The sequence below is a fragment of the Lonsdalea quercina genome, from assembly GCF_900107885.1.
GTDB classification, from domain to species: domain Bacteria; phylum Pseudomonadota; class Gammaproteobacteria; order Enterobacterales; family Enterobacteriaceae; genus Lonsdalea; species Lonsdalea quercina.
The window spans coordinates 1-57,053 of record NZ_FNQS01000011.1 but is presented as its reverse complement, the minus strand read 5'-3'; the positions used below and the strand labels follow the sequence as shown (position 1 = coordinate 57,053).

The following is a 57,053-nucleotide window of genomic DNA, read 5'->3' as shown; positions in this document are numbered from 1 at the left end:
TTTGGCATTCGACGCCTCAAAATAATCTTGCCAGAAGGTTTTCAGCTGTCGCAACACTTTCCCCGAACGATAGCTGTTTTTCGCATTGATATCGATCAGGCCGGCACCCGCCACATACACGTTAGCGCCGCCAAAGTCCGCCAGCAGCCCTTGTCGCGTGACGCGCTGTAGCTCATTCTGCGGCGAGAGTTCACGGATAGCCTGCTGACGATAGAAGCTATCAAAATCGCTGTTTTCCAGCATATCCGAAATTAGCAAAATCGTGGTCTGCGAAGAGGGGCTGTGTTGCAGATCGCTGGCGATATGCTTCAGGCTATCGAGAATTTCGCTTTTGGCGATACGGGTTTGACTATCCGCGAAGCTTGCGGCCATGTGTCCGCCGAGGGTCTTAGCAAAGAACTGCTGTTGCTGAACCAGACAAGCATCCAGCGATTTGAGGCTGTCCATCCCGATGCCATTACGCGTCTTTTTGTCAATGAACGGCATTTCCAGCCGTCCGTCGAAGACGCGCTTCATGTAGTTATCCTGTAGCAGCGCCGAGAACTGGTACAGCATGACGTGGTCGCCCGGCTGCACGAAACGTAGTACCTGATTCCAGGTGGATTTTTTCAGGTCGAGCGGGACCGTGACCGTCTGGTCTACGATGATGACCAGCTCCCGGCCCGTTTCCGCCGGGCGATACTGCGCCATGTGCGCATAGTCATAGCAACTGGGGATATCGTTACGCGGCGCGGCGGCGACCGCCGTGCTGATCCCCCACAGCAGCAGGGCAAGGCAATATTTCATGACCGGTTCCTTTTTTTCTTCTCTCTTCTAGGCGCGCGCTTTGTTGAGGATCGCCTGCACACGTTGGCGGCTCGCCAGCGCATCCAGAGACAGTCCCAGCGCTTTCGCCACCTGCGCCAGCTCTTCTGCGCTCAGCGTGGTCAGATCGCCGAGGGATTCAATCCGTGCGGTGTCATCGCGATCGGCAGCGACGGGGGCCGCGGGCGACACGTCAGGCGTTGCCGATGCGACCGGGCTGACGGTTTCCGGAGCCGGAGAGGCGACGACCTGCGCAGCCTGCGGCGTTTTTGTCGGAGCCTGTTCATGGTTCTGGTGACGTTGGTTCTTTTCGCGATCCGACTGCTTGCCGAGCACGTAGTCGTCGAAGGTCGGCATCTGCGACAGCGGTTCGCTGCGGCCGTTTTGCCGCTGCATCATGAGCCGGTTTTGCAACGAGGCGAGCTTCTGCTGCGCATCGCGCTCTACGCGTTCGCGGCGGGCGGCATGGTAGGCGGCGAACTCATCCGACCCGCTGAAGTTACCGATATATTTGGCGGCCTTGGCGGAGTCAATGCCGGCGAAGGAACGGAAAATTCCGATAAGAATACCGATCAGCTGCACGCCCACAAAAATCACAGAGAGGATGATGAAGGTCAGCTTCGAGGCGAAAACGCGATTGCTGGCGACTTCGGCGACGGCCTGTTTGTCTGCGGCATGGTTGTCCTCGACCGCGGCGGCAGGCAGCTCGAACGGCGAACCGCCGCTTTCTGCGCCGCTCTGACTAAACGGGGAGGCGTTGACGGCCTGGGTCTCCATCGCATTAATCGTGGCGGCGCGAATAAAGTAGGCGCCAAAGGCGAACGTGGTGATCAGGACCAACGCGACGAAGGTGCACCAGTATTGCGGCTTGACCTGAACACCGTGATTGATGCGGTTCAGGATCTGGATGTAGTTCGGCTCGCCGTCGTCGTCGCGGCTATTTTCCAGCGTGATCCGGTGGCTGCTCATCAGCTCTTTGGCGCTTTTGTTGTGTCGCGCTTCGGAGTGCCAGTAGCGGATTTTTTTCAGCAGCGTGTTTTTGTGCAGCTCCGCCCCCATCAGATGGGTGGCCGGCACCAAAATGACCCCGATCAAGACCGAGATGACCAACGCGGAAAATTCAGCCTGATTGGCAGAGATGTTGTTGGCGATAAAGGGCGACAGTACCAGCGCAAAAATAAAGGCTTCCAGAATCACCAGCGCGATGCTGCACAGCCACAGAACGATGCCGGTGGGTTTGCGTCCGCGCTCCTCGACTTTATCGAGATAATCGACGCAGCGCCGATAAAAGCTCGCATCACGGCTGGTGGTCTGGTGATAGGCGTAATATTTGGCGCACAGGGCTTCTTCCGACGGATACCACTCTTTATTCCCGGTGCCAGGCCGACGGGGTTCGTGGCTGCGCGACAGGCGAGCGATATGGCCGATAAGCGGAAAGCTGGCGGCCAGATTGAGGAAAAAATAGCTGACGGTGTTCCACCAGCGGATCACCACCAGCGTGAGCACCATCAATCCGAATAGGGGCCAGAAAATGTAGCCGTAGGCCGCAATGGCCTCGGCGATAGTCTGAAATAACTCCATATCATTATCCTTAAATTAGCTGCGTGCTGGCGTGTAGGCCGCCATATATTTTTTGTTGTCGCCGTTGCCGAAGTAGAACAGTTGGCCCTGCTGACTTTTAGGCTGGTCTTTCGCGACCAGCAGGTCGATACAGGACAGGTTTTGCTGCTGTCCGTCCTGGATGTAAACGCGATAAAGAATGTTGTCTTCACCTTCCCACGCGTTAGCGACCGCCTTCAGCGGCGCATCGGATTTACGGTTGTTATCCTCATAGTTGCGCGTGACATAGACCCTGGGGTCTTCCGTCACGCTGGCGTTTTCCCGCAATACGCGTACCGGAGACAGTGTGACCAGATGGCCGTTCACCAGCCCGGCCCAGGCGCGGCCGTTCATTCCCGGCAGATATTCCCGCGTTTCATGGACGCCGACCGGTTGGCCGCTGGCCAGATTCCGCGCCTCGCCGCTGACGCGTACCGTGTCGGCGATGCAGCTTTTGGCGACCACGCTGGCATGGGCTTCGCCGATCAGGCTGAAGCCGCGATGCTGAGGGGTTAGATTGGCCGCCAGACTCGGCAGGCTGGCGTTGACCGCATCGCCGCCGAAATCGACGTAATGTTTGCTCTCGGTTGCTTTTGCTGGCCGAGGGGCGGCGGCTGAGCTGGACGGCGTTGCGGGAATGGATACGGCGGGTTCTGCCTTACGGGGAGCCGTCTTGGTACTGTCCGAGGGACGCTTCGCTACGACAGTCGCCGTGCCAGCGGTGCCGTGCTCCAGGTAACGGGGGTTGTTGCCTTCCTGCTGCAAACGTTGTTTCAGCAGGGCTTCGCTCGCGAGTCCGACCAGTTCAACCCGGCGGTTAGCGGCACGTCCTTTGTCCGTGTCGTTGTCAGCGATAGGCCGTGATGACCCCGCGCCCTGAAAATACAGGCGGCTGGCGCTGATGCCCGCCTGTTCCAGTATGTGGCCGACGTTGCGCGCCCGGCGTTCGGATAACCGCTGATTCAGGCTGGCGCTGCCGGTTGCGTCAGTATGGCCTACAACCAGCAACAGTCCGGCATCGTTGCCTTCCCCGGTCTTCATCGCGGCGGCCAGCTTTTTCACCTGACGCAGCCCGTCGGGCGTCAAATCCGCGCTCCCTGTTGGGAACATGGCGCTATCTTCCACCTGTGCGACGATCCCTACCGTCTCACCGCCGGATGAACGATCGGTTTTCAGCGTTTCCGTATAGATCGCGATGTTTTCATCGGCGGCGATCTGCGCCAGCGCTTTTTCTCTGTTTTGCCAGACATTGCCGACGGCACAGCCCGCGATCCCCCCGATGATGCCCCCCGCGACGGCTTTTTGCGCATTATGTGTGGCGAGGTAGGCTAAGCCGCCGCCCAATGCGGCGCCACCGATACAGCCAATCGCCGTACCGTAGGACTGACCCATATTGTGAAGGCTGGAACAGCTGGAAGTTAGGGAGACAATCATGGCGAGAACGGCGGCTTTCCGTAAGTGCTTCACTTTCAAACTCTGATCCCCAGACGTAGACCACCCATCCATAGTGTAAGTGGCATGTAATAGAAGGTAAAAAAAAGTCAGGATGGGTATGAAAACATGAATGCAGGCTTCGCGCTATCGTTTTGCGCCCGAACTTTTCGCCGGTGAGCACCGTGAAAATCGTTTTATTTATCGCACGCAACACGGGAGAATTTCGCATTTAAATCTATTTAAATCATATGGTTGAAAGTCATTAATAAAAAGAAATAGTCTGACGCGGGTAAAAATATTGAATGACCGACAAATAAAAAACGGCGCCAGCGAGAAACGGCCACGGAGCTTTTCTCTCCGGTCTGCGCGATCCAAGCGATGAACCGTCATGACCGTCGCTGCCGTTCAGGAAAGCGGACGTATAGACACCCCTGCATAACCCTCTCGGCCTCTCCCATCAACAAAGGGATTTGTCGGGAGAGCGTCCCACGTATCAGGATTCTTTCTCGTGATATTACGGGAGCAGGGGGCGACGATACGGAGAGCCGCCGCCCTGCTTGTGTCTGGGGTGACGCTTTCCCGGTTTGGACTTCACGGATTCTTCCATACCGGGTGGCCTGCGAATTTCACTGCCTTTATTTTCCGCGCATGGCGGGGGACTCACCCCAGGCTGGCTACCCACATCCACAGCGGCAATGTCGCCATCGACAGCAGCGTCGTGAGGCAAATGGCGGCGCTGCCGATCTGGGTATCCTCCTGCGTGCGGGCAAAGCCGAGCACGTTGACGCCGGAAGGATTCGCCGCCATCAGCACCAGCACGCCGCGCGGAATGCCGTCGATGTGGAGCAGTAAACAGGTTAGTAGCACCAGTAACGGCATGAACACCAGTTTAGCGGCGGCGATGCCGACGGCGTGGGCGCTGGGACGCAGCCGGTAGCCGGAGAGATTGGCCCCCAGCACGATGAGCGCGCAGGGCAGCGCCGCCTGCGCCAGCCAGGTCGCCAGTTTCAGGCTCCAGCCGGGCAGCGTCAGATTCGACATATTGACCGCCGTTCCCAACAGCAGGCCGATAATCATCGGGTTAGCGAGGCTGGCGATGAGAATGCCTGGCTTGAACGGTTCGTTGCCCGCGAGGCTGTCATAGAAACTCTGGGCGCTAAACAGCAGCAGGCTGTGTACGGCGAGGACGGTAAACAGCAGTACCAGTCCTTGGCTGCCATACAGCCCGGCCACCATCGCCAGGCCGATCAAGGCATTGTTGCCGAAGGAGGCGGTCAATCCGAAGGGCGTCGGGCGACCCAGGCTGCGGTGAGCGAAGACATTGACCGCCGCGAAGATCAGCAGTGCGGGAACGAAGTAGGCAGCCAGCAGCGTGGTGTTCAGGCCATCGTGCAGCGGCGCCGCGATCATGCCGGTAAACAGGACCATCGGCATGAACAGCTTGAAAGCCAGCACGCCCAACGCCTTGTTGGCATGAGGATCGAGCGTCCCACGGCGGGCCAGCGCGTAGCCGAGCAGGATCAAGAGGAAGATCGGCAGGATCGTTTGTGGAATCGCCACGGCGGAAACCTCCTGTGAAAAATGGCGGAAGGCTATTAATAGCGATTCTGACCTTAGATGTCAGCGTGACTTTCGGCCCGTTCGGGCCATTGGCATACAAATTGCTAACGTTATATAACCTATTGTTAAGCGTTTGATGGGACGACGACGCCAAAATGCCAACGGGGTCCCCCTATGCCGTCGCTCAACCTGCGTCAGATCGAAGTCTTTCGGGCGGTGATGATCACCGGTTCAATCAACGGTGCCGCTCAACTTTTATACGTCTCCCAACCCGCCGTCAGCCGCATGTTGTCTCATACCGAGGCCAGGATCGGCTTCCAGCTATTCGAACGGGTCAAAGGGCGGCTGTACCCCTCGCCTGAAGCGCGCAGCCTCTTCAGTGACGTCGAGTCGGTCTACCGCGATATTCAGCGGGTCAACACCACGCTGCACAATCTGGTCCAGCAGCGTCACGGCGTATTGCGCATCGCCAGCAGCCCCAGTCTGGGGCATCAGCTGGTGCCTGACGCCATTGCTGCCTTCCGACGGTGCAACGAAGACATCCTTGTCAGCCTGGAATGTCTGCGTCATGTTCTGCTGCGCGACAGGTTGCTCGACCAGCAGGCGGATCTCGGTATTTCTCTGTTCCCTATCGATCACCCCAATCTGCGCGCGGTGCCGCTGAGCTATATCCGGGTGATGGTGGTGTGCCCGGCGGATCACCCTTTAACGCGCGTGTCGGCAGACGCGCTGCCCGACGCGCTGGCCGAAACGCCGTTCATCGGTTATGCCGCCGACACCCCTTTCCACAGCTTTATGAAGCAGGCGTTCGAACGCGTGGGGTTGCCGTATCGGCCCAGCATCGACGTTGACTCCCCGCATCACGCCTGCGCGCTAGTGAAGAACGGCACCGGCTTTTCCGTCGTCGATGAGATCTCTTTCCGCGCCTCCGGCTCTGAGCGCATGGCGGTGCTGCCGATCCTCAACGAAGAACGGCTGACGATCAGCCTGGTTCACTTGCGGCGTGAACCGTTGGCCCAGTTTGCGCAGGTCTTTGTCGACACCCTGCGCGGTACGCTGGACGAGGGCGGTTTTCATCTGTTCAACCTGGATTAACATCAGGTTAATCCTGACCGACAAATAGGCATACGACAGGGGCAGCCGTAGCTCCCACAATGGCCTTACACACGGTAAATGATTGACCGACATCGGGTCGGTCTTGTGGAGGAAGACGGCATGCGAGATATCGTTATCGGCGGCGCCCAGTTGGGGGCGATCCAAAAAAGCGACTCAAGAGAAAGCGTGGTCCAGCGCATGCTGGCGCTACTGGAGCAGGCCCGGCAGCAAGGCTGTGAGCTGGTCGTTTTCCCCGAGCTGGCGCTGACCACCTTCTTTCCCCGTTGGTTCATGGAAGATCAGCAGGAGGTTGATCGCTGGTTCGAACGTGAAATGCCGAACGATGCGACTCGTCCGCTGTTTGATTTTTCCCGCGAACACGGCATCGCGATCACCTTCGGTTATGCGGAGCTGACCCCGGACGGCCACCACTACAACACGTCGATCCTGACGGATCGCCAGGGCAACATTGTCGGCAAATACCGCAAAGTCCATCTGCCGGGGCACGTGGAGTTCGATACTCAGCGCGACTTCCAGCATCTGGAAAAACGCTATTTCGAGCCGGGCGATCTGGGTTTTCCGACCTGGGAAACGCAGGACACGATCATGGGCATGTGCATCTGTAACGACCGCCGCTGGCCTGAAACCTATCGCGTCATGGGATTGCAGGGCGTTGAACTGGTCACGCTGGGCTACAACACGCCGTCGGTCAATTCGCAGAATCGCGGCGAGGGCGAGGAACACCGTCTGTTCCACTCCGAGCTGTGCATGCAGGCCGGCGCTTACCAGAACGCCACCTGGGTGGTCGGCGTCGCCAAGGCCGGGGTGGAAGATGGTTTTCCGCTGATGGGCGGCAGCGTCATCATCGATCCGAACGGGTTTGTCGTGGCCCGCGCCAAAGGGCAGGACGACGAGCTGATCGTGCATCGCTGCGATATGGATCTGTGCCAGTTCGGCAAGACCACGATCTTCGATTTTGCCCGTCACCGGCGTATTGAGCACTACGGCATCATCACCCGCCAAACCGGCGTTGAGCGTTCCTGACCTGGAGAGCAAGCCATGCGCACCGTATACCTGAATGGGGAATTTGTGCCGGAGAACGAAGCCAGGATCTCGGTCTTCGACCGTGGTTTCACGTTCGCCGATGCGATCTACGAGGTGACCGCCGTGCTGCAAGGCCGATTGGTGGACGTTGAACGGCATCTGGCCCGCTTGCGCCGGTCGCTGAGCGAGTTGTCGTTGTCGCTCCCGCTGGATAATGACGCGCTGTTGGCGATCCACCGCACGCTGATCGCCCGCAACCATCTGCAGGAGGGCCTCATCTATTTGCAGGTCAGCCGCGGCGCGGAAGATCGCAACTTTCAGTTTCCGCCGGCGGGAACGCCGCCGACGGTGGTGCTGTATACGCAGGCGAAAGCCGTGATCCACAGCCCGATGGCGGAACGCGGCATGAGCATCATCAGCCTGCCGGATCTGCGCTGGGGACGTTGCGACATCAAAACCACGCAGCTGCTGTATCCCTGTCTGGCGAAAGAACAGGCGCGCGCGCAGGGCGCGGACGACGCCTGGCTGGTGAAAGACGGCTGGATTACCGAAGGCACGTCCAACAATGCGTTCATCGTGACCCGCGATGGCGCAGTGGTCACGCGGGCGCTGTCGCATGCGCTGCTGCCCGGCATCACGCGCGGTTCCCTGCTCGCGTTGTTAAAGGCGCAAGGTCTGCGTTTTGAGGAACGCGCCTTTGCGCTGGATGAAGTCAAACAGGCCGCTGAAGCGTTTATTACCTCTTCCACCTCGTTTGTGTACCCGGTGGTGAAGCTGGATGGCCAGCCTGTCGGCAACGGTAAACCTGGGCCGTTGGCCCCGCGGTTACGCCGCCTCTATATCGACCACGCGCTGAGCGCATTGACATAACCGGGCGGCAGGCCACGGCTTCCGGCATACCGCTTTCTTTTAACGCGACCACACAGCAAGCCCCGACACCATTTGTTGCCTTTTTAAGGAGTGTTGAGAATGAAAAAGTCTCCATCCCGTTCCTTGATTGCCTCTCTGCTGTTGCCGATCGGCCTGAGCGCCGCGCTGCTTTCCCCCTCTGCGCTGGCTGCGGAGAAAACGCTGCACGCGGTCATGTCATCCTCTTTGCGCGTGCTGGATCCGATTGCGACCACCGCGCAAATCACCCGTAACCACGGCTATATGATCTACGACACGCTGATCGGGATGGATGAACATCAGGTTCCGAAACCGCAGATGGCCGACTGGACCGTGTCTCCCGACGGTCTGACCTATACCTTTACGCTACGCGACGGTCTGCTGTGGCATGACGGCAAACCGGTGACCGCCGCGGACTGCGTTGCTTCTCTCAAGCGCTGGGCGCGTTACGACGTGGGCGGTCAGCTGATGATGAAGTACACCGCGGGGATCTCCGCCACTAATGACAAAACGATCGTCCTGACGCTATCCAAACCGTTTGGCTATGTGTTGCAACTGTTAGCCAAGCCTTCCTCCGTCGCGGCATTCATGATGCCGGAGCGTGTCGCCAATACGCCTGACGGCAAGATGATCACCGATTACACCGGTTCCGGCCCGTACAAGTTCGTCGCCGGCGAATTCGATCCCGGCAATCGCGTGGTCTACGAGAAGTTCCAGCAATACGTCCCACGCAAAGAGCCGGCCAGCGGCAGCGCGGGCGGCAAGGTGGTCAAGGTCGATCGGGTGGAGTGGATCAACATGCCGGATCGCATGACGGCGATTAACGCGCTCTCCTCCGGCGATATCGACTTTATCGAACAGCTGCCGATCGATCTGTTGCCGATGGTGCAGGCCAATCCGGATCTGAAGTCCGGGGTGCTCAGCAAGCTGGGATCGCTGACCGGCGGACGCATGAACTTCCTCTATCCGCCGTTTGATAACCCGGATATTCGCCGCGCCGCGCTGCTGGCGATGAGCCAGAAAGATGTGCTCGATGCGCTGGTGGGCAATCCGGAATACTTCAAGCTGTGCGCCTCCGTCTTTGGCTGCGGCACCGCGCTGGAGACGCAGGAGGGCGGCGAATCGCTGCTGAAAGGCGGCGACATCGACGCGGCCAAGGCACTGCTGAAGAAAGCGGGCTATGACGGCACGCCGGTGGTGATCATGCAGCCGACCGACGTGCCCAGCCAGGCGCCGCAGCCGGTGGTCGTGGCGCAGGCGCTGCGCAAGGCCGGATTTAACGTCGCTTTGCAGCCGATGGACTGGCAGACGCTGGTGTCGCGCCGGGCGAATCAGAACGCCCCGGCTCAGGGCGGATGGAACCTGTTCTTTACCTACTGGAACGCGGAAACCATCTGGAACCCGGTGGTGAACCCGATGCTGGATGGCGGCGGACGACAGGGCGCCTGGTTCGGCTGGCCGACCGATCCGAAGATGGATGAGCTGCGCGTAGCGTTCGCGACCGCCACCGAGCCAGCCAAACAGAAAGCGATTGCGGTGGAAATCCAGAAACACGCGATGGACCAGGTCAGCTACATCCCGCTTGGCCAGTTCTATGACGTGGCGGTCTGGAGCAGTCGCATCAGCCACCTGATGACAGGGCCGTCCACGGTGTTCTGGAACGTCGAGAAAAGCGACTGATTATTGTGTGATTAATGCCTTCGGAGGTCCCTATGCTTGGTTACTTCATTCGCCGCGTCCTGGCGGCGATCCCGGTGATGCTGGTGGTCGCGTTGTTTGTTTTCCTGCTGTTGCGGCTGTCACCGGGCGATCCGGCGGCGATTATCGCCGGCGACATGGCGACCCCGCAGCAACTGGAGGCGATCCGCGAAAGTTTGGGTCTGAATCAGCCGCTATATCAGCAGTTTTTCGTGTGGATTTCACAGCTGCTGCGTGGGGACTTCAGTACTTCTCTGATGGCCCACACGCCGGTGCTGACGATGATCGGCCAGCGGCTGGAACCGACCCTGAGTCTGGCGCTGGTGGCCATCGTCTTCACCATTTTCATCTCCGTGCCGCTCGGCGTACTGGCGGCGTGGAAGCACGGCACCTGGATCGACAATCTGGTGATGTCGACGTCGGTGCTGGGTTTTTCGGTGCCGGTTTTCGTCATCGGCTATGTGTTGATCACCGTGTTTTCGCTGGAGCTGAGATGGTTGCCGGTGCAGGGATTTAGCAGCATCACCCGCGGCGTGGGGCCTTTCGCCCAGCGCATCGTGCTGCCGGCGCTGACGCTGTCGTCAGTCTACATTGCACTGGTGGCGCGCATGACCCGGGCCAGCGTGCTGGAAGTGTTGGGAGAAGACTATATCCGCACCGCGCGCGCCAAGGGGCTGTCGGAGATCCACGTGCTGTTCCGGCACGCGCTGCGCAACGCGATGATCCCGATCCTCACCGTGATCGGCACCGGTTTCGCCCTGATGATCTCCGGCGTGGTGGTGACCGAAAGCGTATTCAATATTCCGGGTCTGGGACGGCTGATCGTCGACGCCGTACTGGCGCGCGACTATCCCGTGATTCAGGGCATGATCCTGCTGACCAGCGGGGTGTATGTCATCATCAACTTGCTGATCGATCTGTCCTATGCGATCAGCGATCCACGCATTCGTTACTGAGGGCAAGGCTATGAGCAAACCCGATTCTCTGACCCTGCCCGCGCCCCGGCATCGATGGATCACACTGCCACGCATGCCGCTGACCTCGGCGATCGCGCTGGCGATCCTGACGATTATCGTCGCGATGGCGATCTTTGCGCCCTGGATCGCCAACCACGATCCGGTCGCGTTGTCGCCCGCGATACGTCTGAAACCGCCCGGCGCGGAATTTTGGCTGGGGACGGACGCCTACGGACGCGACCTGTTTTCGCGCATTGTCTACGGCGCGCGCATTTCCCTGATTGTCGGTGTGGGCGTGACGGTGATGAGCGTGTTGATTGGCCTGCCGCTGGGCCTACTGGCCGGTTATTTCCGCGGCATTGATGCGCTGATGATGCGGGTGATGGACGGCCTGATGGCGATCCCCGGTATCCTGCTGGCGATTGCGATCGTCTCCCTGAGCAGCGCCGGGATCTGGACCGTCATGGTGGCGATCATGGTGCCGGAGATCCCGCAGGTGGTGCGGCTGGTGCGTTCCCGGGTGCTGTCGACGCGCGAAGAGCCGTATGTCGAGGCGGCGGTGCTGATGGGCACCTCGACGTTCAAGGTGCTCACCCGGCATCTGATGCCGAACACGCTGGCGCCGCTTATCGTGCAAAGCACCTATATTTGCGCCTCCGCCATCCTCACCGAGGCGATCCTGTCGTTCCTTGGCGCGGGCATCGGCACGGAGATCCCAACCTGGGGCAACATCATTTCCGAAGGGCGCGTTTATTTTCAGCTCAAGCCTTCGCTGGTGCTGTGGGCCGGGCTGGCGCTGTCGCTGTGTATTTTGTCGATCAACCTGCTGGGCGATGCGGTGAGCGATGCGCTCGACCCGCGCCTGAAGAAAAGGGGAGCCGCATGAGCGAACACCGGAAGGACATTTTGCGCGTAGAAAACCTCTGTGTGAGTACGGCGCAGGGCGTGCCCATCCTGCAAGACATCTCCTTCGAGATCCAGCCGGGAGAGACGGTCTGTCTGGTGGGAGAGAGCGGATCGGGCAAGTCGGTGACGTCGCTGGCGACGCTCGGGCTGTTGCCCAAAGGCGCGCTGAGCGCGACCGGCGGGCGCATCCTGCTGGACGGCGAAGATGTGTTGCAGGTCAGCAACGCGCGTCTCAAGGCGCTGCGCGGCAGCCGCATGGCGATGATCTTTCAGGAGCCGATGACCGCGCTTAACCCGGTGCTGACGGTCGGGCGGCAGATTGACGAGGTGTTGCAGACCCATACGGCTCTGAACGCTCAGGCGCGTAAGGCGCGGGTGATGAACGCGCTGTCGCAGGTGCACCTGCCGGATATTGAGCGGGTGTACGAGGCCTATCCGCATCAGCTGAGCGGCGGTCAGCGCCAGCGCATCATGATTGCGATGGCGCTGGTGCTGGAGCCGCGCCTGCTCATCGCCGACGAGCCGACCACCGCGTTGGATGTCACGACCCAGCAGCAGATCCTCAAACTGATCCGCGAGTTGCAACAGAAGCACGGTACGGCAGTGCTGTTTATCACGCACGATATGGGCGTGGTGGTGGATATCGCCGACCGCGTGTGCGTGATGCGCCAAGGACATATTGTGGAGTCCGGCACCGTACAGCAGGTGCTTTCAGCGCCGAAAGAAGCGTATACCCAGGCCCTGCTGTCGGCGGTGCCGAGTCTGGCTCCCCGAGCGGCACGGCGCGAGGCCGCCAGCGCACAGGTGGTGCTGGACGTCGTCGAGCTGGGTAAAACCTATTCGGCAGCGGGCAGCGCGTGGTCACTCTTTCGGAAACGGCGGCAAGGCACGCGGGCCGTGCACGACGTGTCGTTTATGCTCAAGCGCGGCCGTACGCTGGGCATCGTCGGGGAGAGCGGTTCCGGCAAGTCGACGCTGGCGCGCTGCGTGATGCGGTTGCTGACGCCCACCTGCGGCGCGGTGCGGGTGACCGGCAAAGATATTTCCGAGCTGACGCCGGTGGGGCTGAAGCCGCACCGCAAGCGCATTCAGATGGTGTTTCAGGATCCTAACCGATCGCTGAATCCACGCATGAGTATCGGCCGGAGCCTGGTGGAAGGGCCGATGAATTTCGGTATGCCGTTCGCGCAGGCCTGGTCGCGAGGTCAGGAGCTGCTGGAGCTGGTCGGGTTGCCGGCGGACGCTATCGACCGCTTTCCGCACCAGTTTTCCGGCGGGCAGCGGCAGCGTATCGCGATTGCCCGCGCGCTGGCGATGGAGCCGGATGTCATCGTCGCCGATGAGGCTGTGTCTGCGCTCGATGTTTCGGTGCAGGCGCAGGTGCTGCAACTGCTGGCGGATATTCAGGGGCGTATGCAGGTCGCCATCTTGTTCATTACCCACGATTTACGTGTGGCCGCGCAGATCTGCGACGACGTGCTGGTGATGCAGCACGGTCAGGTGATCGAATATGGGCCTGCGAGCGATGTGCTGGCCCATCCCCAGCAGCCTTATACCCAGCAGCTGATGGAGGCGGTCCCCGGTAAGGAGTGGGACTTCGCCGCCGGACGGAGGCTATGATATGACCATGACCTACGATCTGCTGTTCCTGAACGTCACCGTGGTCGATGGGACGGGCGCCGATCCCTATGTCGCCGACGTTGCGATCCGCGGCGATCGGATCGCCGCCATCGGTCAACTGGCCGGACACGCCGCAGGCCGTTCGATCGAAGGAGATGGCCGTTGTCTGACGCCGGGATTCATCGATGTCCATACGCATGACGATACGCACGTCATCCGCACACCGGACATGCTGGCGAAGATCTCGCAGGGCGTGACCACGGTGATCGTCGGCAACTGCGGGATCAGCGCGTCGCCAGTGACGCTGCCGGGAGCGCCGCCGGATCCGATGAATTTATTGGGGGGTGAAGACGCGTTCATTTATCCGACCTTCTGTGACTATGCCGACGCCGTCGAAAACGCCCGTCCCAGCGTCAACGTAGCGGCGTTGATCGGCCATACGGCGCTGCGGGCCAACGTCATGGATCGCTTCGATCGACCGGCGACGGTTTCAGAGCTAGAACGGATGTGCGAGACGCTGGAAAAAGCGCTCAACGCGGGCGCTATCGGCCTCAGCTCTGGGCTGGCATACACCAATGCGAAGCAGGCGCCAACGGCGGAGATGCAGCGACTGGTGGACATCGTCGGCGCACACGGCGCGCTCTACACCACGCATATGCGCAACGAACATGATGGCCTGCTGGATTCGCTGCAAGAGTCGTTCAGCACCGCTCGACGGGCGGGCGCCGATTTGGTGATTTCCCATCTTAAGTGCGCCGGTGCGGGCAACTGGGGACGTGCGCCGCTGGCGCTGGCCGCGCTGGAAAAGGCGGCCAGCGAACAATCCTGCAACTGCGACTGTTATCCCTATTCAGCCAGTTCCACCACGCTGGATGCCTGGCGCGTCGACGGCAAGATGGAGATCTTCATTACCTGGTCCGATCCCCATCCGGAGATGGCCCGACAGACGCTCAAAGCGATTGCTGAACAGTGGGGCGTGGATCAGTGGCAGGCGACGGAGCGGCTGCGCCCTGCGGGGGCGATCTATCACATGATGAGCGAAGACGACGTGCGCCAGATCCTGGCGCATCCGCTGTCGATGGTTGGCTCCGACGGGCTGCCTAACGACCCCAATCCGCATCCGCGACTGTGGGGGACCTTTCCGCGCGTGCTGGCGCATTACTGCCGGGATCTGAAGCTGTTCGGCCTTGCCGAGGCCGTACGAAAAATGACGGGGCTGTCCGCCGCGCGCTTTCGTCTGGAGGAGCGTGGGGTGTTGCGCGAAGGCGCTTTCGCCGACGTGACGCTGGTGAATATGATGACGATTCAGGACGTGGCGACCTACCGCGATCCGTGCCAGATTGCGCCAGGCATCGACCTGGTGGTGGTCAACGGTGTGGTGAGTTATGAACAGGGCCGCGTACAGCAGCGGCAGGGACGATTGTTGCGGCGGGCGTCGGCGGGAACAGGGGCGTAGCGGGCGGCTTGCCGCCCTAAAAACTCAATCATCGCCGATTTCGCGGAGCGTAATCGGCGTTCTCTGCGTGGTCCCGGCTTGCATCCGATTTTGATTCCGTCATGGGGTGGGATAAAGCCGCCGCCATGCGCACAAAAACTAGCCTGCGCGCCAGCAGCGAACCTCACTGCCCTGGGCCGTCGACTGCATCGGCTGTTGCCGCTCGCATCCCGCGGCCGCCAGCGGGCAGCGTTCGCGGAAAAAACAGCCCTGCGGTAATACGCGATTGCTCGGCAGCTCCCCTTTCCGATCCTTCACTTCGCTGTCCAGCGAACCGTCGACGCGCGGCACCGAATCAAGCAGCAGTTTGGTATAGGGATGCTGCGGCGCAAAGAGCACCTGCTGCGCATCGCCCAGTTCGACAATCTGTCCGAGATACATCACCGCCACCCGATCGCTCATATGCCGCACCACCGACACGTTGTGCGAAATCAGCACATAGGTCAGTTGGCGCTGACGCTGTAATTTCACCAGCAGGTTGAGGATTTGCGCCTGTACGGAAATATCCAGCGCCGACGTCGGTTCATCCAGCACGATAATGTCAGGCTGCGAAGAGAGCGCGCGGGCGATGGAAATCCGCTGCCGCTGTCCACCGGAAAAAGCATGGGGCAGCCGATCGAGATACTCCGGGCGAATACCGACCAACTCGGCCAGCTCCACGGCCAGTGCGCGGCGCTCGCGTTCACGGTTATGTTCCTGTAGCCAGACAGGTTCGGTGATGATGCGCCATACCGGTAAACGCGGATCGAGCGAGGAGAGCGGGTCCTGAAACACCATCTGCATGCCGCTGCCCAGCCACGAATAAGGGCTTCGGGCGCGAAAACACTCACCGCTGGCGGGCGATAATATCCCCATCAGCAGTTGGGCGAGGGTGCTTTTACCGCAGCCGGATTCCCCGACGATGCCTAAGGTTTCGCCGCGAACAATGCGTAAATCCAGACCGTTGAGCGCATGTACCCGCTCGGTGACTTTGCCGCGCCAGTTTTTGCGGGCGGGAAAATTGACGTGAACATCCTGTAACTCCAGCAAGATTTCAGACATACGCCACCTCCCGTTGCGGATGCCAGCAGGCGGCGCGTTGTCCGCTGGCGCCGCAAGATGTTAATGCCGGCTGTTGCAGGCAGCGTTCGTCTGCGGCGCAACAGCGTTCGCGAAAGGCGCAGCCGGCCGGCATCGACGCCAGGTTGGGCACCGTGCCCGGAATGGCGGGCAATACGGCGCGGGGCGCCGATGTCTCCGGCGCGCAGCGCAGCAGGCCGATTGAGTAAGGGTGCACAGGACGCTTAATCACATCCTGCGTCACGCCGCTCTCTATCACCCTGCCGGCGTACATCACATACAACCGATCGCAAAGCTGGGATACCACCGCCATGTCGTGACTGATAAATAATACCGAGGTGCCGCTGGCGCGCGCCTTTTGCTGCAACAGACGCAGCACCTGGCGCTGTACGGTGACGTCCAGCGCCGTGGTCGGTTCATCGGCGATAATCAGCGCCGGATCGCAGGAGAACGCCAGCGCGATCACGACCCGCTGCCGCATGCCGCCGGAGAGTTCAAAGGGATAGCGATCCATCACCTGCGCCGCGTCGGAAATTTGCATATCGCTCAGCAGGCTGACGGCTTTCTCCAGCGCCGCTTTGCGGGACAGGGGCTGATGCTGACGGATCACGTCGGTCATCTGCCGTCCGATACGACGCGTCGGGTTCAGCGCGGTCATCGGCTCCTGAAAAATCATCGCCACTTTGGCGCCGCGCAACCGACGCATCTGTTTCTCGTCGGCGTTGAGCACATCCTGACCCAGCAAGGTCAGGCTGCCGCCGTTGATGCGATAGCTATTGGGCGGCAGCAAGCGCATCGCCAACATCGCGGTCACCGACTTGCCGGATCCCGACTCCCCCACCACGCCGACGATTTCGCCGCGCTTCACATGCAGCGAAACCTCATTAAGCGCCTGAACTTCGCCGTTATAGATGGGGAAACTCAGCTGCAAATTATCGATATTCAGAACGTCGTCGTGCATTAGTGTCGTCCCCCGCTTTTCGGATCGAGCAAATCGCGCAAACCGTCGCCGAACAGATTGAAACCGACGGCGGTAATCAAAATCGCCAAGCCGGGAAAGGTGCAATACCACCACTGGTCGAGCACATAGTTGCGGCCGTTAGCCACCATCGCGCCCCATTCCGCCGTTGGCTGCTGGGCGCCGAGACCGATGAATCCCAGCGTCGCGGCCATCAGGATGGCGGTGCCGATATCCAACGAAGCCTGCACAATCAGCGGCGGCAGCGCATTGCGCAGCACATGCCAGCTGACCAGATGCCAACGGGTGGCGCCGAAGATTTTGGCCGCCTGAATGTAGGCCAACTGGCGCACCACCAGCGTTTGTCCGCGCGACAGGCGAACATAAAACGGAATGCGCACGATGGCGATGGCCAACATCGCATTAAATAGACTGGGGCCAAGCGCGGCCGCCAGCGCCATCGTCAGCACCAGGGAGGGAATCGATAGCATGATGTCCATCACGCGCATAATCAGCGCATCGGCCCAGCCGCCCAAAACGCCGGAAAAGCAGCCCAGCAGCGAACCAATAATGCCGGAGAACAGCACGACCGCCAGCCCGGCGGCCACCGATTGCTGGCTACCGATCATCACACGGCTGAACAGATCGCGCCCGACCTCGTCGGTGCCGAACCAGTGCTGCGCCGATGGCGGCTGCAGGCGGCTCGCCAGATCGATGGCGTTCGGGTCCGCCGGCGTTAGCCAGGGCGAGAAAATCATCAAAAAAAGCATGACCAGCATAATGACGCCGCCTATCAGCGTCAGCGGACTGCTTTTCAACAGCCAGAAGCGTTTACCCCAGCGTTGCTGGCGCTCGCTTTTAACCGGCGCGGCAGTCGCCTCATTGGTCAACATCATTCTGCCCCTCCACGCGCAATACGGGGATCAATCCATAAATAAAGGAGATCCACCACCAAGTTCACCGCAACATACGCCAGTGAAACCACTACCGCGAAGCCCATTACCGCAGGGAAATCAAGCGCCTGAATAGAAGACACCACATAAGCGCCCATGCCCGGCCAGGAAAAAACGGTTTCGGTCAAAACGGCGCCGTACAGCAGGTCTCCCAATGCCAGCCCCAGCACCGTGACCGACGGGATCAGCGCATTCGGCAGCGCATAGCCAAGAATGACGCGCCAGGCGGGCAGGCCGCTGGCGCGCGCGGTGCGAATATAATCCTCGCTGAGCTGCTCCAGCATGGCGGAACGGATCTGGCGCGCCACAATGCCCAAATGCACGAAGGCCAGCGTCACCGCAGGCAAAATCAAATGCTGCAGGCTATTCCAGAACGCCTCGCCATCCTTCGCCAGCAGCGCGTCGATAGTATAAAACCCGGTGACGTGCGCCGGCGGGTCCAGCCAGTCATCCAGACGACCGCCGCCCGGCAGTAGGTTAAGTTGGCCGTAAAACAGCACGATAACCCCCAGCCCCAGCCAAAATGCGGGGGTTGAGATACCGGTGAGCGCCAGCAAACGCACCATGTGGTCGAGCCAGCGATTGCGGTACACCGCGGAAAGCACCCCGAGCGGAATCCCGAGCGCCAGTGCCAGCAGCAGGGCGAAAAAGGCCAGTTCCAGCGTGGCGGGAAAGAAAGTCCGCAGATCGTCAAGCACCAGACGGCCGGTGCGGATGGACGTGCCCAAATCGCCATGCAGCAAATCGCCGACATAGCGGATAAACTGCACATACAGCGGCTGGTCCAATCCCAGTTGCTGGCGAATATGTCGCACCATCTCATCGCTGGCGCGATCGCCGGCCAACAGACGGGCCGGATCGCCGGGGATAAGGTGGGAAATAATAAAGGTGATGACGCAAACCCCCGCCACCACGAGTATTAGCCCCCAACAGCGCTGGCGTAAAATACTCCAGAAGGTCATATTGAAGCCCCCAGTAAAAAAGTAACGCCGTTCAGTGGCGTCTGGACGCGCACCCTGTCGTGTCGCTGATCCGCATTCCCCGAAAAAGAAGGGTCAGGCGTCTGACCCGGCGATTGTCGCTTAACGTTTGCTGTCAACGTCCTGACGAAAGAAACGATATTCCCCAAGGCCTTCGCATCCGTTTATTTATCCTTGTTCGTTATTACCGGGATTCCCCGCCTGCGCGGGAAATAGCGACGCCGGGCTTTTTATTAGCGGCGCCGGTTATTTGCTCATGGCCGCCACATTAAACACCTGCTCCAGCATCGGGTTGTACACAAAGCCTTTTACGTCTTTATTCATCGCCACCTGATAGTTTTTCTGGAACAGATAGACATACGCCGCTTCGTCGATCACGATCTTCTGCGCCGCCTGATAATCTTTGATGCGTTCCCCCTGATCGACGGTGGCGACGGCTTTCTTCAACAGACCGTCGACGGTTTTGTTGTCATAGAATGAGCGGTTGCCCGGCAGACCTTTCTTATCCGACTCGAACCAGTAGTTCATAAACATGTAGGGATCGGCAAAATCAGGACTCCAGTTGCCGATGGCGATGTCGTAATCTCCTTTGCCTACGCGATCGCGCATGGTGGCGTTGGCCAGTTTTTCCAGCCTGACGTTAATGCCCAGGGTTTTGAGGCTTGCCTGCGTGGAGATGGCGATCGGTTCCCAGCTGGGATCGCTGTCCGAATAGAGGAACGTCAGGCCGGCGGGCTTATCCGCCACCTTGGCGTAAGCGGCTTTGGCTTTCTCCGCATCGAGGCTGTACTGCATGGCCTGCGGATCGTAGCCCCATAGCCCATCCGGAATGGCGCCGCGCATCTGCTTGCCGTTGCCGCCGAGGATGCCGTTCACCATGCCCTGATAATCCGTCGCCCATGAGACGGCGCGCCGTAAATCGACCTGATTCAGCGGCGCTTTACCGTTATTCAGATAGAGATAGGTGACGCGCAGGGACGGATGCTCTTCCACCGCGACTTTCCCTTCTTTTTTCAGCGCCGCCAGCTGGTCGACCGGAAGCGACTCGGCGATATCGATATCGCCGCGGGAAAGCTGCAGGCGACGGGACGCGCTCTCGCCGATAATCTTGATGGATACCCGTTTAAAGGCAGGTTTCGCGCCGCCGTAATGCGGGTTGGGTACCAGCACCAGCTGCTGCCCTTTCTGCCAGCGCTGCAACATATAAGGCCCGGAGCCGGCCGTATTCTCGGCCAACCAGCCTTTGGCGTCATCGGCGCCATGTTCTTTCAACATCGTCGGGTTAATAATCGCGGCGCCGTCGTTAGCCAGGGTATACAGGAACGGCGCGAAAGGCGCGCTGAGGGTAAAACGAACCGTCAGGGGATCGACCACCTCCACGCTTAAATCTTTCGGATAGGCTTCCGACGGCCCTTGGCCGATTTTCAGCAACCGCTCAAACGAGAATTTCACCGCGTCGGCCGTAACGGGCGTACCGTCGGCAAAGCTGGCGCCGCTTTTCAGCTTAAACGTCCAGACTTTCTGGTCGTCGGATGCTTGCCAGCTGTCGGCCAAATCGCCTTCCACCTCCGTCGCACCTTTTCCATCCACCGTTTTATACTGCACCAGACGCTGATAGGCCGGATAGGTAACCGTCCAGTCATTATTATCGATGGTCACCGCCGGATCGAGCGTTTGCGGATCGGCGGCCTTGCCAATCACCAGCATATCTTTCGGCACCGCCGCCAGAGTAGGCGTGATACTCATGGCAATCGCCACGGCAATCAGCGCCGGCCGAAACAGCGAAACAACAGTGTTGGTCATCTTCATGGCTGTACTCCTGGTGTCAAGATAGGTAGGGTGCCGTGGCCTTTTGCGGCGCGATACAGCTAAAACGGTCGCTTAATAACGGATAGGCCGCGGAGTCGGGCAGTTCAAAGTGCCACCATTCGCTGCTGATACCGACAAAACCGCCGGCAAACATGATGGCGTTCAGCAATAGACGATTACGTTGCGCCGCAGGCAGCACATCAGGGTGATAAGGGTGAGAGCATTCATGCATTTCATCAAAGCCGGTGCCCATATCCAGAACTCGGCCGTCGGCATCAATCAGGGTGACGTCAACCGCGGTGCCGCGGCTGTGATTGGAACCGAGTGGAACTTCCATCACATACTTCGGGTCCGGACAGGCCAGCCACAGATACTCTTGCGCCTGCTTTGGACGGTAGGCGTCGTAAATTAACAGCGTGAAATTCGCCAGCGCGGCGATCTCCACGCAGCGCATCAAGGCGCTTGCCGCGTCGGGATGGAGTAAACAGCGATTTTCGCTATAAATGATCTGGCCCGTAATATTGTCCGGCGTTGCATACTTCATATCGACTTCCACCTGTGATATGGAAGAGAAAACATCAACTAATTCAATTTGTTGCGTCATATACAGACCTTGTTTAACGTTCAAATTGCCCAAACTCCTCCTGCAATTGGCGGTTCAACGCCAGGCGCGGGCCTAAACGCTCGCCAAGCCGTTCCACCACGGCCGAAAGCAGCAGGTTAAACAGGCAGCTCAGCGGAGCCAGTGAATCCCAGAAATGGCCGGTATCGGTGTGCACCTGTAATAAATCCATCGGGTAATCCCGCGCCCACGGACACCAGATATCCGTCACCAGCGCCAGCGGCAGGTTGCGCTCGCTGGCGGCCCGGCAGTACCGGCGGGCCACCGCGGAATAGGCGCGCGTATCGGTCACCACCAGATAGGGTCGGGAGAACTCCGAGTTGAGCGACTCCACCCAGGTGCCGGATAATCCGTCGACATAGCTGACGCGCGGGCGCAGGTATTCAAGGTGACTGAAAAACACGTTGGCGATGCCGCGAGTGGATTGGATCCCCAGCACAAAGACCGCTTCCGCCTCGGCAAGCTGCTGGCTCACGCGAGCAAAGGTTTCGCTTCGGGCCAGCTGATAAACGCGGGTGATGGCATCCAGCTCAAGCTGAAGCGACTGGGAAAAACGTTCGGAGGACGCGGGCTGTTGTTGCCATGAATCAAGACGATCGGTTACGCCCCAGGGCCGGTAGGGAATCTCCGGCACCGTGCGCAAACAGCTTTTGGCATCCTCCAGATTACGGTAGCCCAGCTTGCGTAAATATCTGCCCACGGTAATGCCGGTGGTTCCCGTGGCTTTGGCGATGCTGTCCGCAGTTTCAAACGGAATCTGTTCAACATGCGTGAGCAGCCAGGCGGCGATACGCTTGCCGCTTGGCGTTTGCTGACTAAAACTTGCCTCAATCTTTGCGATTAACTCCGTTTTTTCCGCCATTTCCCGCCCCGATGTTATCTTGTTGTCATCAATAGAACTTTTGTTATACGAATAACAATGCAGGGGGCGTGCCAATTTTTTCCCGGCGCTAAAACCGCCTTGCAGCGGTAGTTGTTCGCCTTTTCGGCCAAGAATACGGTGTTGAAAGCGCAAAATTTGTGCAGGTTCGATCCATGTTGGTGCACATCGGTCGGCGAAAATCCGTCGGTCGGAATAGCGGCGAATAACTCAATATCATTCGTCGGCCAATGTATTTTTATAAAAAACGAATTATTTTTATTAAGTGACTCGACAGAGGAATAAATTAACTATCGCTATCTCTCCCCGTACTAAAAATAAAAATAGAATATTTTATATTTAACGTGATCGACTTTATTGACAATAAAGTTTGCGCATTGATTACGAGTCGATTCATTGTGAACGAATGATTCTCGCTTGTTTCTACATTTAATCAAAAACCTTCGATTAAATAGCAACAACAAAAATAGGCGGGATGATTTAAATCACACAATTAATTAATGATAAGTCGCTATATTCTTTATACTTCAAGTTGCTTGTGCGCTGGCTGCGCCTCATCACTCGAATTCCTGACGACCTGTCTGCAACGAGAATTATTCGGAGCATAGACTGTAACTGTATTTATTATTAAATATAACGCCATAAAAAGGATATATCATTATGTATAAAACCTTATTTAAGCCTAAAAGGATCATTTGTTCAATTCGTGGATATTCTTGTAAAAGTGTTGACCTTGCAATGAACAAGGCCGGCATTCGTGATACTGCCAGGGCGTTATATCAGTATTAATGCTGTTGTTCGCACCTTAAAAAACTCGCGCCGCGATATGTAACCACACTTCCACTGGATAATCTCCAGATTCAGCTTATCTGCGAAGTTGATGAAATGTGGTCATTTGTTGGCAATAAAAAGCAGCAACGCTCGCTATCATCCAAACGTGAAAGTCCGGTCTACTTGTTCGATGAGAATCGCAGCCCCTGGCTCTGTATCCTGTAGCAGCTTCATCAATTCCGATCGATGTAATGCTGCACCCGAAGTGGACTGACCCCACCCCGGTAGACGATCCTGCCCTATAGGGCCTCGTTCGTTCATCGAACTGAATGACCCGCAATCTGACCCACAAATTCCCCGATACGAAGGGATAAATCAAAACGCATCGGAAAAGATTTTCACGCCAACTTATTGAATCGCAACAACATAGGGATTGATAAGGAGGCATAAAAAAGGAAATGTGGTGCCCGGACTCGGACTACGCCGTAGGCGTTGAACAGCGCGGTTTACGCGCTGGCCCCAAAGGGGTGAGCCGCTTGCGGCGAATAATCGAACGGAGTTCGATGGAGAGTCCATACTCCAGATAGCAAAAAACCAGCCATCAGGCTGGTTTCTTTAATAAGTGGTGCCCGGACTCGGAATCGAACCAAGGACACGAGGATTTTCAATCCTCTGCTCTACCGACTGAGCTATCCGGGCAACGGGGCGCATTAAACCGTATTGGTTCCGCGCCGTCAACGGCTTTATGGGAAAACAGCGCTGACTGGTGACTTTTCAGTCAAAGACACGCTATCTGATATATATCAAAGGACTGGCTTAACTCAACGCGCCGTTTTGGCGGCAACACGCGATGCGCAACACGTCTTCCGCCAACCGTTTGGCGACGGCAATATCGGTTATTTGACGCTTCACCAGCAGTTTGCTCAGGCAACCCTCCAAAATCAGCTCCATCTGCTGTGCGACCATCGCAGGATCGTCTGTTTCCAATTCGACCAGCAGCGCCTTAGTGTAGTGGTAAGACGCCTGTTTTTGTTGCTCGGCCAGTTGGTGGATAGGGTGGTGAACGTCAGGGTAAAAACTGCAGGCTGCGATGAATAAACAGCCCGGGTAGCGCCCTTGTTTAACCGCTTCGTGCAGGACGTGATAACGCGCCAAGAGCTTTTGCTCGACATCACGCGATTCGTCCAGCATCAGTCGTCTGCGCCAACCATCGATTTGCTGGCTGTGATAGCGCAGGCTGTCATACAGCACCGCTTCGTCATCCGGCCAGAAGGGAGCCAGCTCGTCCACAGAAATGTGCAGACTGTCGGCCAGTTTTTCCCGTGTCATGGCGGTGAAACCATGCTGTTCCAGCAAGGTCAGCGCATGCTCCAAAACTTTTTCCCGTTGCATGGGGCCCCCTCTCAGTGCGTGACCGTTAATCAACAAGTGTCGTTGACGGAGATAGTTTCTGCAAATGCGATCGGAACTGCGCCGCGTCCATAAAACCAGTAATGCGCGACCCCGGAATTTCTTTGCCAGAGGCGTCGAAAAACAGAATGCTTGGCAGGCCCAGTACCTGCAACCGCGTCAGTAGGGCGTTCTGCTCGGGCGTATTCGCCGTCACGTCGGCTTGCAGTAGCCGCAGGCGCGACATTTGACGCTTAACTTCGCCGTCGCTGAATGTGACCCTCTCGAACGACTTACAGGCCGCGCACCAGTCGGCATAGAGATCCAGCATAGTTATCTTGTTGCTGTCGCGAAGCGCGGCATTCAACTCATCCACAGTATTAATCGGCGAGAAAGCGGTGCCGGAAGAGGATTCGGTAGGCGATGTGGCCGAGGTGAACACCCAGTCTTGTATTGGTCGTACGGAGATAAGCGCGCCGAGCAGTAATAAGACCTGTAGACCCCGAATCCATCCGCCTCGCCCACGGAGACTGAGGGCGAACGCCCAGCCGAAGAAGGCGACGCCGAGGAGTCCCCATAGTCGCCAGGCCCAATCGTCGCCGAGCAGACGCGTCAGCAGGAATACGGGTAGCGCCAGCATCGCGAAGCCACAGGCCTCTTTAATGTGGTTCATCCAGGGGCCGCTCTTCGGGAGGATGCGGTTGCCGAACAGGGTGACGCCGATTAGCGGCAGCCCCATCCCCAGCGCATACAGGTATAGCGTACCGCCGCCTGCCAGCATATGGCCGCTTTGGGCGATATACAGCAGCAGCGCGCTGAGTGGGGCGGTGGTGCAGGGCGAGCAAATCAGACCAGCGAGCGCCCCCATCAAAAAGACGCCATACAACGAACCGCTTTCCTGTCGGTTACTCCAGTCAACGAGTCGCGTTTGCATGGCGGAAGGTAACTGCAGGTTAAAGAGCCCGAACATGGAAAGCGCCAACAGAGTGAACATCAACGCCAACCCTATTAACACGTAAGGATGCTGTAACGCCGCCTGAAAGCGCAGACCCGCCGCCGCCACGACCAATCCCAGCAGCGTATAGGTGAGCGCCATGCCTTGCACATAGGCGAAGGCCAGCAGCAGAGTGCGTCGAGCGGAAAGGCGTTCCCGCCGTCCCAGAATCAAGCTGGAGATCAGTGGGTACATCGGCAGCACGCAGGGTGTAAAGGCGATCCCGATACCAATCAATATGGCCCACCACGGCGAAAACGGCAGCGGTGGCGCGGTAGACAACTTTTCCCCCGTATCCCATTGGCTAAGCGGGATGCTGTGCTGCTCCGGCGGATAGCAGAATCCGGCATCGGCGCAGCCCTGATAGCTGACCGTTAAGGTGCTGCCCTGTGGGATCCCGTCCAAAGGAATATTCAGTTGCAGGCGGTTTCGGAAAATATCGACCATGCCGAAAAAAGCGTCCTGATGACGTTCGGCCGCCGGAAAATCAACCTGTGTGAGCCTTGTGCCGCCTGAGTGAATCACTATTTTTTGGCGATACAAGTAATAGCCGGAGTGGATGATCCACTGAAGTTTTAACTGCTTCCCCTGTTGCTGGAAGTCGAAGACAAACGCCTGCGCGGCGGGTAGAAAACGAGACGTTTGCGCACGTCCGAAGGGGTTGTCGGCAGGTGCGACAGCGGTAAAAAGCAATGTGCCGAATAGGATAATCAGCGTAAAGAAGCGTTGAGCCATGAGAGATAATCGTTATCGCCGTCGTGAACCGGGAGCGCCAATAATTCCGGCGTTTGGTAGGGATGCTGCTGTTTCAGCAACGTAAACAGGTCTTGAAGGTGCGCCTGATCGCTTTTCAGCATCAGCTGGATTTCCTGCTGTTGCTCCAGTTTACTTTCCCAGCGATAAAGCGACGTGGCGCCTGGCAATAGCGTGACGCAGGCCGCCAGTTCGGCTTCCAGCGCGGCGGCGGCTAACTCTCTGGCGCTGGCGTCGTCGGGAGCCGTACACAGTACCACCACGGCGTCGCAGGCATTGGGTTCAGACATAATGACCTCAGCAGCGGAAACGTGAAATGTCGCCACACTATACCTTGAGGCCAGCGTGAGCGTAAGCGCGGATCGTGTTGAAAATAGACGCTTCAGGAAGTGGGGGAAGGTCACAGAATCTCCCTTCGCCGCCGAGTGTCGGGGCGAAGGGAGCGGAGAAGGTTACTGCGGTTCGTTTTCGTCAGTGTAACGTTTTGCTTTGTAGGCCGGGTGCATCAGGTTCTGTACGGAGAAAATATCGTCCAGCTCAGCTTCGGTCAGCAGGCCGCGTTCCAACACGACTTCACGTACGCTTTTTCCGGTTTCGGCGCAGATCTTACCGACGATGTCGCCGTTATGATGACCGATAAACGGGTTAAGGTAGGTGACGATGCCGATAGAGTTGAATACGTAGGACTCACAGACAGACTGATTGGCGGTGATGCCGTTCACGCATTTTTCCAACAGGTTGTAGCAAGCGTTGGTCAGAATGTGGGTGGACTCAAACATGGCCTGTCCGATCACCGGCTCCATCACGTTCAGCTGTAGCTGGCCTGCTTCGGCCGCCATCGTGACGCAGGTATCGTTGCCGATCACCTTGAAGCACACCTGATTGACTACTTCAGGAACAACCGGATTGACCTTCGCCGGCATGATGGATGACCCGGCCTGCAACTGCGGCAGGTTGATTTCATTAAGACCGGCGCGCGGCCCGGAGGAGAGCAGGCGCAGGTCGTTACAAATTTTCGACAGTTTGACCGCCAGGCGTTTGAGCGCGCTATGCACCATGACATAAGCGCCGCAGTCAGATGTGGCTTCAATCAGGTCTTCCGCGGAAACGCAGGGCAGGTGGCTCACTTCGGACAGTTTTTGCACAGCCAATTGTTGGTAGCCGTCCGGCGTGTTCAGCCGGGTGCCGATCGCCGTCGCGCCCAGGTTTACCTCCAGCAGCAGTTCTGCGGTGCGCAGCAGGTTTTTGTTCTCTTCCTGCAGCAGAATGTTGAAGGCGTGAAACTCCTGGCCCAGGCTCATCGGCACGGCGTCTTGCAACTGGGTCCGTCCCATTTTCAGGATGTTTTCAAACTCTTTAGCTTTGCGCTCGAACCCTTCTCCCAGATGCGTGTTGGCATCAACCAGTTTCAGGATCGCGTTGTAGAGGGCGATACGGAAACCGGTCGGATAGGCATCGTTGGTCGACTGGCACTTGTTCACGTGATCGTTGGGATTGAGGTATTGGTATTCGCCCTTTTGGTGTCCCATCAGTTCGAGACCGATGTTAGCCAGTACTTCGTTGGTGTTCATATTCAACGAGGTGCCTGCTCCGCCCTGGAAGACGTCCACCGGGAATTGATCCAAACATTTGCCGTTGTTGAGCACTTCGTCGCAGGCGCGAATGATCACGTCGGCGATTCTACGCGGGATGGTCTGCAGTTCGCGGTTGGCCATTGCCGCCGCCTTTTTCACCATCACCATGCCGCGGACGAAATCGGGGACGTCGCTGATTTTCTGATTGCTGATGTAAAAGTTTTCAATAGCGCGAAGGGTATGGATGCCGTAATAAGCATCGGCGGGTACTTCTCGGCTGCCTAACAGATCTTCTTCGATACGGATATTGTCTGACATAAAGAGCCTTCTCTTACTCTTCTATAAGTTAGCATTTATACAGCTTATCGTAATGCATTTTCCCATTCGGGATGGTGTATTTGACCGATACTAACGGCTATCGCATTATTATATTCTTAACCTGTACGTGAAATAGTCGCCTTGATCACATCTGGGCATTCCATTGTCTGTCTCCTGAGTGAATCGTAACGAATAGTCACGCCGTGTGACTATAGGTAAAAACGTTAGCAGCCAAAAAAAACACGCGCATAGGTTGAAAAGTAGCGTATGAGCTACCATTTCAACCGTAATGTAACGAGATGATGGGCGCGTTGAATGCGCACCGAGAGCTGTTTATGACTGCGCCGATAGCATATTACGAGCGCTGGTTTTAGGAATATACTTTTTATTAATACGTTAAATATCAATTACAGGAGCACCGGGTGCGCTGGATACCTTTAATACTGATTTTCCTGTTGGCCTACATTGAAATTTTCATTTTCATCCAGGTCGCCCATGTGCTGGGTATCGCCATTACGCTGCTGCTGGTGGTGTTTACCTCCTGCCTCGGCGTTTCACTGGTCCGCAATCAGGGAATCAGAACCTTTATTCAAATGCAGCGAAAAATCGAAGCGGGAGAAAGCCCGGCGGCGGAAATGGTGAAAAGCGTTTCGCTGGTGATGTCGGGATTTCTGCTGCTGGTGCCGGGGTTCTTCACCGACTTCCTCGGCCTGCTGCTGTTGCTGCCAGCGTTGCAAAAGCATCTGACGCTGAAACTGATGCCGCATTTGCATCTCTGGCGTTCGCGCTCGTCGGGTCCGGACGGAGCGCAGGGCGATGTCTTCGAGGGCGAATATCAACGTAAAGATCAACGCCCTGAACGCATCGAAAAACATGATGAAAATGACGACCGCTGATTCAGGCGGTCTTTTTTTATTAGCTATTTGATCTGTTGAGTTTTTTTCACAGACCGTGAAAAAGTGCGAACAAAGAGAAAAAATTTTACCTTTCTCCCTTGAAGCCCGTCGAAACGTCCCCACTTACTTTTGCACCAGGTCGGATATAAAAGCATATCCGGCATGTTACCTAAACTGACATGGACTTTCTCAAAGGAGAGCTATCAATGAAAATTCGTCCATTGCATGACCGCGTTATCGTCAAGCGCAAAGAAGTTGAATCAAAATCAGCTGGCGGCATCGTTCTGACCGGTTCTGCAGCGGGGAAATCTACCCGTGGCGAAGTCCTGGCTGTAGGTCATGGGCGTATCCTGGAAAACGGTGAAGTTAAACCGCTGGATGTGAAAGTTGGCGATACCGTTATTTTCAATGATGGTTATGGCGTGAAGACAGAAAAAATCGACAACGATGAAGTACTGATCATGTCCGAAAGCGACATCCTGGCAATCGTTGAAGCCTAATCGTGCGTAATCCTCTGAACTGAACGAATTTAAGGGAAACAACCAATGGCAGCTAAAGACGTAATTTTCGGTAACGACGCTCGAGTAAAAATGCTTCGCGGCGTGAATGTACTGGCTGATGCAGTTAAAGTCACCCTGGGGCCGAAAGGTCGTAACGTAGTGCTGGATAAATCCTTCGGCGCTCCGACCATCACCAAAGACGGCGTGTCCGTCGCCCGCGAAATCGAGCTGGAAGACAAGTTCGAAAACATGGGTGCTCAGATGGTTAAAGAAGTGGCTTCCAAAGCGAACGACGCTGCGGGGGACGGTACGACTACCGCTACCGTACTGGCGCAGTCCATCGTCAACGAAGGTCTGAAAGCCGTTGCCGCGGGTATGAACCCGATGGATCTGAAACGCGGAATCGACAAAGCCGTTATCGCCGCGGTCGAAGAATTGAAAAAACTGTCTGTGCCTTGCTCTGACTCCAAAGCCATCGCTCAGGTAGGTACCATCTCCGCTAACGCCGACGATACCGTGGGCAAGCTGATTGCCGAAGCGATGGAAAAAGTCGGTAAAGAAGGCGTGATCACCGTTGAAGAAGGCACCGGCCTGCAGGACGAACTGGACGTGGTTGAAGGTATGCAGTTCGACCGTGGTTACCTGTCTCCTTACTTCATCAACAAGCCGGAAACCGGTTCTGTTGAGCTGGAAAGCCCGTATATCCTGCTGGCTGATAAAAAAATCTCCAACATCCGCGAACTGCTGCCGGTACTGGAAGCTGTTGCCAAAGCAGGCAAACCGCTGCTGATCATTGCTGAAGACGTGGAAGGCGAAGCCCTGGCGACTCTGGTGGTGAACACCATGCGCGGCATCGTGAAAGTCGCGGCTGTGAAAGCACCGGGCTTTGGCGACCGTCGTAAAGCCATGCTGCAGGACATCGCTACGCTGACTGCGGGTACCGTGATCTCTGAAGAAATCGGTCTGGAGCTGGAAAAAGCAACGCTGGAAGATCTGGGGCAGGCTAAACGCGTCGTCATCAACAAAGACACCACTACTGTAATTGACGGTATCGGTGAAGAAGCGACTATCCAGGGCCGTGTTTCTCAGATCCGTCAGCAGATTGAAGAAGCGACCTCTGATTACGATCGTGAAAAACTGCAGGAACGCGTAGCGAAACTGGCTGGCGGCGTTGCGGTCATCAAAGTCGGTGCGGCTACCGAAGTTGAAATGAAAGAGAAAAAAGCGCGCGTTGAAGATGCCCTGCACGCGACCCGTGCCGCGGTTGAAGAAGGCGTGGTTGCCGGTGGTGGTGTTGCGCTGGTTCGCGTAGCGAATGCAATCCGTTCACTGACTGGCGAAAACGAAGATCAGAACGTGGGTATCCGTGTTGCGCTGCGCGCGATGGAATCTCCTCTGCGTCAGATCGTCGCCAACGCCGGTGAAGAGCCATCTGTTGTTGCCAACAACGTGAAAGCGGGCGAAGGTAACTACGGTTACAACGCCGCTAGCGAACAGTACGGCAACATGATCGACATGGGTATCTTGGATCCGACCAAAGTAACGCGCTCTGCTCTGCAGTACGCTTCTTCTGTCGCTGGCCTGATGATCACCACCGAATGTATGGTGACAGACCTGCCGAAAGAAGATAAAGCAGACTTAGGCGCTGCTGGTATGGGCGGCATGGGCGGTATGGGCGGCATGATGTAAGATGCGTTAAGCATCGCATCATCGCTTAGGAGGCGGCTGACGGCACCTATAACGCCAGCATCCCTCCAAGCCCTGATAGCCAATAAAGAACGACCGGGTCAACATTACCCGGTCGTTTTTTTATGTCTTGCCGCGGTTCGTCTTGTTTACGCTGTCATTCAACTCAAGTCGACGATCAGCGCTGCATCAGGCTACTAAGTTTTATTGACTCAAATTCAATTTTTTAAGCTACGAAACAGGCGGTTAAATAACCCTTACAATTGGGGGGGGAATAAATGAAAGGCCGTGGCTGTCGCGAGCAAAAAAACTGTCTAATAGATGGCAGGCTAAATTGTTTTTGAGGATCACCATCGGCGCGAAATATAGCGAAGAGGGTAATTAATCAATGAAACGGCAGAATCTTTAGGGAGACAGTTCATGCTTTCCCAGTTGCCCACAAACCAAAAACTATTTCTAAGGGGGGCGATTGTCCATTGCGAAAGTATGGTTTTTTGTCCCTATAATCAAACAATTAGCAATTTTTATCGCAAACTGCTCTAATCCCGAAAGGTGAAAATAAGCCACGCTATTAATAGCGGGATTTTTATTGTATTAATAGCCCATAAGGCGGGCAATGGCGCGTGAATATGCCATGGCGTGATGGCATTGAAATATCATGAAATTCGGATGAGCGGCCGGTGATAACGCTTGATCCTGACTTCTTTGGCTCGATAACGCCATATTTGCTTCCGGCGCGTTTAATAGCATAACGAGTGTATGAAAATCATGCAGATCATTAATCCCAAGGGCATAACAACTCATCAATGCGCTATTCTACGCTACAATGGAAACCGTTTACTTTATTTACTAAACCCAAGGCGAGGAGGGGGCAATGACAGATGAGACGGTAGATCTCCTGCGCCCGGTGACCTGGTGCGAGTTCACAGATGTCCCTGCCGCAGTCGCCGAATGGCTCGCCTATCGAGACTCAATGACTGCGCGATTGGAGACCCATTGCCGGCGTCTCGACGTGGAGGTCTCCCACGAAGGTTTTATCTCGCCATCGGCCTTAGGGGAGGCGTTGCCGCTATTGCCCGTCAGCGAACGCTTCTGGCTTCGGGAAGTGACGCTGTATGGTGACGGTAGACCTTGGTTATTTGGCCGTACGGTGATCCCTGAGCGCACGCTGCAGAAATCAAACCAAGCGTTGACGCAGATTGGGCGTGTGCCTCTCGGACGATATCTGTTTCAACACGGCGCGCCGGAACGCGACTTTATCAATCCCGGACATCGCGGCGATCTGTGGGCTCGCCGTTCACGACTGCGGTTGGCGGGCCATCCTTTATTGCTGACAGAAATTTTTTTGCCTGATTCCCCTATTTATTCTCCGCTCAGTTCTGATGCTGAACGGTAGAGAGGAGACGATGAGTTGGAACGAATTTTAACGACGGGACGATGGATGGTGTATTGTCGCCTGATGCGGATCGATAAGCCGATAGGCTCTCTGTTGCTGCTGTGGCCGACGCTGTGGGCGCTATGGTTGGCGGGACGCGGCGCGCCAGCAAGCTGGACACTCTGTGTGTTTGTGCTGGGCGTATTCCTGATGAGAGCTGCGGGTTGCGTCATTAACGACTACGCCGATCGCCATTTTGATGGTCATGTTAAGCGTACCGCATCGCGACCCTTACCCAGCGGCATGGTCAGTGAGCAGTCCGCGAAAACGCTGTTCGTGATCCTGGCGCTGGTCGCCTTTGGGCTGGTGCTGACGTTAAACTCCACGACGATCTGGCTGTCGGTCGTCGGGCTGGCCTTGGCCTGGGTTTATCCCTTTATGAAGCGGTTCAGCCATCTGCCTCAGGTTGTGCTGGGCGCGGCTTTCGGTTGGTCGATCCCCATGGCCTATGCCGCCGTTAGCGAGTCGCTACCTGTCAGCTGCTGGCTGATGTTTTTCGCTTATCTGTGCTGGACCGTGGCCTACGACACCGAGTATGCGATGGTCGACCGCGATGACGACCTCAAGATCGGCGTGAAGTCGACGGCTATCCTGTTCGGTCGTTACGACACCGTTATCATCGGCGTGCTGCAACTGTTGATGCTGGGGGCGATGGTAATTTTAGGGCGTATTTCCGACCTCGGCGCAGTGTACTATGGGTCGTTGCTGGCGGTAGCGGGGCTGTTTGTTTATCAGCAGACGCTGATAGCGGGGCGGGATCGCGATAATTGCTTCAAGGCTTTTCGCAATAACAACTTTGTAGGGATGGCGCTGTTCGTCGGGATAGCGCTGAGTCTCTAGAGAAAGGCCTGCGGCCGACTTGCCGCAGGCACATGCCGTATTATTCCACTTGTTTATTCTGTTGCACCGTCGGCGCCGTTACGACTACGGCGGGGCTTTCGATCGTTAACCTGACTTCCGGTGTAATCACGTCGCCCAAAATCGCATAGATCGCCTGCACTTTTTCCAGCACGGCATCGCCGCTGTCGCTGATATATCCTTCGCTGCGCAGCGTATTGACCAGCGTAGAAAAGACCGCTTTATCAAAGAACTCCGGCGCGTTGATACCGTGCAGGAGGGACAGGCGCTGCGCCATCGCACGGCTTTCTTTCTCCAGCGTACCGCGATTGATCGTCGGGTCGCCCTTCAGCAGCAGGAAGGTGATGGCGTATCGCTGTAGCGTTTCGATAACGCCAGCGGCCAGCAGCTGCAATGGGCGGCTACGCTCGCTATTCGGCGTCAGGTTTTCGCCGTCTAACTCGATCAAGCGTTGATTCGCCAGCTCGGACGTCAACGCCTGCAGGACATCGGCCAATTGCGCCGTTTCGTAATGCAGGAACAGCTCCGCTTTCAGCAACGGATAAATCAACGTCACCTGGCGTAACAACTCGGTCTGAGTAATGCGCCGATGGTGCACGATAATGCTGGCGACCAGAGAAGGCAGGATCAGCAGATGCTGAATATTGTTGCGGTAATAGGTCATCAGCACAGCCTGATCGCTAGGAAGGCTGATGATGGTACCCAGCTTGTCGTTTTCGACCGTAAATTTGTCCATCTTCAACGCATGGTCGATCAGTTCGGCAGGCGTCTTGTTCGGCGTCGTCGTGTTTTCGGTATACGGCACGTTGCGCATCAGTTGCAGATAGCATTCTAGCTGTTCTTCCAACTGCGTACGGGTCATTGCGCGCTGGGGCGACACCAGAAGGGCGGTTGAACACAGATTCATGGCGTTGGCCGCCGCAGCGTTGTTGATACGTACCATGATGTCGGAGGCAATGTCCTGCACGGTAGGCGTCAGCCAGGCGGGGCGCTGCGCTTCGATTGGGTCGATGGCGTCGCGCCACTGCGGAACCTTGTTGTTGAGATAAGTCATCAGCGGCAGCGGTTCGCCAAAGTTGACGTAACCCTGTCCCAGATTACGCAGCTTGCGAAGTCCGCGCACCATCTGGAGAAACCCTTCTTTTTCCTTGGTGGCGCCGCGCAGCTCTTTGGCGTAAGTGCCAACTTCCATCACATGCTCGTAGCCGATGTAAATCGGAACCAGCGTAATGGGTCGCGTGCCGCCGCGCAGCATGGCCTGAAGCGTCATAGCCAGCGTGCCTGTTTTTGGATCCAGCAGGCGACCGGTGCGCGAGCGTCCGCCTTCCACGAAGTACTCTACCGAATAACCACGGGTGAACAATTCGCCGAGATACTCGCGGAACAAGGTGGAATAAAGTTTGCTGCCTTTGAAGGTTCGGCGGATGAAGAATGCGCCGAGGCGGCGGAAGATAGGACCCGCCGGCCAGAAGTTCAGGTTGATTCCTGCGGCAATGTGCGGCGGCACCAGCCCCTGGTGATACAGCACGTAAGAAAGCAGCAGGTAGTCCATGTGGCTGCGGTGACAGGGAACATAAACGATTTCATGGCCGTCTTGAGCCAACTGCCGAACGCGTTCAGCGTTATGGACGTTAATCCCTTGATACAGCCGGTTCCAGGTCCAGCCCAGTACGCGGTCCGTCAGACGCACCGCTTCATAGGAGAAGTCGGCGGCGATCTCTTCCAGCATCGCAATTGCGTTCTGCTGGGCTTTCTCACGCGAGATTTTCTTGGCTCGGGCTTCGTCATCCACCGCTTTGGCGATGGCTTTCGATGACAGCAGTTTCTTGAACAGCTCCTGTCTGACCGGCAGGCGCGGACCGACGGCGGCCAGTCGCAGACGAGCGAAATGCATACGCGCCACGCGAGCCAGTTTGTGGGCGATGGAGTTATCCGTGCCGTGCTCTGTCGCTATATAGCGTAGGGATACTGGCGTTGAGAAACGAACGAAGCTGTCGCGTCCCAGCCACAGAACCGCAAAGAATTTTTCGATGCCGTTCAGCAGGCGCAGCTGAGGCGCTTCCTGCTGATGCCCTTCGCGCCCAGGCGAGCGGCCGAACATGACTGAAACCGGCACCATCTGGACATCCAGCGACGGATTATCGCGATGCAGATCCAGATAGTCGTGGAAAAGCTTGATGGATTTCTCTTTGGGCACATAGTAGCGAAATACGCGCGGGCCATTATTGACGAATACGTAGCTCGGCAGCGCTTCCCCGTCGACAATCAAGGGTTCGAGTGGGTCCTGCAGCCCCAGCGCGAGGCACTTTTCACGCAGCGTCAGTAAGTCTGCTTTGGAATTGTAGGGCAGAACGTAGAAAATAGGACGTGTAGGATCGATATCCAGCTCAGCGATCGGATCCAGAGGAATAATTTTGCTCTTTACCAAAAGTTTTAGAGGGAAATTCAATAGCTTATAGTATATTTTACGCCAACCTGACATAACAACTGAGAACCTCTTATTAGCAATGCGCCGCAAGGATAACAGAAACCTTATCGGATATCTGTGGTCATGAGACAATGGGGTAACGCCAAAATTGCGTTCGAAACTAAATAAAAAGGGAGTAAGCAAGGATCATGAATAAGGCGACCGGGATTACCCGCCTTGTCAAGGCAACGGGCTATTCGTTGCAAGGACTCAAACAGGCATGGAGGCATGAAGCGGCCTTTCGTCAGGAAACCATTCTTACTCTGGCAGGCATCATTATTGCCTGTTGGTTGCCAGTTTCAATATTAGAACGGTTATTGTTGATTGGCGCGGTAGTGCTGATTGTGATCGTCGAGTTGCTGAATAGTGCTATCGAAGCCGTGGTGGATAGAATTGGCAAGGAATATCATGAGCTTGCGGGGAGAGCGAAAGATTTTGGGTCAGCTGCGGTGCTGGTGGCTTGTCTGTTGGCGGCCGTGGTCTGGGGTGTCTTGCTGTGGGGCCATTTTGCGTGATGGCTCTCATGAATGACGCCAAAAAACAAGGCATAACGCGATTTCTCAGTTCCCATAGGCAGTTTCCCTGTATATACTCACAGCGAAACTGTATAAACAACCAGGGGGCGGAATGAAAGCTTTAACGACCAGACAACAAGAGGTTTATGATCTTATTCGCGATCATATTTCACAAACCGGTATGCCACCCACCCGAGCAGAGATCGCTAAGCAGCTGGGATTCCGCTCTCCTAATGCCGCTGAAGAACACCTAAAAGCCCTATCCCGTAAAGGCGTGATTGAGATTGTCACCGGTGCATCCCGCGGTATCCGTCTATTGATGGAAGAAGAGTCGCTCGGTCTTCCCTTGATTGGTCGCGTTGCAGCAGGGGAACCTCTCCTGGCTGAACAGCATATCGAATGTCATTATCAGGTCGATCCGACCATGTTTAAGCCAAATGCCGATTTCCTGCTGCGAGTTAGCGGTATGTCGATGAAAGACATCGGTATTCTGGATGGCGATTTATTGGCTGTGCATAAAACGCAGGATGTTCACAACGGTCAGGTTGTTGTGGCGCGCATTGAGGACGAAGTCACGGTAAAACGATTGAAGCAGCAGGGCAACAAAGTGCAACTGTTAGCTGAAAACAAAGATTTTTCACCTATCGTGGTCGATCTGAGCAAGGAAAATTTTTCTATTGAAGGACTAGCCGTCGGCGTCATTCGCAATAGCGACTGGAGTTGATAGGCCTGCTTGCTGAACGCCCCGTTTATGCATCTTCCGTTACGTTTGGTCTTTCTTGCTGAACGTAACGGGCAAAACCGAAGCAAAGCCAAACATTATTCACCGCCTCAGTCCCTTCTCCCACCTCTAATTTTTTCCTAAGATTCCATTCTCAGTATCGCCGTTCGACACTGATAAGGCCGACTCTGAAAACGATACGCTGCTCAGCGTTTTTTGATGACGATACTGTGGTCGTGGTTGCAGCTGTCGCGATGGTCGCAGGCTTCGATTTTCCTGCACTCAACGCACATACCGTGCGCTTCGACTACACTGTGGCGTAAGGAGAATCCCGTCTGGACCGCGATCTGCCGCAATATCTCTTCGATGCCTTCCGTGGGGCTTTCCGTTACCTGGCGACAACGGTCGCAGATAAATAGCGCCGAGGTATGGCTGTGTTCTTCGAAATGGTGGCACAGCACGTAGCTGTTGGTGGATTCCACTCGGTGGATAAATCCTTGTTCGAGCAGGAAATCCAACGCGCGGTAAACGGTGGGGGGCTTAGCCTGAGGTTCAGCGACACGGAGCAGATCCAACAAGTCGTAAGCGCTGATGGCGCCGGGCTGTTGGGCCATCAGACGCAGTACTTCCTGACGCTGCGGCGTAAGTCGCACGTTGCGTTGCTGACATAGTCGTTCAGCCTGAGCAAGAAGTTTGGTCGGATCGGTTGAATCCATTGCTGTAACCCTGAAGAAAAGTGGTGAGGATAATGGTTTATCTTACCATGACTCCGCAAAAACGCCGAGTCAGGCAGGGAAAGCGCTACACCACCAAATCGATCAGCAGGGCCCGCCCCGGCGTTTTCGCCTGCAGGGCGATGGCCGTTTCCTGTTGGATAAAAGCCCCGTCGCCGCAACGCAGCATTTTGCCCTCATCGACTTGGCAGCGGATGCCAAACTCACCGTGAATAGACTGAACGTAGGCGCGGTTTCCCTTCAAGGCATGCGTCAGCGATTCTCCTGCGGCCAGATCAAGATGGTAAACCCAGACCTGTTGTCTTAGGTGTAGGCTGCCATTTTCATCATCTGGGGAAGCCAGCAACTGACAGTGCTCGCCGTTCAGAGACATACGCTGTAGCGAGAGGTTTTCGCGCGTCGGACAGGCATCCAACCATAGCTGAATACGGGTCAGCGGTATGTCGTTGGCAATATTCTGTTCGCTATAGCTGAGGTGGGGCTGGGTCGCCAGCAACATGACGTCGCCGGCTTTAGCCTGCGTGTGGCTGCCGTTATTGTCCCGATATTCGGCTTCGCCTTGCAGAAGAATATTCAGGATATCGACGCGCGGATAGGTCCGCGCCTGGAAGGCGGCCTTGGGCGCCAGGACTTCCTGATTCAACACGCGTAGCGAGCCGAATCCCAACAGGTCAGGGTCAAAATAGTGGCCGAAAGAGAACGTGTATCGTGCCTGCAGCCATCCGTAGTCAGCCTTGCCGCATTGCTCTGCTGCTCTGCTAATGATCATGGTGTCAGGCCCTCATAATTATTCGACCTTACAAAGGTAATAGGCTGGACGGTTGATTGTTAGCTAGTTAATCTGGTGAGGACGTTCAAAAATCCTGAATGAGAATATTTATGTCGAAAGATCGGGCGTTAACATTGGAAGCGTTGCGGGTGATGGATGCTATTGATCGTCGGGGTAGCTTCGCCGCCGCGGCAGATGAGCTGGGAAGAGTGCCTTCAGCGCTGAGCTACACCATGCAAAAGTTAGAGGATGAACTGGACGTGGTTTTGTTCGACCGCTCGGGTCATCGCACTAAATTCACCAATGTGGGAAGGATGCTGCTGGAACGTGGGCGAGTTCTGCTGGAAGCGGCCGATAAGCTGACGACGGATGCCGAAGCGCTGGCTCGCGGTTGGGAAACCCATGTCACCATTGTCGCGGAAGCGTTGGTGCCGACGGAGCGACTTTTCCCACTGCTGGACAAGTTGGCGCAAAAAGCCAACACGCAGGTTTCTATTCTGACCGAGGTACTGGCAGGCGCCTGGGAGCGGCTGGAACAAGACCGTGCCGACATCGTGATCTCTCCGGATATGCATTTCCGTGCAACGTCCGAGGTTAATACGCGCAAGCTCTATTCGGTGAAAAGCGTCTATGTCGCTAGCCCGGATCATCCCATTCATCATGAACCCGAACCGCTGTCAGAGGTGACTCGCGTCAAATATCGAGGCATCGCCATTGCTGATACCGCCCGCGACCGCCCTGTGCTCACGGTGCAATTGTTGGATAAACAGCCTCGGCTGACGGTGAGTACCATGGACGATAAACGCCGGGCTTTGCTCGCCGGGCTAGGCGTTGCGACGATCCCTTACGAACTGGTGGCGCAGGATATTGCTGAAGGGCGGCTGCGGGTAGTCAGCCCGGAAAGCACCTTCGAGAGCCAGATCATCATGGCCTGGCGCCGCGACAACATGGGCGAAGCCAAGTCGTGGCTGCTACGGGAAATCCCCAAAGTATTGCGTGATTCCTGATGAGCGCCAACTGAAAGGACGGCAATGCGGGCGCCCCCCCCCGGTTCTGCCGTCACGCTGAGCCTTTACTGGGCATTAGAGGCGAAATCGGCTCTCTCGGTCGTGCGGTTTTGTTAACGATAACTCCGGGCCGATGGAGATAATGCCGCAGGGGTTAATCGTGGCATGGCTGCGGTAATAGTGGTGGCGAATGTGATCCATATTAACCGTGTCAGCGATACCTGGAAGTTGATAGATATCCCGAGTAAAACCGTACAAATTTTCATAATCCGTCAAACGCCAGCGGTCGCACTTGAAATGGGTGTGGTAGACCGGGTCGAAGCGAACGAGCGTGGTCCATAGCCGCAGGTCGGCTTCCGTTAGACGTGAGCCGGTCAGATAACGCTGTTGGCTCAGCCGTTGTTCCAGCCGGTCCAGCGCTTCAAACAGTTGCGCGACTGCCTCATCGTAAGCGCTTTGCTGCGTGGCGAAGCCCGCCTTGTAGACGCCATTGTTAACCTGAGGGTAAATCCATCCGTTCAACTCATCAATCTCCTCACGCAGCGCCAGCGGGTAGTAATCTCCCGGTGTCGCGCCTACCTCGTCAAACGCCGTATTCAACATGCGGATAATATCCGCCGACTCGTTGCTGACGATGGTTTGTTGCTGCGTATCCCACAATACGGGTACGGTCACTCGGCCGCTATAGTCCGGCTTGGCGTGCAGGTAGAGCTGATAAAGGTAGCTGTGTTGATAGAGTCTGTCGCCGGTAGCCTCTGGAAAATCGGTCGCGAACGTCCATCCGTGTTCTAACATCAAAGGGTGCACCACGGAGACGCCGATGTACTTTTCCAACCCCTTCAGCTTGCGAATTAACAGCGCCCTGTGCGCCCACGGGCAGGCGAGCGAAACGTATAGGTGATAGCGTCCGGACTCTGCGCGAAAGCCGCCTTCGCCGCTGGGACCGGGGCGACCGTCGGGCGTCACCCAATGGCGGAATGAGGTTTGCGGACGTTGGAAATGCCCCCCTGTTGACGAGGTGTCATACCAGGTGTCGTGCCATTGCCCTTCAACTAATTGTCCCATCGTGCTCTCCTCCCCAAAGTGATATCGCGCTGAACGCCAGCTTATATCGGCTATCTCTTGAGCCACAACCCGCCAGCGTGAAACAGCTTGAAAACTGTGGTGTGGCATTTCACACGGCCGGTTGCAATAAGTACAGCACGACTGTTCTGGGTATTACCACCTCTTATTCAATAGGCGGTCGAGACTGTAAGCGCCGGGTCCAGTGACGAATAACAGGAGGTAACCACCCGAAATGGATAGGTTTTTCATAAACATCAGTTCATTACCCGCTTGCGCAAAATCGTGGTGGAAAATAAGCGCGGTAAGAAGAGTAAAAATTGCCGTCGAGACGGCGGCGATGCGAGTGAGAAATCCGAACAGGATTGCCAGCCCGCCGCCCAGCTCCAGAAGAATAGTGAGGGGCAGCAACGCGCCGGGTACGCCCATCGCCTGCATGTACTGCTGAGTGCCGGCGTAGGCGTCGCCCAGTTTGCCGTAACCGGCGTAAATGAACAGTATCGGCATGAGTATACGGGCAACTAATATCAGGATACTGTCTGATTTTTTCATCAATTCTCTCTCCGGTCGACCTAGTGCGATTCAGCACTCTAATGGCGATTAACTCTCGATAATTAATCGGTTTTTAGCCGCGCATTACGGTTGAGAGAGATGTTAGAAGGGAAGGGAGAGGTAAGACAGCAAGTAAAATTGTCTTTTTTGTTCAATTAAATTGATTTAAATGTAGGGGAATGAATAGCCATACGTCCGGGGGTATGGCTATGTCTGTGTGAGCTAGGCGCGAGGGAGAATATTTCGTACCAGTTTTATTGCACCCCAAACGCCTGCGGCTTTACGAGCCACTTTGAGCAGACGGCCGGGGCGTCGCAGGCTGACGACGGCGATAAACCCCGCACCAGCAATCAGATAATTACGCATGCCGACGAGTTTTTGCCAATAGCGATCGCACGATTTAGTCGCTTCAAGCCACTGCCTTTTTTCCGAGACCAGTTCAATACGTTGCTGGTGGATTAAACTCACCAGCCGCGCTTTTTCCTGCGCCAGATACCGTTTACGGCTCACTTCAGCTTTTCCTCCAGCAACGCCCGGTCGTTAGCCAGCTCTTTCCGGGTCTCTTTGAGCAGGGTCGCACTGCGCGCGCGCAACAGCGCCCAAAGGCCGCCGATGACCGCCAGTCCAAGCAGAATCCCGGTTGTCCAGCACAGTCCCAGTAAGCGATACTCAGGTTGCAAGCTCCAAATCACCAGCGCAATCAGGCACATCAGACCAAATGTGGTGAATATCAGGGTTAGCCCAACCAACAGCAGCAACTGAACCAGATTGCTCTTCTCTTGTTCAAGCTCGACGACGGCGAGCTTGACCCGCGTTTCAACCATACCTGCTAGCAAGGTGATGATACGTTTCACCGTCGCGACGCAGGCAATGGCGGGGCCTTGTCGTTCTTGATCACTCATAGCGATTAACGACGTGCGAGCAGAATGCCGACGACGAGGCCCACGGCCGCGCCAATCCCAACGCCAGCCCAAGGCTTTTCACGAATGTAATCTTCAGCCTGTCCGGTCGCTTCACGCGTGTGAGCTTTGATACGTTCACCGGTTTCATTCAGTCGGGAGCGGGATTCCTGCAGGACGCCCTCCGCTTTTTCGCGCAGTTTTTCCAGGTCGCCCTTAGACTTTTCGCTGGAGCTACGCAGCACTTCTTCCAGCGTGTCGCCAAGAGATCGTAATTCTTCACGTAACTGCTGTTCTGAATTGGATTCACGAGACATAGCAAAACTCCCTAATGTGATGAAAACTGATATTCAACTATAGACGATATTTCAAATTGCGCGCGGCAAACCCTTGCGGAGATTGCGATAAAGACGCCGCAACGGCGGTGACGGAAGTACGGTGAGGTAACCCCGAGGACTTATCCCAAATGAGATGATGGCGGCGAGGAGTACTTCTGCGCGGGCTGACCGCTTTTTGCTATCTGAGTCACGACCTTGACCTGCGGGAGCACCATGCGCAGCACCTCGCGCGCATCTCTGCTCTGTTCCGGACAAGACAGTCTTACCACAATGCTGTCCTGCGCCGGGATGATGCTTTCAATGCCGATGCCGCGCTCGTTGAGACGCTGATAAATGTAAAACCCATCAGGAAGAGGGGCGCCCTGATGCTGTGGGCTGATATGCAGGGTGACTTCATCGGGCGTGTGGCGTGATGACGTCACCATGATAATAACGGGCAACAGCAGTAGCAGTAGACGCCAGACGGGCTTGTTTTTCAGCCAGCGGCTTACCATGTATTAATGTCCTTTTCCACGATTAACGGCGCGTTTCTTGCGCCAGAGTACAACCAATGATCCCACCAATCCGATGCAGAGCAATACCAGGGGCAGCATCATGAGGAAAAACATCAGCTGGCCTTCGTATTTACGAAAGACTGGCGTATTGCCCAGCGCATAGCCGAGCGACACCAAAATGATGACCCACAGGAAAGCGCTCATCCAGTTGAAGAACTGGAAGCGTGCGTTATTCAGCCCGGATAGCCCGGCGATGGTGGGCAGCAGCGTCCGGATAAATGCGAGGAACCGCGCGATCAGTAACGCAGACAGGCCGTGACGGTGGAACAACTGGTGCGCTCTTTGATGGTAATGCACGGGCAAGTGAGAAAGCCAGCTCTGCACTAGCCTCGTATTGCCGAGCCATTTGCCTTGCAGATAGCTCATCCAGCAGCCCAGGCTGGCCGCGGTGGTCAGCAGAGCGATAGTAAATGGATAGTTCATTGTGCCTTTGGCGATGAGCACGCCGACAAGTATCAACAGGCTGTCGCCCGGCAGGAAGGCGGCGGGCAGCAAACCATTTTCCAGTACGAGGATCAGGAACAGTAGCCCGTAAATCGTCCAAACCAGCTTGGGGTTGGCAAGTATGTCGAAGTTTTGGTGCCAGAGTGCGTTAAGAAGCTCTTTAATCATTTCCATCTGGTATTCCTGTACTGCGGCACGGGGATAAATTCTCTGCCCCCCATGAACGGCAATAGGTCACGGTAAGTTCAAATCCTGCTGGTATAGCGTGAATTTGCGCCAACAAGGCTTCTTTCGGCGAGAAGCAGGTTTAGCCTGATGCATCGGCAATGAAACGGGACTCGATGATGCGTTATTTATTGATTTTAATATTCGAACGATCCCGGGTCGGCATACCGGAAACGACGACGGTAATACAGCGGATGGCCACGACTGCGTGGAGTCATTGCGCGTTAAAATGACCGCCATCCTGTTTCAGGGGGGTTGCCCAATCTGCTACCGATAAATATAAAAAAAACGCCATAACTGTAACAAAATAGGTAGGGCTGAGATAGGGAAATATCAGCGATAAAAGTCAGAAAATTCGAGGTCTTAGCCGCGAGAATCGTGGATATACCCATATTTTACACTTACTGACAGAAATCGACGTTTTATGACCTTTTTCCTACTGTCCTGATGATGTCCGACCGGCAAAAAGCCGACAAACAGGCACAGTATAGACAACCATCGGAATAACATGGAAAAGAGAACGCCCGGTCAGGTATTTTACCGGGCGTTTTATTCAGTGTCGCAAAAATGACGTCACGGAAGTCAGCGTGCAGCTCGTCGATTGATCCAAATATTGATCAGTATGGTCACCATCAGTATTGCCGCCACGATGCCGAGCGACAGCGAAACGGGGATATGGACGAGGTCGATCAGCATCATTTTGACGCCGATGAAGATCAGGATCACCGCCAGACCATATTTCAGCAGTGAGAACTTTTCGGCCACGCCGGACAGCAGGAAGTACATGGCCCGGAGACCGAGAATAGCGAAGAGGTTGGAAGTCAGTACGATAAAGGGATCGGTCGTTACCGCGAAGATGGCGGGAATACTGTCCACTGCGAAAATAACGTCGCTGATTTCCACCATGATCAACACCAGGAACAGCGGCGTGGCATAAAGCAGGCCGTTTTGGCGGGTAAAGAAACGCTCGCCTTGCAGGGCGTCCGTCATCCGCAGATGCTTGCGAAGCCAGCGCACCACCGGCTTGTCGCCGACCGCCGCGCCATCGTCTTTCGCCATTGCCATTTTGACGCCGGTAAACAGCAGAAATGCGCCGAAAATATACAGCAGCCACTGGAACTGCGTCACCAGCCAACTTCCTGCGAACACCATGATAGTGCGCAACACGATGGCGCCCAGCACACCGAAAATCAGCACACGGCGCTGATACTGCGCCGGGATGGCGAAGTAACTAAACAGCATCAACCAGACGAAGACGTTGTCGACCGCCAGCGCTTTTTCAATCAGATACCCGGTAAAGAAGGCCAGCGCCTGCGCGTCGGCGATCTCCCGGCCCATCGTGCTGGTGAGATACCACCAAAAACCGGCGTTGAACAGCACGGCCATAGTGACCCACACGATGGACCAGCTGGCCGCCTGCTTGAACGTCATGACCGCCGATCCTTTTTTCCCCTGAGAGAAAAGGTCGATAGCCAGCATGACCACTACAATGGCAGCGAAGCTGCCCCACAACCACGGTGTGCCTATGGAAGCCATAGCTCATATCCTTAATATGTGAAAACAAAACGGCCCACGACGTAAGGCGTGGGCCGTTTGTGCGCATTAATCACAAATGAACCTCGCCTTCCGGCAAGGTCTCACTTACAACTTAATGTGCGTACGCATTAAGGTTGCCCGGTAACCGAGTGCAAGCGCACTGTAATGACGACTGACCGGCGAAGAAGTTACTCCCCTTTGCGTGATTAAAGGTAGGTGAAATTTTGACCACGGTCAAACCGACTTCGCCCACAGTGCGGGGAACCTCGGTCAGGGTGCCGCAGGTTGTACTCGAACAAGGGAAACACAATGATGAGAAAAGCATTTACTGACGCGTTCTTTTAGGGGATAAACAGCGCAAATTTGCATTTTTACAGGAGAGGCTATGAGCCAACTCGATTTGGAAACGAGCACCTTGACGCTGGTGCGCTATCCCCTCTCGGCTCACGAGACCGCACTGCAGGCCTGGGAAGCGGCCGACGAATATCTGTTGCGCGAACTGGCGGACATGCCGTTGGGCGACGGACCCTGCCTGATTTTTAACGACGCGTTCGGCGCGCTGGCCTGTGGGTTACAGGCGCAATCGCCTTGCAGCATCAGCGATTCGTATCTCAGCCAATTGGCGACACGGCACAATCTGGCGCTGAACGGTTTTGACGCCGAGGCGGTAACTTTGCTGGATAGCCTGTCTGAACTGCCTGCGGCTCCGGCGATGGTGGTCATCAAAGTTCCAAAGACGTTGGCGTTGCTGGAGCATCAACTGCGAATGCTCAGTAAAGTGGTGACGCCACAAACGGTCGTCATCGCCGGGGCGAAGGCGCGCGACATTCATACCTCGACGCTTGCGTTGTTCGAACAGATCCTGGGTCCGACCCGGACCTCTCTGGCCTGGAAGAAGGCGCGCTTGATTTATTGCCAGCCCGATGGTCGGGAAGCCGGCTCGCCCTTGCCGCTAACGGAATGGCCGGTGCCCGAACACGGTTTCCAGATAGCCAATCACGCCAACGTCTTCGCGCGCGGCGGTCTGGATATCGGCGCGCGACTGTTCATGCAGCATTTACCGCAGGCGCTGGAAGGCAATATCGTCGATCTGGGTTGCGGCAACGGCGTGGTGGGTCTGACCGCCCTTGATCTTAATCCGCAGGCCACCATCAGCTTCCTGGATGAATCTTATATGGCGGTGGCCTCCAGCCGTAAAAATGTGGAGTTAAACCGACCGCAGGATCTCGAACGTTGCGGGTTTGCGGTTAATAATTCGCTGTCCGGTATCGCCGACGGGAGTCTTCAGGCCGTGCTGTGCAATCCGCCGTTTCATCAGCAGCAGGCGATCTCGGGCGATATCGCCTGGCAGATGTTCATGGATGCGAAGCGTTGTCTCAGTGTTGGTGGGGAACTGCGGATTATCGGCAATCGCCACCTGAACTATTTCCAGAAGCTCAAGCGCCTGTTTGGGAATTGCGAAACTATCGCGAGCAATCCGAAATTCGTTGTGTTGCGCGCCATGAAAAACGCAGCCAAACGTCGCTAGCCCGGTAAACGATGCCTGAGCCTGAATGGGCGATTTGTGGTCAAGAGAGACTGTCATTATAATTCGCGGGATATTCAGGCAAAGGAATCTCTATGTGTATTGATGAGTGGGAAGCGCGACTGGACAGCGCGCTGCAGGCGCTGGAGTCCAGCGTGCAGCAACAGCAGCAGCATTGGCGCGAGCACGTTCAACAGCTCAATGCGCAATTGACGCTGGCCCAGGAGCAGGAAGCGGAACTGAGAGAGCAGATAGAAACGCTGGTGGCGCGGATGAATTCGGTTAGCGCGTCGCCGGAGCGCAATCCTCTGCTACAGAAGGTCAATGTGATCCGTACCCATATCGATGCGCTGGCCAAAGACGCCGAGGCGTTCTGCCAGTCTTTGCCCTGACCGGGAACAGGAGAGGCGTCAGGCACTCTCCTTTATCCTTGCATCATTCTGTTAATCTTCATTTTTTCTTACGTAATTTTATCGCTTTGCCCACAAATGGCGGTTTTCTCGCCGATTCTCCTTTCAAAGTTTTACCCTTGCTCTCATTACCTTAAGTTCTGTGACCTATACTCATCCCTGACAACGAATGATGAACAGCGTTAATGCTGGTAAACCATATATGAGGGGAGTCTATGTCTAAATTAACCGCTATCGTGATTGCTTCCGCACTGGCTTTTGGCGCGGCTGGCTTTGCTAACGCACAAGAGACTAAACCGGCGAAGCCGCATGGCGAGCACATGATGAAGCATCACGGCCCGGATAAGGGAATGGAACATGGCATGATGTTCAAAGGCCTGAACCTGACCGCAGATCAAAAGCAGAAAATTCACGAGATCATGGAGAGCGCCCGTAAGGATGCGCCTCGCCCGGCGCCGGAAGACCGCACCGCAATGCACGACGTCATCGCTGCTGACAGCTTCGATGCGGCCAAAGCAGAAAGCGTGGTAGATAAGATGGAAGAGGCCAGCAAAGCGCGTACGCTGAAGCATCTCGAAACGCAGAACAAGATTTATAACGTGCTGACGCCGGAACAGAAAAAACAGTTCAACGCGAACTTTGAAAAACGTCTGGCTAAAGGCGAACACGCGCCTAAGCCTGATGACGCGCCTAAAGCCGAACAGTAATCATCGGCTCGTCAACCGCCGGAGTGACTTTTTCGTCACTCGGCGGTTTTTTTTGCCTGTCGTCTTACGCTTGATCCGCGAGACGGCGTTTTTTTCGCGCTGCCGACGACATTTTCGCCCGGTGCGCCTTGACCTTTCCCCCGAAGACAGGGGATACGTTTTTCTTTCTCCTACTATGATGAGGTCCTAGATCATGAAACATCGTCACTGGCTGTTAGTGGGTTTTCTTCTGGCTCCGTTAAGTGCGTTGGCGGCTGAAAGCATGCACGACGGTAACCACAACTCCACGGATTCAACGGGTTTTGAGCAGGCTTATCAGCAAGATATGGAAAACATGCATCGCGATATGATGAAAAGCATGTCGACCCAGAACCCGGATGCCGCCTTTGCGCAAGGCATGATCGCACACCATCAAGGCGCGATCGCGATGGCGAAAACACAGCTGCGATTCGGCAAAGATCCCGAGCTGCGTAAATTGGCGGAAGACATCATCAAGGCGCAACAGCCGGAAATTGAACAGATGCAAAAATGGTTGGAGCAGCACCCCGGCCAATAGTTGATGAGGCCAGGCGGACAGGGTCCGTCTGTCTTTGCCTGGCTAATAGGTCACCGTCACGGTAACTGTGTCGCTGTACGCGCCCGCCGGTACATTGCTCTGATTCGGGTTGATTTTCGCGGTGTAGCTGATGTTTTGCGAATCCCCCGATCCCGTCGCTCCGTAATTATTCTCGCTGGTCCATTCGGTGCCGTCCGATCGGTAGAACTGATATTGCAATGAGTAGGTGGAGCCGTTGATGAGCGCGTTCATCTGGCGCCAATTACCACTGCCGGCGTTAATGCTGGAGAGGCCGACGGTGTAGGTGGCGTTGCGCGTACACCGTACGCTAAGCGCATTGTTGATGGTGGAAAAACTGCTGGGAAGCGCCTGGGTGCCGAAGTTAACGTCCGGCGCGCTGTCGATATAGCAGTCGTTGGTGACGACCATGGAGACCGGGACGACCGATGTGTCCGTCCCTGTGGTATAGGCGCAGATGCCCAGCACTCCGACAAAGCAAATTTTGTAGTACCAGGACAGTGTGATGTTATCGGTATAGGTACCGGCGGCCACATTGGCGCCAGTCGACGTCCTCAGATAGATGGGCAACGTCCCGTCGCTAGAGTTGAACAGCCCCAGCAACCCGAGCAGCGTGGTGCTGCTCCATTTGATGGTATTCCCTATCGGGTAGGTGGCGCTGCATCCGGAGTCTTGGCAAATAGTGTAGGGGATGTACTCGCCGGTACTGGCGTTATACATCTGCGGCGTGGAGCCAGAGGCGTTGCTGGTCGACGAAATAGTGGCGGTCACGGTGTTGGTGCTGATCAGCGAGAGCAGGCTGCCGGAGCAGGAAAACCCGCTACCGGATTCCACCGTCTGCGCGGTGCTGGCGAGCGTAAATGAACTGATGGAGCCGAATGACGAGCTGCTGGATGACGAGCTGCAGCCCGCATAGGCGGTGGACAGTCCCGACGTCCCTAAAAGCAGCATCATAAGTAACCGAAACATAGTCATGTTATTTATCCCTCGAGGGCGCGGTAGCCGCCCTCATTTCCGTAGCTGTACACACTTTCTCTCCCAGAATAACGATGCCGGGTTTGTTATCCGGCAAATCGATATTCAATACACAGGTACCGCTGTCTGAACGCTGAACGCGCAGTTTGAGGTGCGGCTTGACCTGTTCCATGAATACCTGACCGTCATAGCCGACGATGGCGGTTTGTCCGCTGACGATATCCGTGACGTAAGAACCCACCGGTAACGCCGCTTTCTTATCGTCCACCAGATTAAGGTTGACCGAATGGACCTGTCGGACGCTAAATCTGACCAGCGCGCCGCTGCCTTCCTTAACGGCCACGCGTCGTTCGGTCTCAGGGGCATCAATGCCCAAAGGCAGTTCTAGCGTGTTGATTTCGACTCGGGCCGGATAATAGGCGCTGACCCAGGGAACCAGGATATGACCGGTATTACTGGTCGTGCCTACCTGCTGGTTTTCATATTTGACCGGAACATCGGGGTAGCCGTCGGTGCTGACGACGATAAAGGCGTCGTTAATTCTGTTGGCTGCGAAAAACGTGTTGTCCATATACAACACAGAACCGCTGAGATCGCCCCAGTAGTTGTAAGCCGAGGTTGCGCCGTACAGGCCCGCCTGATAGGTCGCCCGTTGTGTTTTCCAGGTGAGGCTGGCCTGCTGATCGTGGCTGTCGCCGCCCGAGTAGGCGACGTTCCAGCCCACTCCGCCTTCTGTCGGCGTAGTGCGCGTCATCGACACGCGTTCGGTATATTCGTCCATCGAGTTTTTCTGAACGCTGGCGGTAGCTGAGATACCGTTGTCCAGCGGAACGATCATTTGCAGGAGTGCGCCGTAGCCGTGACCCCCGATGTTTTTATTCAATGAGAAATACATGCTGGCTTTGTCCCAAATGGACCAACTGTAGGAGAGGTTAGCCAGACGGGTTCGGGTGTCGTCATGCGCACGAATATCGAAATAGCCTAACCCTAGCGTGCCGTTGCCAAGCCCAAAAGGCGTTGTACTGAACGTCATCTGATCGGACTGTTTGCTGAGATGTCCACCGCTGGAGGCCACACTTAAATCCTGGTAGTTGACGCTGCGCTCGGCGTGTTGAGCCGCAATCCCCACCGTATTTGCATAATAGGAGTAGCCAACGACGAACTGCTCGCCCTGACCATTGTCTTGACTATGGCTGTAGGCGCTGCTCAACGTGCCCCAATGACCGATGGCGAGATCGCCGCCAACGCCGCCGAGTAGCAGATTTTCCGAGGTTTCCAGATGGCTAGACAACGTCAGCCAGTCAGTCAGGCCGCGACGATAAATGCCGCTGGCCGCCGACTGACCGTAATCCGCATCTTTCACGCCATAGTTGCGGCGCAAAATCCCGAGGGACACATCGAAGTCATCCAGCCCTTTACGTAACAAGGTATTGGAGACGTAAAAGGGGACGCTGGTGGAAACCTGTCGTCCCAGCGCATCGGTAGTGATGACCGTCGCTTCGCCCGCGCCATTGATATACGGGACGTTGGTCAGCGTAAAAGGCCCGGAATTCAGCGAGGTACTGCTGGCCTTGTAGCCATTAATAAACAGATCCACCGTACTCGGCAACGGATTCGCCCCGGCGTACTGAATCAACGGGTAAGTGACGATATCCGGGCGCACTGCGAAATCGCGGCTAAACCGCACTCCTCCCATACGCACTGAATTGCTCCAGGTCAGGGAGTTGCTGATGAAATCCCCTGCCTGAAAGGTATGCATACCGTCGATATCGTTGTAGCGCCAAAAGGTGTCGTAGCGCAGATATCCTTTGTTGCCGCCGTCGGTTTGAGTGTGGCCGAAATAGTGAGAATAGGTCCCCGTGTTGGAAATGAGGGCGTAATCGTTAAACAGCCGCTGTTCCAGCCAGGTGGTCACGCTTTGCGAGGACTGATAGCCCTTGAAGTAATACGCATCGTAGTTGAACGCCAGGCCGGGCGTGCTTTGCGCTTTCGTCTCCTCAATCATTTCCCCACTATTGGCCAACTGCTCTGGCAGCCACTCTAGTGGGACGGTGAGATTCAGCGACTGGTTGCCGGCGTCATAATAAACCTTCACCTCGGGAAGCGCGTTAACGTCGACCCAGCCGGAACGTTGCGTTCCGGTATGTATGTGGTTTTTCGCCAAAACGCCGGACTCCACAGAGAAATGTCCGCGAATGTACTGCACCGGAACCACCTGACGGTCCGATACACCGTTCACAATCAACGTCAGGTAATACGTAGTGTTCTCGACCGCGGGCGCAGTCTGGGGCGGTTTGGGCAAATCGCCATATTCTTGCGCCGCCATCGCCGGAGCACCATAGGCTAAAATGAAGAAGGATATGACCTCAATATGGCGCCGCAGCCGATATCCATGGCATAAAATAAGCATTCTCTTCCCTCATTAAGGCGCGGGGCTGATGAGCGTTGGCTGGTGGTTATCGGCTAATTGAGCGTAGAGATGGCTATTCATCGCGGGGCGTTTATTGGCAGGCAGCGGCCAGCGAACCTCCTGGCCCGGCAGCACATAAGTGAAAAAGCCCTGAGCCAGCGAAATCGACGATTTGGTCACGCGTGGCTTATCGCCAAAGAAGGTATTACTCAGCCGCGCATGGACGATGCCGCTATTTTTGATCGCAAGCTCAGTGTGTTCGCCTTTGTGGATGAGGCGCCAGCTGAGTAAAGGGTGAGTTAACATCGAGTCGTCGGGATGTTTATTTTTAGGCTGTTTAAGTTTGACTCCGTCGCCGGTCATGAATAACGGCAACAAATAGCGCATCTGCAGCTTCAGCCCCGACTGGGTTTTACCGGCGGTGTTGAGCGTCGGGATTTCATCAATCACGATGCGATAGGTGCGTTCGGTCTGCGGCGCGACGGCGATCGTTTTCATGAGCCGGATCATCTGACGTTGATTAGGCTGCACGGTGGCGAACGGTGGGCTGGCGATAGCATCGGTCTGATTCGCGTAGCGATCTTTGCTGTCCTGTTGTTGCCAGGCCAGAACGCGGATCTGTAGCGTCACCGCAGATGAACCGCGGTTTTCCAGCCAGAGGGCGGATCCCTTTTCATCCGACTCGATAACCTGATAAATCGGCCAGACCAGTACGGAGCTGGCTGCGAGTGCGGAAGCGGTGAATAAACCGAGTAAAACTGCAAGGAGCGCCACATGCCATTTTGTAAGTATTTTTTCCATTTTATTCAATTTTTTCAATAGGTAAGTGTCACAGTCACCGTGTCCGTATATGTGCCCGCCGCAGGTTGGTTCGTGGATGAAAACAGACGGCCATAGACCGGATAACTTTGCGTACCGCTGGGAAAGGAGGAAACACCATAGGCCAGGGAGCCGGTTCCCCAGACGACGCTGCGTCCGGCATCTTGATAGAGCTGATAGGCAATGGTGTCGCTGCTGTTGCTACCTACCATGTAGCGTGACGAACTGTTTCCGCCATTAACCCCGTAGTCCATCGCGATACTGATGGCGAGCCCAGGTGTGCAAGTTACGACAATGGAGCCGCCGCCGCTGGTGCTGGTAACGTCAATATTGCTATCCAAAACGGCCCTTTCGCCGAAGTTCAAGGTGCCTAAACTGGTGGTCGAAGTTGTGGCGCTGTTACCGAAGACGCAACCGCTATCAATGACCGCCGCTACCGTAAACTGTTTGCTGACGCTGCTGGCCGGGGTACAGGGAGAAACGAACAGGCTGGTGAGAAGTGGCATCCACTGCCATAAACGCTTTCCCAAACTTGCTACAACAATGAATCTCAATGCGTCTCTCCCTGGTTACAGGTGTTACCAAGACAGTGTCGCGGTCACTGTATCTGTATAGGTACCGGATGCGGGCGCGGTAGTCGATTGATCCGAAGGAGAAATACGGCCATAAATCGGGATGCTTTGCGCGCTGCCGTCGGCATTCAGGGACAGAGAGCCGTTAATCGCGATTTCGGAGCTACGGCCGCTGTCGGAGTACAGGTGGTAAGGAATGACGGTGCTGCCCCCGTTGGATGACAGATTACGTACCGAGGAAGTACCATACAGGCCGCCATCTAAAGCCAGGGAAGGGGACAGGCCATTACTGCAGGTGATGGACACGGTGCTACTGCCATCTTTCCCAATAACGGTACCGTTGACGGCGCTGGTCAAGTCGGCGTATTCACCAAAGTTCAAGGTTCCCCATTCGTTCGTTCCGCTGGACGAATTATTGTTGGAAACCGTACAACCTTCACCAATGGTCAGCTGAACGCCGATCTCACCGGTCAATGACCCCGTAGCCGCATGAGCTGCGCCAACAACAGACAAAGTCAGCGCAGTGCTCAGTAGGGAAAGAGCAAGAGAACGTACTGTTTTCATATTATTCCTCAGTCATAGGTGACCACTTCTTTATATGTATCCTTATGACAAAGAGACATATATAGGTAGGGTAATTGAAATTTACAGCGCTTGTTATTAATAATGGCAAGCGATGATGGACGTTAATCAATTAAATGGCAGATTATTAATAACCATGGATTCATTATTGGCTGAATGAATTTACCCACTTCTCCTGTTTTATTTAGATATATTGACTTAAATTATAGGGGCTTTGGCTCCTAAGCCAAATTTAGAAGATGATTAATTTTAATGTATCGTATAAGTCTATTTTTTTGATTTTAGATGCTGGTTTTCTGGTTTTTTCTGGTTGAAAAAACTGGATTTAGGTGTGAAATTAGCGCTACAACTTCCTCCGATTGTTTCTTGTTATGCGCGGGCTGGCGGCTTTCCTGCTCTGCATAGGGTGGGGGAATGTTATTTTATAAAGTATTGAGGTGGAAATAGTTAAGATAGTTCATTAATCAATATGCTTAGATAATGTGACGTTGATGCGTCTGGATGACTATAGGATACATTATCCTGTTCCCTCCATTATTTAATTCATGATGGCTTGCGATATATCAGTCAGTTAATAATGAAACGGTGTCAAAAGATACCTTAATTAAATAAGATGAGAGAGGTGACGAATTAATAATTGGCCTCAATGTATCGCAAGGTCTATGCCCGTTTTTTTCTCCGTTATGCCGGAAACTTTCCCTTGTTATTATGAAGATGTTTATTTAACTCGGAGGGCATAGGGTTGCGCGCCACGTTCTTATTCTCACGCTCTCTTTACGGCAACGTCGTGGTGAGGTGTTGTGTGCATTGGTGGGGTAAAGTCCGGATCACGCAGTTCGAAGTGACGAACCCAAGCATAATGTTCATCTTTAGTTGATGAATTCGCCCCCACAATATCCTTAACGAATTGAAGGAAATCATCCTGCGTATAGTCATTCAAGTTTTGATATATGGTTGTCATATTCCCCTCTTGGAATGAATCATGCCAGGCAGTTTTTGCGTAACGATAAATATTTTATCCATGTCGTAAACAGCCCCTCCGTTAACGATACGTTCAATATGAAGAACCTACATACAGCTCTTTTCCCTAACTGCTCTGAAGGTATTGCATAGAGAGATCGCCCTTTTGCGATCAGGGCCTTGTTAGCTGGCACGAATTGCTCTATTAGCTCGGGATTCTCAGCGACAACACGCATTTAATCGTTCAGAATACGCTGTTTTTGTATTTGAAATTCTTCGTCAGTCAAAATTCCGTCTTCTTTCATTGCAGCCAATTTTTTGATTTTTTCTATTTTTTCATCAAAAGAAATCGATGATTCAGTAGGCTGCTGCGGCTTTTGTGATGGTTCTCTTTGGTTATTACGGGTTTCGTTTATCAAGTTTGTAAAAGGGATAACAGATGCTTTCATTACGTTTTTTATAGTGTAATTCTGGCCGCTAGTAGAAATGAGAATTTCACCTAGAAGTATTCCTGTCTTTCCTCCCACACTGACGATATTACTTAGGTTGACATCGATCTGCTTAACCCCATAGAGCATGCCTTTATCTAAAAATATGACACGCTTATTTGTCAGCGTAATTAACCATGTGTTGCCATCCATTATTCCAGTTGCTACCGCTAAAGGTGTTTCACCTTCGCTTAGTATTTCAGGAAGATGGAAAAACTCTTTCTTGGTAGCGAACGGCACATCCGATACGACAGAGCTCAGTCGTTTCATTTCTGCTTTCAGCTGTTCTTTTGATGCTGTTTTGTAGTCAATCATTTTCATTCCTTGATTATTTTATGGTTAATGCAACTCTGCCAAGAATGTTTATATCTTCGATTAAGCAATTGAAAGAAACCCCAACGCCGCTGACGCGTACTTTTTTAACAGGTATACGCGTCAATATGCGGATACTTGCTTTACCTTCGATCTTTACCAGCCAGGTATCGTCATAAATTTCCGGGAAGTGCTGCTCAATGATGTATTGAGAATCGCCTTCAATTACGCAAGCGGGTTTGGTCGGCAGCAGGTTACCGCGTAAAAAAGAGGCTTTATCAAACATGTAAACACCCGCCTCATAAAGCTGGCCGTCGACAATTTTTTGCCGTGGTATCTCAAGAAGATTTGATTCTGTTTGGTCGAGCTTTTCACCCTTTCCGGTTACACGCCATTCAAGGCTTGCACCTGTCTCCGCCATACACCTCACCACTCTATCTGCAGGAAATCCACCGCGTTTGTAACGGCCTGAAAGGCTACTGGCTGCCGTGCCAAGATGCTCAACAAGCATCATCTTTGAGGTAAAGCCATACGCAGTGATCACCCTGTCTAGAATGGGGCCACTTTCCAAGCTAAGGCCAAAGGTGGTTTTTTGCATCACGAATCCCAATATCGAATTAACAAATTAATTTATTGAAAATCAGTAAAATACAAAATGGCCTTTCTCCTGTTTTCGTGATGTACCAATTATTGCCCCACGTTGCCGTGTGGGTGCTGAACGAGAGTTTGCCTTATGTGTCCTAACATTACAATTATCTTCCCTGAGCCGTACCTGCCGTTAGATGAGTACTGCCGCCGCACTGGAATCAACAAAGAAACCGCTTGAAACCTGATTGAGTATGGAAAATTGCTCATCAACCGAAGGGTAAACAGAAGAAAGGCTTGGTAGAAGTGAACATGGCCGCTCTTACTGTGATGTCATTAAGCGAATGCAGCATTTCGCTTAATGCGTAAATAATCCTGTAGTCCCTCCGTTTTTTAGTACCACCGCCAGTGAGGATCTCCGGCCAATGTTTGCCTCGCATAGATAACGGGTGGCATATCACCCAGTGAGCTATGCGGGCGTTCTTCGTTATATTCTGTGCGCCAGTCTTCTGTTAGCACGCGGACTTCTGACAGTGTTCTGAACAGATACCTATCGAGTATTTCTGTTCGTAGCGTTTTGTTAAATCGCTCAATAAATCCATTCTGCATCGGCCTGCCTGGCTGAATAAAATCGAGTTTCACACCATGTCATTCTGCCCATTCGGCTAAAGCAACGGCAGTGAGTTCTGGCCCATTGTCACTTCGTATAAAAGCCGGGTAGCCTCGTTCTGCGCTTAATCGTTCCAGAATACGCACAACACGATGAGCCGGTATATT

At 55.3% G+C, this 57,053-nt stretch carries 54 protein-coding genes, 1 tRNA gene and 3 pseudogenes (1 of these 58 running past the window's edge); 22 read left to right on the top strand and 36 right to left on the bottom strand.

The features are described from left to right. From BLU64_RS14180 to BLU64_RS14165, 4 genes are all read right to left on the bottom strand, one after another. Positions 1-786, bottom strand: partial view of a hypothetical protein gene (locus tag BLU64_RS14180; RefSeq protein WP_074729127.1) — the 5' portion only. It extends 45 nt beyond the left edge of the window; 786 of the gene's 831 nt are visible here — the first part of the coding sequence; the start codon lies at positions 784-786; the stop codon falls past the left edge of the window. Between the two features lie 27 nt (positions 787-813). Beyond that, positions 814-2,385, bottom strand: coding sequence for a hypothetical protein (locus BLU64_RS14175; protein WP_074729126.1), 1,572 nt, complete (start codon positions 2,383-2,385; stop codon positions 814-816). A 15-nt stretch (positions 2,386-2,400) separates the two neighbouring features. Then, positions 2,401-3,870 carry an OmpA family protein gene (locus BLU64_RS14170; protein ID WP_244888429.1) on the bottom strand — a complete coding sequence of 490 codons (1,470 nt, stop codon included), beginning with the start codon at positions 3,868-3,870 and terminating at the stop codon, positions 2,401-2,403. Between the two features lie 627 nt (positions 3,871-4,497). After that, positions 4,498-5,397, bottom strand: coding sequence for an AEC family transporter (locus tag BLU64_RS14165; protein WP_026742022.1), 900 nt, complete (start codon positions 5,395-5,397; stop codon positions 4,498-4,500). A gap of 174 nt (positions 5,398-5,571) precedes the next feature. Here BLU64_RS14165 and BLU64_RS14160 point away from each other — a divergent pair, with 174 nt between their 5' ends. The 8 genes from BLU64_RS14160 (at position 5,572) to BLU64_RS14125 (ending at position 15,060) form a co-directional block, all read left to right on the top strand. Then, complete coding sequence (locus tag BLU64_RS14160; RefSeq protein WP_026742023.1) at positions 5,572-6,492, top strand: LysR family transcriptional regulator; 921 nt, start codon at positions 5,572-5,574, stop codon at positions 6,490-6,492. Positions 6,493-6,612: 120 nt separating this feature from the next. Next, positions 6,613-7,536, top strand: a complete 924-nt coding sequence (locus tag BLU64_RS14155) for an N-carbamoyl-D-amino-acid hydrolase (protein ID WP_026742024.1) — start codon at positions 6,613-6,615, stop codon at positions 7,534-7,536. A 15-nt stretch (positions 7,537-7,551) separates the two neighbouring features. Continuing rightward, entirely contained in the window at positions 7,552-8,406 is an 855-nt protein-coding gene (locus BLU64_RS14150) for a D-amino-acid transaminase (protein WP_026742025.1), read from the top strand. 99 nt (positions 8,407-8,505) lie between these two features. Beyond that, positions 8,506-10,104 carry an ABC transporter substrate-binding protein gene (locus BLU64_RS14145; RefSeq protein WP_074729122.1) on the top strand — a complete coding sequence of 533 codons (1,599 nt, stop codon included), beginning with the start codon at positions 8,506-8,508 and terminating at the stop codon, positions 10,102-10,104. Between the two features lie 32 nt (positions 10,105-10,136). Further along, positions 10,137-11,078: an ABC transporter permease gene (locus BLU64_RS14140; RefSeq protein WP_074729120.1), complete on the top strand. Its 942-nt coding sequence runs from the start codon at positions 10,137-10,139 to the stop codon at positions 11,076-11,078. A 10-nt stretch (positions 11,079-11,088) separates the two neighbouring features. After that, a complete protein-coding gene (locus tag BLU64_RS14135) occupies positions 11,089-11,964 on the top strand; it encodes an ABC transporter permease (RefSeq protein ID WP_074729118.1) in 876 nt (291 codons plus the stop codon). After that, the gene (locus BLU64_RS14130; RefSeq protein WP_026742029.1) at positions 11,961-13,604 is read left to right on the top strand and encodes an ABC transporter ATP-binding protein; all 1,644 of its coding nucleotides are present in this window, start codon (positions 11,961-11,963) and stop codon (positions 13,602-13,604) included. Before BLU64_RS14135 ends, BLU64_RS14130 begins: the two co-directional genes overlap by 4 nt. 7 nt (positions 13,605-13,611) lie before the next feature. Then, on the top strand, positions 13,612-15,060 hold the full coding sequence (locus tag BLU64_RS14125) for an N-acyl-D-amino-acid deacylase family protein (protein WP_074729177.1): 1,449 nt from the start codon (positions 13,612-13,614) through the stop codon (positions 15,058-15,060). Between the two features lie 138 nt (positions 15,061-15,198). Here the strand turns inward: BLU64_RS14125 and BLU64_RS14120 are convergent, their stop codons facing one another. The 7 genes from BLU64_RS14120 to BLU64_RS14090 all read right to left on the bottom strand — a co-directional run bounded on the left by BLU64_RS14120 (position 15,199) and on the right by BLU64_RS14090 (position 22,342). Beyond that, positions 15,199-16,140, bottom strand: coding sequence for an ABC transporter ATP-binding protein (locus BLU64_RS14120; RefSeq protein WP_074729117.1), 942 nt, complete (start codon positions 16,138-16,140; stop codon positions 15,199-15,201). Further along, positions 16,133-17,119 (bottom strand): ABC transporter ATP-binding protein, encoded by a 987-nt coding sequence (locus BLU64_RS14115; protein ID WP_026742032.1) that lies wholly within the window; start codon positions 17,117-17,119, stop codon positions 16,133-16,135. The genes BLU64_RS14120 and BLU64_RS14115 overlap by 8 nt, the downstream gene beginning before the upstream one ends. After that, the gene (gene ddpC, locus BLU64_RS14110) at positions 17,119-18,012 is read right to left on the bottom strand and encodes a D,D-dipeptide ABC transporter permease (RefSeq protein ID WP_026742033.1); all 894 of its coding nucleotides are present in this window, start codon (positions 18,010-18,012) and stop codon (positions 17,119-17,121) included. Before ddpC ends, BLU64_RS14115 begins: the two co-directional genes overlap by 1 nt. Then, on the bottom strand, positions 18,009-19,031 hold the full coding sequence (locus tag BLU64_RS14105; protein ID WP_026742034.1) for an ABC transporter permease: 1,023 nt from the start codon (positions 19,029-19,031) through the stop codon (positions 18,009-18,011). Before BLU64_RS14105 ends, ddpC begins: the two co-directional genes overlap by 4 nt. A 264-nt stretch (positions 19,032-19,295) precedes the next feature. Beyond that, positions 19,296-20,858, bottom strand: a complete 1,563-nt coding sequence (locus BLU64_RS14100; protein ID WP_074729115.1) for an ABC transporter substrate-binding protein — start codon at positions 20,856-20,858, stop codon at positions 19,296-19,298. Positions 20,859-20,874: 16 nt separating this feature from the next. Continuing rightward, complete coding sequence (gene ddpX, locus BLU64_RS14095; RefSeq protein WP_026742036.1) at positions 20,875-21,462, bottom strand: D-alanyl-D-alanine dipeptidase; 588 nt, start codon at positions 21,460-21,462, stop codon at positions 20,875-20,877. A 13-nt stretch (positions 21,463-21,475) separates the two neighbouring features. Continuing rightward, positions 21,476-22,342, bottom strand: coding sequence for a MurR/RpiR family transcriptional regulator (locus tag BLU64_RS14090; RefSeq protein WP_026742037.1), 867 nt, complete (start codon positions 22,340-22,342; stop codon positions 21,476-21,478). A 744-nt stretch (positions 22,343-23,086) separates the two neighbouring features. On the opposite strand from BLU64_RS14090, the pseudogene BLU64_RS17040 reads away from it, so the two are divergent. Beyond that, a pseudogene (locus tag BLU64_RS17040) lies at positions 23,087-23,287 on the top strand (IS1-like element transposase); the annotation flags it as partial. Positions 23,288-23,754: 467 nt separating this feature from the next. Here BLU64_RS17040 and BLU64_RS14085 read toward each other — a convergent pair. The 5 genes from BLU64_RS14085 to aspA all read right to left on the bottom strand — a co-directional run bounded on the left by BLU64_RS14085 (position 23,755) and on the right by aspA (position 28,159). Further along, positions 23,755-23,830 (bottom strand) — tRNA-Phe (locus tag BLU64_RS14085). Between the two features lie 117 nt (positions 23,831-23,947). Continuing rightward, positions 23,948-24,523 (bottom strand): division control transcriptional repressor DicD, encoded by a 576-nt coding sequence (gene dicD, locus BLU64_RS14080; RefSeq protein WP_026742038.1) that lies wholly within the window; start codon positions 24,521-24,523, stop codon positions 23,948-23,950. A 25-nt stretch (positions 24,524-24,548) separates the two neighbouring features. Beyond that, on the bottom strand, positions 24,549-26,249 hold the full coding sequence (locus BLU64_RS14075; RefSeq protein ID WP_026742039.1) for a protein-disulfide reductase DsbD: 1,701 nt from the start codon (positions 26,247-26,249) through the stop codon (positions 24,549-24,551). Then, on the bottom strand, positions 26,225-26,557 hold the full coding sequence (cutA, locus tag BLU64_RS14070) for a divalent cation tolerance protein CutA (protein ID WP_026742040.1): 333 nt from the start codon (positions 26,555-26,557) through the stop codon (positions 26,225-26,227). Before cutA ends, BLU64_RS14075 begins: the two co-directional genes overlap by 25 nt. A 162-nt stretch (positions 26,558-26,719) precedes the next feature. After that, positions 26,720-28,159, bottom strand: coding sequence for an aspartate ammonia-lyase (gene aspA / locus BLU64_RS14065; RefSeq protein WP_026742041.1), 1,440 nt, complete (start codon positions 28,157-28,159; stop codon positions 26,720-26,722). 422 nt (positions 28,160-28,581) lie between these two features. Here aspA and BLU64_RS14060 point away from each other — a divergent pair, with 422 nt between their 5' ends. The 5 genes from BLU64_RS14060 to ubiA all read left to right on the top strand — a co-directional run bounded on the left by BLU64_RS14060 (position 28,582) and on the right by ubiA (position 33,516). Then, positions 28,582-29,055, top strand: a complete 474-nt coding sequence (locus BLU64_RS14060; RefSeq protein WP_074729113.1) for an FxsA family protein — start codon at positions 28,582-28,584, stop codon at positions 29,053-29,055. Between the two features lie 206 nt (positions 29,056-29,261). Next, positions 29,262-29,555, top strand: a complete 294-nt coding sequence (locus tag BLU64_RS14055; RefSeq protein ID WP_026742043.1) for a co-chaperone GroES — start codon at positions 29,262-29,264, stop codon at positions 29,553-29,555. A gap of 45 nt (positions 29,556-29,600) precedes the next feature. Then, a complete protein-coding gene (groL, locus tag BLU64_RS14050) occupies positions 29,601-31,244 on the top strand; it encodes a chaperonin GroEL (protein WP_026742044.1) in 1,644 nt (547 codons plus the stop codon). 871 nt (positions 31,245-32,115) lie between these two features. Next, entirely contained in the window at positions 32,116-32,637 is a 522-nt protein-coding gene (gene ubiC / locus BLU64_RS14045; protein ID WP_026742045.1) for a chorismate lyase, read from the top strand. A gap of 15 nt (positions 32,638-32,652) precedes the next feature. Continuing rightward, positions 32,653-33,516 carry a 4-hydroxybenzoate octaprenyltransferase gene (gene ubiA / locus BLU64_RS14040; protein ID WP_074729109.1) on the top strand — a complete coding sequence of 288 codons (864 nt, stop codon included), beginning with the start codon at positions 32,653-32,655 and terminating at the stop codon, positions 33,514-33,516. Positions 33,517-33,556: 40 nt separating this feature from the next. Here the strand turns inward: ubiA and plsB are convergent, their stop codons facing one another. Beyond that, the gene (gene plsB / locus BLU64_RS14035) at positions 33,557-36,016 is read right to left on the bottom strand and encodes a glycerol-3-phosphate 1-O-acyltransferase PlsB (protein ID WP_074729107.1); all 2,460 of its coding nucleotides are present in this window, start codon (positions 36,014-36,016) and stop codon (positions 33,557-33,559) included. Positions 36,017-36,147: 131 nt separating this feature from the next. On the opposite strand from plsB, the gene BLU64_RS14030 reads away from it, so the two are divergent. After that, positions 36,148-36,516 (top strand): diacylglycerol kinase, encoded by a 369-nt coding sequence (locus tag BLU64_RS14030; protein ID WP_026742048.1) that lies wholly within the window; start codon positions 36,148-36,150, stop codon positions 36,514-36,516. Positions 36,517-36,628: 112 nt separating this feature from the next. Further along, positions 36,629-37,240: a transcriptional repressor LexA gene (gene lexA / locus BLU64_RS14025; protein WP_026742049.1), complete on the top strand. Its 612-nt coding sequence runs from the start codon at positions 36,629-36,631 to the stop codon at positions 37,238-37,240. A gap of 203 nt (positions 37,241-37,443) precedes the next feature. Here the strand turns inward: lexA and zur are convergent, their stop codons facing one another. Together zur and BLU64_RS14015 are read right to left on the bottom strand one after the other, a co-directional pair. After that, a complete protein-coding gene (gene zur / locus BLU64_RS14020) occupies positions 37,444-37,953 on the bottom strand; it encodes a zinc uptake transcriptional repressor Zur (RefSeq protein ID WP_026742050.1) in 510 nt (169 codons plus the stop codon). Between the two features lie 85 nt (positions 37,954-38,038). Further along, on the bottom strand, positions 38,039-38,740 hold the full coding sequence (locus tag BLU64_RS14015) for a pirin family protein (RefSeq protein WP_026742051.1): 702 nt from the start codon (positions 38,738-38,740) through the stop codon (positions 38,039-38,041). Positions 38,741-38,850: 110 nt separating this feature from the next. Between BLU64_RS14015 and BLU64_RS14010 the strand changes: the two genes are divergently transcribed. Next, the gene (locus tag BLU64_RS14010) at positions 38,851-39,747 is read left to right on the top strand and encodes a LysR family transcriptional regulator (RefSeq protein WP_026742052.1); all 897 of its coding nucleotides are present in this window, start codon (positions 38,851-38,853) and stop codon (positions 39,745-39,747) included. A 75-nt stretch (positions 39,748-39,822) separates the two neighbouring features. Here the strand turns inward: BLU64_RS14010 and BLU64_RS14005 are convergent, their stop codons facing one another. The 8 genes from BLU64_RS14005 to BLU64_RS13970 form a co-directional block, all read right to left on the bottom strand. Then, positions 39,823-40,812, bottom strand: coding sequence for a glutathione S-transferase family protein (locus BLU64_RS14005; RefSeq protein ID WP_026742053.1), 990 nt, complete (start codon positions 40,810-40,812; stop codon positions 39,823-39,825). 153 nt (positions 40,813-40,965) lie between these two features. Further along, on the bottom strand, positions 40,966-41,361 hold the full coding sequence (locus BLU64_RS14000) for a DoxX family protein (RefSeq protein WP_026742054.1): 396 nt from the start codon (positions 41,359-41,361) through the stop codon (positions 40,966-40,968). Between the two features lie 222 nt (positions 41,362-41,583). Further along, positions 41,584-41,871, bottom strand: coding sequence for a YqjK-like family protein (locus BLU64_RS13995; RefSeq protein WP_026742055.1), 288 nt, complete (start codon positions 41,869-41,871; stop codon positions 41,584-41,586). Then, on the bottom strand, positions 41,868-42,263 hold the full coding sequence (locus BLU64_RS13990; protein WP_026742056.1) for a phage holin family protein: 396 nt from the start codon (positions 42,261-42,263) through the stop codon (positions 41,868-41,870). Before BLU64_RS13990 ends, BLU64_RS13995 begins: the two co-directional genes overlap by 4 nt. A gap of 5 nt (positions 42,264-42,268) precedes the next feature. After that, complete coding sequence (locus tag BLU64_RS13985) at positions 42,269-42,577, bottom strand: ElaB/YgaM/YqjD family protein (RefSeq protein WP_026742057.1); 309 nt, start codon at positions 42,575-42,577, stop codon at positions 42,269-42,271. 140 nt (positions 42,578-42,717) lie between these two features. Further along, positions 42,718-43,092 carry an EnvZ/OmpR regulon moderator MzrA gene (gene mzrA / locus BLU64_RS13980; protein WP_026742058.1) on the bottom strand — a complete coding sequence of 125 codons (375 nt, stop codon included), beginning with the start codon at positions 43,090-43,092 and terminating at the stop codon, positions 42,718-42,720. A 3-nt stretch (positions 43,093-43,095) separates the two neighbouring features. Then, positions 43,096-43,770, bottom strand: coding sequence for a DedA family protein (locus BLU64_RS13975; protein ID WP_026742059.1), 675 nt, complete (start codon positions 43,768-43,770; stop codon positions 43,096-43,098). A gap of 633 nt (positions 43,771-44,403) precedes the next feature. Continuing rightward, positions 44,404-45,357: a TerC family protein gene (locus BLU64_RS13970; protein ID WP_026742060.1), complete on the bottom strand. Its 954-nt coding sequence runs from the start codon at positions 45,355-45,357 to the stop codon at positions 44,404-44,406. Between the two features lie 385 nt (positions 45,358-45,742). Between BLU64_RS13970 and rlmG the strand changes: the two genes are divergently transcribed. From rlmG to copM, 4 genes are all read left to right on the top strand, one after another. Next, the gene (rlmG, locus tag BLU64_RS13965; protein WP_074729105.1) at positions 45,743-46,885 is read left to right on the top strand and encodes a 23S rRNA (guanine(1835)-N(2))-methyltransferase RlmG; all 1,143 of its coding nucleotides are present in this window, start codon (positions 45,743-45,745) and stop codon (positions 46,883-46,885) included. A gap of 92 nt (positions 46,886-46,977) precedes the next feature. Further along, positions 46,978-47,274: a hypothetical protein gene (locus tag BLU64_RS13960; protein WP_026742062.1), complete on the top strand. Its 297-nt coding sequence runs from the start codon at positions 46,978-46,980 to the stop codon at positions 47,272-47,274. 233 nt (positions 47,275-47,507) lie between these two features. Next, positions 47,508-47,999: an ATP-independent periplasmic protein-refolding chaperone Spy gene (spy, locus tag BLU64_RS13955; RefSeq protein ID WP_074729103.1), complete on the top strand. Its 492-nt coding sequence runs from the start codon at positions 47,508-47,510 to the stop codon at positions 47,997-47,999. 193 nt (positions 48,000-48,192) lie between these two features. Then, the gene (copM, locus tag BLU64_RS13950) at positions 48,193-48,555 is read left to right on the top strand and encodes a CopM family metallochaperone (protein ID WP_026742064.1); all 363 of its coding nucleotides are present in this window, start codon (positions 48,193-48,195) and stop codon (positions 48,553-48,555) included. A gap of 42 nt (positions 48,556-48,597) precedes the next feature. Here copM and BLU64_RS13945 read toward each other — a convergent pair whose 3' ends face one another. The 8 genes from BLU64_RS13945 to BLU64_RS13910 all read right to left on the bottom strand — a co-directional run bounded on the left by BLU64_RS13945 (position 48,598) and on the right by BLU64_RS13910 (position 56,289). Further along, the gene (locus BLU64_RS13945; protein ID WP_074729101.1) at positions 48,598-49,548 is read right to left on the bottom strand and encodes a Csu type fimbrial protein; all 951 of its coding nucleotides are present in this window, start codon (positions 49,546-49,548) and stop codon (positions 48,598-48,600) included. 1 nt (position 49,549) lies between these two features. Continuing rightward, on the bottom strand, positions 49,550-51,958 hold the full coding sequence (locus BLU64_RS13940; RefSeq protein WP_081825687.1) for a fimbria/pilus outer membrane usher protein: 2,409 nt from the start codon (positions 51,956-51,958) through the stop codon (positions 49,550-49,552). A gap of 12 nt (positions 51,959-51,970) precedes the next feature. Next, positions 51,971-52,759: a fimbrial biogenesis chaperone gene (locus BLU64_RS13935; protein ID WP_074729099.1), complete on the bottom strand. Its 789-nt coding sequence runs from the start codon at positions 52,757-52,759 to the stop codon at positions 51,971-51,973. Positions 52,760-52,773: 14 nt separating this feature from the next. Further along, positions 52,774-53,283: a Csu type fimbrial protein gene (locus BLU64_RS13930; RefSeq protein WP_036152579.1), complete on the bottom strand. Its 510-nt coding sequence runs from the start codon at positions 53,281-53,283 to the stop codon at positions 52,774-52,776. A 72-nt stretch (positions 53,284-53,355) separates the two neighbouring features. Then, a complete protein-coding gene (locus BLU64_RS13925; protein ID WP_074729097.1) occupies positions 53,356-53,913 on the bottom strand; it encodes a Csu type fimbrial protein in 558 nt (185 codons plus the stop codon). Between the two features lie 781 nt (positions 53,914-54,694). Further along, positions 54,695-54,892: a bacteriocin immunity protein gene (locus BLU64_RS13920; protein WP_051625456.1), complete on the bottom strand. Its 198-nt coding sequence runs from the start codon at positions 54,890-54,892 to the stop codon at positions 54,695-54,697. A 235-nt stretch (positions 54,893-55,127) separates the two neighbouring features. Then, complete coding sequence (locus BLU64_RS13915; RefSeq protein WP_026742069.1) at positions 55,128-55,694, bottom strand: PH domain-containing protein; 567 nt, start codon at positions 55,692-55,694, stop codon at positions 55,128-55,130. A 13-nt stretch (positions 55,695-55,707) separates the two neighbouring features. Then, positions 55,708-56,289, bottom strand: a complete 582-nt coding sequence (locus BLU64_RS13910; protein WP_026742070.1) for a phage repressor protein CI — start codon at positions 56,287-56,289, stop codon at positions 55,708-55,710. Positions 56,290-56,424: 135 nt separating this feature from the next. On the opposite strand from BLU64_RS13910, the pseudogene BLU64_RS17665 reads away from it, so the two are divergent. Continuing rightward, positions 56,425-56,645: pseudogene (locus BLU64_RS17665) on the top strand (regulator). A 24-nt stretch (positions 56,646-56,669) separates the two neighbouring features. On the opposite strand, the pseudogene BLU64_RS13900 reads toward BLU64_RS17665, so the two are convergent. After that, positions 56,670-57,053: pseudogene (locus BLU64_RS13900) on the bottom strand (integrase core domain-containing protein); the annotation flags it as partial.

Coding starts and splice junctions, on each gene's coding strand:
- BLU64_RS14175 (WP_074729126.1), bottom strand. CDS start 2,385: ATGGAGTTATTTCAGACTATCGCCGAGGCCATTGCGGCCTACGGCTAC.
- BLU64_RS14160 (WP_026742023.1), top strand. CDS start 5,572: ATGCCGTCGCTCAACCTGCGTCAGATCGAAGTCTTTCGGGCGGTGATG.
- BLU64_RS14155 (WP_026742024.1), top strand. CDS start 6,613: ATGCGAGATATCGTTATCGGCGGCGCCCAGTTGGGGGCGATCCAAAAA.
- BLU64_RS14150 (WP_026742025.1), top strand. CDS start 7,552: ATGCGCACCGTATACCTGAATGGGGAATTTGTGCCGGAGAACGAAGCC.
- BLU64_RS14145 (WP_074729122.1), top strand. CDS start 8,506: ATGAAAAAGTCTCCATCCCGTTCCTTGATTGCCTCTCTGCTGTTGCCG.
- BLU64_RS14140 (WP_074729120.1), top strand. CDS start 10,137: ATGCTTGGTTACTTCATTCGCCGCGTCCTGGCGGCGATCCCGGTGATG.
- BLU64_RS14135 (WP_074729118.1), top strand. CDS start 11,089: ATGAGCAAACCCGATTCTCTGACCCTGCCCGCGCCCCGGCATCGATGG.
- BLU64_RS14130 (WP_026742029.1), top strand. CDS start 11,961: ATGAGCGAACACCGGAAGGACATTTTGCGCGTAGAAAACCTCTGTGTG.
- BLU64_RS14125 (WP_074729177.1), top strand. CDS start 13,612: ATGACCTACGATCTGCTGTTCCTGAACGTCACCGTGGTCGATGGGACG.
- BLU64_RS14120 (WP_074729117.1), bottom strand. CDS start 16,140: ATGTCTGAAATCTTGCTGGAGTTACAGGATGTTCACGTCAATTTTCCC.
- BLU64_RS14115 (WP_026742032.1), bottom strand. CDS start 17,119: ATGCACGACGACGTTCTGAATATCGATAATTTGCAGCTGAGTTTCCCC.
- ddpC (WP_026742033.1), bottom strand. CDS start 18,012: ATGATGTTGACCAATGAGGCGACTGCCGCGCCGGTTAAAAGCGAGCGC.
- BLU64_RS14105 (WP_026742034.1), bottom strand. CDS start 19,031: ATGACCTTCTGGAGTATTTTACGCCAGCGCTGTTGGGGGCTAATACTC.
- BLU64_RS14100 (WP_074729115.1), bottom strand. CDS start 20,858: ATGAAGATGACCAACACTGTTGTTTCGCTGTTTCGGCCGGCGCTGATT.
- ddpX (WP_026742036.1), bottom strand. CDS start 21,462: ATGACGCAACAAATTGAATTAGTTGATGTTTTCTCTTCCATATCACAG.
- BLU64_RS14090 (WP_026742037.1), bottom strand. CDS start 22,342: ATGGCGGAAAAAACGGAGTTAATCGCAAAGATTGAGGCAAGTTTTAGT.
- dicD (WP_026742038.1), bottom strand. CDS start 24,523: ATGCAACGGGAAAAAGTTTTGGAGCATGCGCTGACCTTGCTGGAACAG.
- BLU64_RS14075 (WP_026742039.1), bottom strand. CDS start 26,249: ATGGCTCAACGCTTCTTTACGCTGATTATCCTATTCGGCACATTGCTT.
- cutA (WP_026742040.1), bottom strand. CDS start 26,557: ATGTCTGAACCCAATGCCTGCGACGCCGTGGTGGTACTGTGTACGGCT.
- aspA (WP_026742041.1), bottom strand. CDS start 28,159: ATGTCAGACAATATCCGTATCGAAGAAGATCTGTTAGGCAGCCGAGAA.
- BLU64_RS14055 (WP_026742043.1), top strand. CDS start 29,262: ATGAAAATTCGTCCATTGCATGACCGCGTTATCGTCAAGCGCAAAGAA.
- groL (WP_026742044.1), top strand. CDS start 29,601: ATGGCAGCTAAAGACGTAATTTTCGGTAACGACGCTCGAGTAAAAATG.
- ubiC (WP_026742045.1), top strand. CDS start 32,116: ATGACAGATGAGACGGTAGATCTCCTGCGCCCGGTGACCTGGTGCGAG.
- plsB (WP_074729107.1), bottom strand. CDS start 36,016: ATGTCAGGTTGGCGTAAAATATACTATAAGCTATTGAATTTCCCTCTA.
- lexA (WP_026742049.1), top strand. CDS start 36,629: ATGAAAGCTTTAACGACCAGACAACAAGAGGTTTATGATCTTATTCGC.
- zur (WP_026742050.1), bottom strand. CDS start 37,953: ATGGATTCAACCGATCCGACCAAACTTCTTGCTCAGGCTGAACGACTA.
- BLU64_RS14015 (WP_026742051.1), bottom strand. CDS start 38,740: ATGATCATTAGCAGAGCAGCAGAGCAATGCGGCAAGGCTGACTACGGA.
- BLU64_RS14010 (WP_026742052.1), top strand. CDS start 38,851: ATGTCGAAAGATCGGGCGTTAACATTGGAAGCGTTGCGGGTGATGGAT.
- BLU64_RS14005 (WP_026742053.1), bottom strand. CDS start 40,812: ATGGGACAATTAGTTGAAGGGCAATGGCACGACACCTGGTATGACACC.
- BLU64_RS14000 (WP_026742054.1), bottom strand. CDS start 41,361: ATGAAAAAATCAGACAGTATCCTGATATTAGTTGCCCGTATACTCATG.
- BLU64_RS13990 (WP_026742056.1), bottom strand. CDS start 42,263: ATGAGTGATCAAGAACGACAAGGCCCCGCCATTGCCTGCGTCGCGACG.
- BLU64_RS13985 (WP_026742057.1), bottom strand. CDS start 42,577: ATGTCTCGTGAATCCAATTCAGAACAGCAGTTACGTGAAGAATTACGA.
- mzrA (WP_026742058.1), bottom strand. CDS start 43,092: ATGGTAAGCCGCTGGCTGAAAAACAAGCCCGTCTGGCGTCTACTGCTA.
- BLU64_RS13975 (WP_026742059.1), bottom strand. CDS start 43,770: ATGGAAATGATTAAAGAGCTTCTTAACGCACTCTGGCACCAAAACTTC.
- BLU64_RS13970 (WP_026742060.1), bottom strand. CDS start 45,357: ATGGCTTCCATAGGCACACCGTGGTTGTGGGGCAGCTTCGCTGCCATT.
- rlmG (WP_074729105.1), top strand. CDS start 45,743: ATGAGCCAACTCGATTTGGAAACGAGCACCTTGACGCTGGTGCGCTAT.
- BLU64_RS13960 (WP_026742062.1), top strand. CDS start 46,978: ATGTGTATTGATGAGTGGGAAGCGCGACTGGACAGCGCGCTGCAGGCG.
- spy (WP_074729103.1), top strand. CDS start 47,508: ATGTCTAAATTAACCGCTATCGTGATTGCTTCCGCACTGGCTTTTGGC.
- copM (WP_026742064.1), top strand. CDS start 48,193: ATGAAACATCGTCACTGGCTGTTAGTGGGTTTTCTTCTGGCTCCGTTA.
- BLU64_RS13945 (WP_074729101.1), bottom strand. CDS start 49,548: ATGACTATGTTTCGGTTACTTATGATGCTGCTTTTAGGGACGTCGGGA.
- BLU64_RS13940 (WP_081825687.1), bottom strand. CDS start 51,958: ATGCTTATTTTATGCCATGGATATCGGCTGCGGCGCCATATTGAGGTC.
- BLU64_RS13935 (WP_074729099.1), bottom strand. CDS start 52,759: ATGGAAAAAATACTTACAAAATGGCATGTGGCGCTCCTTGCAGTTTTA.
- BLU64_RS13930 (WP_036152579.1), bottom strand. CDS start 53,283: ATGCCACTTCTCACCAGCCTGTTCGTTTCTCCCTGTACCCCGGCCAGC.
- BLU64_RS13925 (WP_074729097.1), bottom strand. CDS start 53,913: ATGAAAACAGTACGTTCTCTTGCTCTTTCCCTACTGAGCACTGCGCTG.
- BLU64_RS13920 (WP_051625456.1), bottom strand. CDS start 54,892: ATGACAACCATATATCAAAACTTGAATGACTATACGCAGGATGATTTC.
- BLU64_RS13915 (WP_026742069.1), bottom strand. CDS start 55,694: ATGATTGACTACAAAACAGCATCAAAAGAACAGCTGAAAGCAGAAATG.
- BLU64_RS13910 (WP_026742070.1), bottom strand. CDS start 56,289: ATGCAAAAAACCACCTTTGGCCTTAGCTTGGAAAGTGGCCCCATTCTA.